Origin of the sequence: Streptomyces beigongshangae (genome assembly GCF_019710745.1) — a bacterium.
In the GTDB taxonomy this organism is placed as follows: domain Bacteria; phylum Actinomycetota; class Actinomycetes; order Streptomycetales; family Streptomycetaceae; genus Streptomyces; species Streptomyces beigongshangae.
In genome coordinates, this window is record NZ_JAHKJW010000003.1 from 212086 (window position 1) to 268945 (window position 56860).

53 protein-coding genes and 1 pseudogene (2 of these 54 running past the window's edge) are annotated in these 56860 nt (G+C 71.5%); 21 read left to right on the plus strand and 33 right to left on the minus strand.

Annotated features, from left to right (window positions below):
* The 4 genes and pseudogenes from KM933_RS03675 to KM933_RS03690 form a co-directional block, all read right to left on the minus strand.
* A pseudogene (locus KM933_RS03675) lies at positions 1-2161 on the minus strand (HelD family protein); its annotated part reaches 77 nt to the left of the window's first position; the annotation flags it as partial.
* A gap of 90 nt (positions 2162-2251) precedes the next feature.
* The gene (locus tag KM933_RS03680) at positions 2252-2872 is read right to left on the minus strand and encodes a TetR/AcrR family transcriptional regulator (protein WP_221348380.1); all 621 of its coding nucleotides are present in this window, start codon (positions 2870-2872) and stop codon (positions 2252-2254) included.
* A 196-nt stretch (positions 2873-3068) separates the two neighbouring features.
* A complete protein-coding gene (locus KM933_RS03685) occupies positions 3069-5210 on the minus strand; it encodes an aminoglycoside phosphotransferase family protein (protein WP_260333019.1) in 2142 nt (713 codons plus the stop codon).
* Between the two features lie 209 nt (positions 5211-5419).
* Positions 5420-6307: a GntR family transcriptional regulator gene (locus KM933_RS03690; RefSeq protein WP_221348298.1), complete on the minus strand. Its 888-nt coding sequence runs from the start codon at positions 6305-6307 to the stop codon at positions 5420-5422.
* Positions 6308-6481: 174 nt separating this feature from the next.
* On the opposite strand from KM933_RS03690, the gene KM933_RS38950 reads away from it, so the two are divergent.
* Positions 6482-6604 (plus strand): hypothetical protein, encoded by a 123-nt coding sequence (locus KM933_RS38950; RefSeq protein WP_260332985.1) that lies wholly within the window; start codon positions 6482-6484, stop codon positions 6602-6604.
* Between the two features lie 88 nt (positions 6605-6692).
* Here KM933_RS38950 and KM933_RS03695 read toward each other — a convergent pair whose 3' ends face one another.
* From KM933_RS03695 to KM933_RS03705, 3 genes are all read right to left on the minus strand, one after another.
* A complete protein-coding gene (locus KM933_RS03695; protein WP_221348299.1) occupies positions 6693-7775 on the minus strand; it encodes a phosphotransferase in 1083 nt (360 codons plus the stop codon).
* 138 nt (positions 7776-7913) lie between these two features.
* The gene (locus KM933_RS03700; RefSeq protein ID WP_430727270.1) at positions 7914-8702 is read right to left on the minus strand and encodes an HAD family hydrolase; all 789 of its coding nucleotides are present in this window, start codon (positions 8700-8702) and stop codon (positions 7914-7916) included.
* Positions 8702-9583 carry a winged helix-turn-helix domain-containing protein gene (locus KM933_RS03705; RefSeq protein WP_221348301.1) on the minus strand — a complete coding sequence of 294 codons (882 nt, stop codon included), beginning with the start codon at positions 9581-9583 and terminating at the stop codon, positions 8702-8704. Before KM933_RS03705 ends, KM933_RS03700 begins: the two co-directional genes overlap by 1 nt.
* 251 nt (positions 9584-9834) lie before the next feature.
* Here KM933_RS03705 and KM933_RS03710 point away from each other — a divergent pair, with 251 nt between their 5' ends.
* Complete coding sequence (locus KM933_RS03710) at positions 9835-10023, plus strand: hypothetical protein (RefSeq protein WP_221348302.1); 189 nt, start codon at positions 9835-9837, stop codon at positions 10021-10023.
* A 120-nt stretch (positions 10024-10143) separates the two neighbouring features.
* Here KM933_RS03710 and KM933_RS03715 read toward each other — a convergent pair whose 3' ends face one another.
* Positions 10144-10995, minus strand: coding sequence for a winged helix-turn-helix domain-containing protein (locus KM933_RS03715; protein ID WP_221348381.1), 852 nt, complete (start codon positions 10993-10995; stop codon positions 10144-10146).
* Positions 10996-11263: 268 nt separating this feature from the next.
* Between KM933_RS03715 and KM933_RS03720 the strand changes: the two genes are divergently transcribed.
* Positions 11264-11449: a hypothetical protein gene (locus KM933_RS03720; protein ID WP_221348303.1), complete on the plus strand. Its 186-nt coding sequence runs from the start codon at positions 11264-11266 to the stop codon at positions 11447-11449.
* Positions 11450-11679: 230 nt separating this feature from the next.
* On the opposite strand, the gene KM933_RS03725 is transcribed toward KM933_RS03720, so the two are convergent.
* The gene (locus KM933_RS03725; protein ID WP_221348304.1) at positions 11680-12936 is read right to left on the minus strand and encodes a GNAT family N-acetyltransferase; all 1257 of its coding nucleotides are present in this window, start codon (positions 12934-12936) and stop codon (positions 11680-11682) included.
* A gap of 112 nt (positions 12937-13048) precedes the next feature.
* A complete protein-coding gene (locus tag KM933_RS03730; RefSeq protein WP_221348305.1) occupies positions 13049-13702 on the minus strand; it encodes an RsiG family protein in 654 nt (217 codons plus the stop codon).
* A 173-nt stretch (positions 13703-13875) separates the two neighbouring features.
* Here KM933_RS03730 and dtd point away from each other — a divergent pair, with 173 nt between their 5' ends.
* Positions 13876-14301 carry a D-aminoacyl-tRNA deacylase gene (gene dtd, locus KM933_RS03735; protein ID WP_221348306.1) on the plus strand — a complete coding sequence of 142 codons (426 nt, stop codon included), beginning with the start codon at positions 13876-13878 and terminating at the stop codon, positions 14299-14301.
* 50 nt (positions 14302-14351) lie between these two features.
* Here the strand turns inward: dtd and ygfZ are convergent, their stop codons facing one another.
* The 3 genes from ygfZ to KM933_RS03750 form a co-directional block, all read right to left on the minus strand.
* Complete coding sequence (gene ygfZ, locus KM933_RS03740) at positions 14352-15332, minus strand: CAF17-like 4Fe-4S cluster assembly/insertion protein YgfZ (protein WP_221348307.1); 981 nt, start codon at positions 15330-15332, stop codon at positions 14352-14354.
* A 34-nt stretch (positions 15333-15366) separates the two neighbouring features.
* The gene (locus KM933_RS03745; RefSeq protein ID WP_260333022.1) at positions 15367-15837 is read right to left on the minus strand and encodes a Fur family transcriptional regulator; all 471 of its coding nucleotides are present in this window, start codon (positions 15835-15837) and stop codon (positions 15367-15369) included.
* Positions 15838-15949: 112 nt separating this feature from the next.
* Positions 15950-16525 (minus strand): heme-binding beta-barrel domain-containing protein, encoded by a 576-nt coding sequence (locus KM933_RS03750; protein ID WP_221348308.1) that lies wholly within the window; start codon positions 16523-16525, stop codon positions 15950-15952.
* 290 nt (positions 16526-16815) lie between these two features.
* Between KM933_RS03750 and KM933_RS03755 the strand changes: the two genes are divergently transcribed.
* Positions 16816-17178: a DsrE family protein gene (locus KM933_RS03755; protein WP_221348309.1), complete on the plus strand. Its 363-nt coding sequence runs from the start codon at positions 16816-16818 to the stop codon at positions 17176-17178.
* 48 nt (positions 17179-17226) lie between these two features.
* Here KM933_RS03755 and KM933_RS03760 read toward each other — a convergent pair whose 3' ends face one another.
* The 8 genes from KM933_RS03760 to KM933_RS03790 form a co-directional block, all read right to left on the minus strand.
* The gene (locus tag KM933_RS03760; RefSeq protein ID WP_221348310.1) at positions 17227-17487 is read right to left on the minus strand and encodes a DUF3099 domain-containing protein; all 261 of its coding nucleotides are present in this window, start codon (positions 17485-17487) and stop codon (positions 17227-17229) included.
* 127 nt (positions 17488-17614) lie between these two features.
* Entirely contained in the window at positions 17615-17902 is a 288-nt protein-coding gene (locus KM933_RS03765; protein ID WP_221348311.1) for a DUF1416 domain-containing protein, read from the minus strand.
* A gap of 30 nt (positions 17903-17932) precedes the next feature.
* Positions 17933-18772, minus strand: a complete 840-nt coding sequence (locus KM933_RS03770) for a sulfurtransferase (RefSeq protein WP_221348312.1) — start codon at positions 18770-18772, stop codon at positions 17933-17935.
* A 191-nt stretch (positions 18773-18963) separates the two neighbouring features.
* Positions 18964-19071, minus strand: a complete 108-nt coding sequence (locus KM933_RS40525) for a putative leader peptide (RefSeq protein ID WP_430727271.1) — start codon at positions 19069-19071, stop codon at positions 18964-18966.
* 236 nt (positions 19072-19307) lie between these two features.
* Positions 19308-20069, minus strand: a complete 762-nt coding sequence (locus KM933_RS03775) for an LmeA family phospholipid-binding protein (protein ID WP_221348313.1) — start codon at positions 20067-20069, stop codon at positions 19308-19310.
* A 126-nt stretch (positions 20070-20195) separates the two neighbouring features.
* Positions 20196-21548: a hypothetical protein gene (locus KM933_RS03780; RefSeq protein ID WP_221348314.1), complete on the minus strand. Its 1353-nt coding sequence runs from the start codon at positions 21546-21548 to the stop codon at positions 20196-20198.
* A 7-nt stretch (positions 21549-21555) separates the two neighbouring features.
* Positions 21556-21810 (minus strand): MoaD/ThiS family protein, encoded by a 255-nt coding sequence (locus KM933_RS03785; protein ID WP_221348315.1) that lies wholly within the window; start codon positions 21808-21810, stop codon positions 21556-21558.
* A 49-nt stretch (positions 21811-21859) separates the two neighbouring features.
* On the minus strand, positions 21860-22855 hold the full coding sequence (locus KM933_RS03790; RefSeq protein WP_221348316.1) for an alpha/beta hydrolase family protein: 996 nt from the start codon (positions 22853-22855) through the stop codon (positions 21860-21862).
* 211 nt (positions 22856-23066) lie between these two features.
* Here KM933_RS03790 and KM933_RS03795 point away from each other — a divergent pair, with 211 nt between their 5' ends.
* Both KM933_RS03795 and KM933_RS03800 read left to right on the plus strand, forming a co-directional pair.
* Complete coding sequence (locus tag KM933_RS03795) at positions 23067-23888, plus strand: winged helix-turn-helix transcriptional regulator (protein ID WP_221348317.1); 822 nt, start codon at positions 23067-23069, stop codon at positions 23886-23888.
* A 26-nt stretch (positions 23889-23914) separates the two neighbouring features.
* Positions 23915-24940, plus strand: a complete 1026-nt coding sequence (locus tag KM933_RS03800) for a LacI family DNA-binding transcriptional regulator (protein WP_221348318.1) — start codon at positions 23915-23917, stop codon at positions 24938-24940.
* 156 nt (positions 24941-25096) lie between these two features.
* Here KM933_RS03800 and KM933_RS03805 read toward each other — a convergent pair whose 3' ends face one another.
* Entirely contained in the window at positions 25097-26857 is a 1761-nt protein-coding gene (locus KM933_RS03805; RefSeq protein ID WP_221348319.1) for a trypsin-like serine protease, read from the minus strand.
* Positions 26858-27128: 271 nt separating this feature from the next.
* On the opposite strand from KM933_RS03805, the gene KM933_RS03810 reads away from it, so the two are divergent.
* From KM933_RS03810 to KM933_RS03820, 3 genes are all read left to right on the plus strand, one after another.
* Positions 27129-28289: a S1C family serine protease gene (locus tag KM933_RS03810; RefSeq protein WP_221348320.1), complete on the plus strand. Its 1161-nt coding sequence runs from the start codon at positions 27129-27131 to the stop codon at positions 28287-28289.
* 134 nt (positions 28290-28423) lie between these two features.
* Positions 28424-29155: a response regulator transcription factor gene (locus tag KM933_RS03815; RefSeq protein ID WP_221348321.1), complete on the plus strand. Its 732-nt coding sequence runs from the start codon at positions 28424-28426 to the stop codon at positions 29153-29155.
* Positions 29152-30642 carry a sensor histidine kinase gene (locus KM933_RS03820; protein ID WP_221348322.1) on the plus strand — a complete coding sequence of 497 codons (1491 nt, stop codon included), beginning with the start codon at positions 29152-29154 and terminating at the stop codon, positions 30640-30642. Before KM933_RS03815 ends, KM933_RS03820 begins: the two co-directional genes overlap by 4 nt.
* A 212-nt stretch (positions 30643-30854) precedes the next feature.
* On the opposite strand, the gene KM933_RS03825 is transcribed toward KM933_RS03820, so the two are convergent.
* From KM933_RS03825 to KM933_RS03845, 5 genes are all read right to left on the minus strand, one after another.
* Positions 30855-31970, minus strand: a complete 1116-nt coding sequence (locus KM933_RS03825; protein WP_221348323.1) for a CU044_5270 family protein — start codon at positions 31968-31970, stop codon at positions 30855-30857.
* Positions 31967-32620 carry an RNA polymerase sigma factor gene (locus KM933_RS03830; RefSeq protein ID WP_221348324.1) on the minus strand — a complete coding sequence of 218 codons (654 nt, stop codon included), beginning with the start codon at positions 32618-32620 and terminating at the stop codon, positions 31967-31969. Before KM933_RS03830 ends, KM933_RS03825 begins: the two co-directional genes overlap by 4 nt.
* Positions 32621-32728: 108 nt before the next feature.
* Complete coding sequence (locus KM933_RS03835) at positions 32729-33412, minus strand: histidine phosphatase family protein (protein ID WP_221348325.1); 684 nt, start codon at positions 33410-33412, stop codon at positions 32729-32731.
* Between the two features lie 171 nt (positions 33413-33583).
* Positions 33584-36577, minus strand: coding sequence for an NACHT domain-containing protein (locus KM933_RS03840; RefSeq protein ID WP_221348326.1), 2994 nt, complete (start codon positions 36575-36577; stop codon positions 33584-33586).
* A 212-nt stretch (positions 36578-36789) separates the two neighbouring features.
* Complete coding sequence (locus KM933_RS03845; protein WP_221348327.1) at positions 36790-38598, minus strand: bifunctional metallophosphatase/5'-nucleotidase; 1809 nt, start codon at positions 38596-38598, stop codon at positions 36790-36792.
* A 226-nt stretch (positions 38599-38824) separates the two neighbouring features.
* Here KM933_RS03845 and mshD point away from each other — a divergent pair, with 226 nt between their 5' ends.
* The 7 genes from mshD to KM933_RS03880 all read left to right on the plus strand — a co-directional run bounded on the left by mshD (position 38825) and on the right by KM933_RS03880 (position 49489).
* Positions 38825-39790, plus strand: a complete 966-nt coding sequence (mshD, locus tag KM933_RS03850; RefSeq protein WP_221348328.1) for a mycothiol synthase — start codon at positions 38825-38827, stop codon at positions 39788-39790.
* 421 nt (positions 39791-40211) lie between these two features.
* Positions 40212-43001 carry a tetratricopeptide repeat protein gene (locus KM933_RS03855; protein WP_221348329.1) on the plus strand — a complete coding sequence of 930 codons (2790 nt, stop codon included), beginning with the start codon at positions 40212-40214 and terminating at the stop codon, positions 42999-43001.
* A gap of 56 nt (positions 43002-43057) precedes the next feature.
* Entirely contained in the window at positions 43058-44377 is a 1320-nt protein-coding gene (locus KM933_RS03860) for a hypothetical protein (protein ID WP_221348330.1), read from the plus strand.
* Positions 44378-44388: 11 nt separating this feature from the next.
* Positions 44389-45375, plus strand: coding sequence for an alpha/beta hydrolase (locus KM933_RS03865; RefSeq protein WP_221348331.1), 987 nt, complete (start codon positions 44389-44391; stop codon positions 45373-45375).
* A 329-nt stretch (positions 45376-45704) separates the two neighbouring features.
* Entirely contained in the window at positions 45705-47936 is a 2232-nt protein-coding gene (locus KM933_RS03870; RefSeq protein WP_221348332.1) for an RNA degradosome polyphosphate kinase, read from the plus strand.
* Entirely contained in the window at positions 47917-49032 is a 1116-nt protein-coding gene (locus tag KM933_RS03875; RefSeq protein WP_221348333.1) for a CHAD domain-containing protein, read from the plus strand. Before KM933_RS03870 ends, KM933_RS03875 begins: the two co-directional genes overlap by 20 nt.
* 22 nt (positions 49033-49054) lie before the next feature.
* Positions 49055-49489 carry an NUDIX hydrolase gene (locus KM933_RS03880; RefSeq protein ID WP_221348334.1) on the plus strand — a complete coding sequence of 145 codons (435 nt, stop codon included), beginning with the start codon at positions 49055-49057 and terminating at the stop codon, positions 49487-49489.
* A 47-nt stretch (positions 49490-49536) separates the two neighbouring features.
* Here the strand turns inward: KM933_RS03880 and KM933_RS03885 are convergent, their stop codons facing one another.
* Positions 49537-49704 carry a hypothetical protein gene (locus tag KM933_RS03885; protein WP_221348335.1) on the minus strand — a complete coding sequence of 56 codons (168 nt, stop codon included), beginning with the start codon at positions 49702-49704 and terminating at the stop codon, positions 49537-49539.
* A gap of 131 nt (positions 49705-49835) precedes the next feature.
* Here KM933_RS03885 and KM933_RS03890 point away from each other — a divergent pair, with 131 nt between their 5' ends.
* Both KM933_RS03890 and KM933_RS03895 read left to right on the plus strand, forming a co-directional pair.
* Positions 49836-50675 (plus strand): SCO4651 family lipoprotein, encoded by an 840-nt coding sequence (locus tag KM933_RS03890; protein WP_221348336.1) that lies wholly within the window; start codon positions 49836-49838, stop codon positions 50673-50675.
* Positions 50676-50915: 240 nt separating this feature from the next.
* A complete protein-coding gene (locus KM933_RS03895; protein WP_221348337.1) occupies positions 50916-51110 on the plus strand; it encodes a hypothetical protein in 195 nt (64 codons plus the stop codon).
* A 126-nt stretch (positions 51111-51236) separates the two neighbouring features.
* Here KM933_RS03895 and KM933_RS03900 read toward each other — a convergent pair whose 3' ends face one another.
* Positions 51237-51608: a metal-sensitive transcriptional regulator gene (locus KM933_RS03900; RefSeq protein WP_221348338.1), complete on the minus strand. Its 372-nt coding sequence runs from the start codon at positions 51606-51608 to the stop codon at positions 51237-51239.
* A gap of 200 nt (positions 51609-51808) precedes the next feature.
* On the opposite strand from KM933_RS03900, the gene KM933_RS03905 reads away from it, so the two are divergent.
* Both KM933_RS03905 and KM933_RS03910 read left to right on the plus strand, forming a co-directional pair.
* Positions 51809-52429: a DUF47 domain-containing protein gene (locus KM933_RS03905; RefSeq protein WP_221348339.1), complete on the plus strand. Its 621-nt coding sequence runs from the start codon at positions 51809-51811 to the stop codon at positions 52427-52429.
* Between the two features lie 7 nt (positions 52430-52436).
* A complete protein-coding gene (locus KM933_RS03910; RefSeq protein WP_221348340.1) occupies positions 52437-53435 on the plus strand; it encodes an inorganic phosphate transporter in 999 nt (332 codons plus the stop codon).
* A 221-nt stretch (positions 53436-53656) separates the two neighbouring features.
* On the opposite strand, the gene pstB is transcribed toward KM933_RS03910, so the two are convergent.
* The 4 genes from pstB to pstS all read right to left on the minus strand — a co-directional run.
* Entirely contained in the window at positions 53657-54433 is a 777-nt protein-coding gene (gene pstB, locus KM933_RS03915) for a phosphate ABC transporter ATP-binding protein PstB (RefSeq protein ID WP_221348341.1), read from the minus strand.
* Between the two features lie 50 nt (positions 54434-54483).
* Positions 54484-55545: a phosphate ABC transporter permease PstA gene (gene pstA, locus KM933_RS03920; RefSeq protein ID WP_221348342.1), complete on the minus strand. Its 1062-nt coding sequence runs from the start codon at positions 55543-55545 to the stop codon at positions 54484-54486.
* Complete coding sequence (pstC, locus tag KM933_RS03925) at positions 55542-56558, minus strand: phosphate ABC transporter permease subunit PstC (protein ID WP_221348343.1); 1017 nt, start codon at positions 56556-56558, stop codon at positions 55542-55544. The genes pstA and pstC overlap by 4 nt, the downstream gene beginning before the upstream one ends.
* A gap of 109 nt (positions 56559-56667) precedes the next feature.
* On the minus strand, positions 56668-56860 hold the 3' portion of the coding sequence (gene pstS, locus KM933_RS03930; protein WP_221348344.1) for a phosphate ABC transporter substrate-binding protein PstS. The gene runs 938 nt beyond the window's last position; the window shows 193 of its 1131 coding nt (coding positions 939-1131); its start codon lies beyond the right edge, outside the window; the stop codon is at positions 56668-56670.

The following is a 56860-nucleotide window of genomic DNA, read 5'->3' on the forward strand; positions in this document are numbered from 1 at the left end:
GCAGCCCGCGTCCTCCCCCGTTCCGCCCGCCCCCTCCCCCCTCCGCGATGGCCGCGGGCTCCACGGCGACGACGTGGTCGTACTCCAGGCCCTTCGCGATGCCCGCCCCCAGCACCGTGACCCGGGCGCCCGGTTCGTCCACGCCGGCGACCTCGATCCCCTCCGCACCGAGCGCCTCCCGCACCCGTACGACGTCCGGGTCGGCCGCGATGACGCCCACGGACCCCTCGTACGTGAGCGCGCGGCGGACCGCCCCGGCCGTCTCGCGCAGCACGTCGTCCGTGCGGCGGATCCGCAGCGTGCCGTCCTTCCGCAGGGACCGGCCCGGCGGTACCTCCACGTCCAGCCGGGCCAGCACCCGGTTCGCCAGTTCGACCACCGCTGCGGGCACCCGGAACCCGGTGGTCAACGGCACCACCGACGCCTCGGGCTTCCCCAGGTGCGCGAGCAGCCCGCCCCAGTCCCGCGCGGCCCACGGCGTGGTCCCCTGGGCGAGGTCGCCGAGGACCGTGACCGATCCGAAGGCGGCGCGCCGGCCGATCGCCCGGCACTCCATCGGCGACAGGTCCTGGGCCTCGTCGACGACCAGGTGGCCGTATCCGGCCGGGTGCTCGATCAGCCCGGCGACCTCGTCGAGCAGCACGAGATCGGCCGCGGACCACCGGGCGGACCTCCACGACCGGGGCGGTCGCGTCCACAGGAGCGCCTTCCGCTCGTCCGCGTCCAGCACCCCGTCCGCCGCCGCGGCCAGTGCGGCCGGATCGGTGAGCAGCTCCGCCACGACCTCCTCCGGCCGGGCCCCGGGCCACACGGCGTCGACGTACGCGCCGACGGGCCTCGCCCGCGAGATCTTCTGCGACCAGGCGTTCGTCCGGGGCCCGGCCCGCCGTTCGGCCCGCTCCCGCACGTACCGCACGACCCGGGTACGTACGCGCTCACGCCCGACGGCGTACGGCGGCTCCTCCGCCCGTACGTCCGCCACGATCCGCGCGAGCACCGCGGCGGGCACCCGCCAGCGGTACGAACCGTCGGGCACGGCGAGGTCGCCGTCCACGGCGGACGGATCCACCCGGGCGTACAGGGCGCGCCGCAGCACCTGCGCCATGCGGGCGTCGTGCTTGACGACGGCGGAGCGTTCCTCATCCCCGCCCCCTCCGGGGAGTTTTCCGGCGATCCCGATCGTGTCCGCGATCTCGGCCCCGATCGTCGACTGCCGTACGCCGGTCTCGCCGAGCGCGGGAAGCACCTCCGCGATGTAGGAGAGGAAGGTCGGGTTCGGCCCGAGGATGAGCAGTCCGCCGCGCCGGATGCGCTGCGGATGGGTGTAGAGCAGGTACGCGGCCCGGTGCAGTCCGACGGCCGTCTTGCCGGTGCCGGGGGCACCCTGCACGCATACGGACACGTCGAGGCCGGCCCGTACGAGATCGTCCTGGTCCGGCTGGATGGTCGCGGCGATGTCACGCATCGGGCCGATCCGGGGCCGCTCGATCTCGCCCGCGAGGATACGGCTCCCCGCGCCGGCCGCGCCGGCCGTGTCGCCCGCGCCGGTCCCGCCGACCTCGCCAGAGGGCCGGGGGCGCTCGTCCCCGAGAGGCACGTCCCCGAGGCGTTCGTCCTCCAGCCCCGTGAGGTCGGTCGGCTCCCCCCGGCTCCCCGGCGCCCAGCCGNACGTCCCCGAGGCGTTCGTCCTCCAGCCCCGTGAGGTCGGTCGGCTCCCCCCGGCTCCCCGGCGCCCAGCCGAATCTGCGCCGCACGTCCACACCCTGTGGATCGCGGGCGCTCGCCTGGTAGAAGGCGCGCGAGACGGGGGCGCGCCAGTCGACGACGAGGGGCGGTGCCGCGGGCTGCTCGCTGATCCTCCGCCGGCCGATGTGATAGCTCTGCCCGGCGTGGTCCCCGGCGGCCCGCCCCTCCTTCCGGAAGTCCAGCCGACCGAAGAACAGGGGTCCTTCGGGAAGTTCCCGCATCTCTTCGGCCCGGCCGCGGAGCCGGCGGCCGAGCACTTCGGCGTCGGCACCGGACGCGGACACGTCCTCTCCGCCGACGACGTGTTCCTGCGCCCCCTCGACCATCGCGGCGAGGACGGCACGGCAGAGGTCGTGGTAGTCGCGTTCGTGGCGCAGGGCGGCGGAGGCGGAGGCGGGGACGACGGGTGGGACAGCGGGTGGGTCCCCGGACGGGACAGCGGGCGAAGGGTCGGCTGGCGTCATTCGATCCAGCGTACGCGAATAACGCAACCAAGTTACATCTATTACTCTGTTGCGTACTCCGGCAGTCCTCCTCCCAGTCTCGCGAAGGCGCGCTCGGACGCGGCGAAGGCGTCCTGCCGCACCTTCGCGACGTCCTCGCCCCCCGCGATCCGGCGCCAGTTGTCCATGGCGAGGATCCGCTGCACGGCGACGACCTGGCCGGCGGCGAGCCGTGCGTCGAGGCCGCCCCCGAGCGCGGCGGCGAGGGCGGCCTCGGACCGCTCCAGGTACTCGTGGAGCCGCGCCACCAGGGACGGGGTCCCGTAGAGCAACCGGTGGAAGGCGAGAACGTGCGGATCGTCGCTGATCCCGGTGACGGGGTCGCCCCGCTCGATCCCGGCGAGGTGGTGCAGCCGCAGGGCGTCCATCACGGACTGTCCGGGCGGGCGCTCCCCGACCACCCGGGCGGCCTCGGTCTCGTGGTCGGCGAACCGGTACAGGACGAGGTCCTCCTTGGAGGAGAAGTACCGGAAGAGGGTCGGTTTGGAGATCTCGGCCGCGGCGGCGACCTCCGCGACGGAGACCTTCTCGAACCCCTTCTCCAGGAAGAGCGAGATGGCGATGTCGGAGACATCGCGGTACATCCGGAGCTTCTTGCGCTCACGCAGCCCCATGGCGCCCATGGCGCCTGCGGCACCCACAGCGCCCACGGCGCCCCCCGTGTCTCTCGCGCCGGACGCGCCACGCGCACCGGCGGCGTCCGTCGCACCCGTCTCACCCATGCCCCGAGCCTAGCCATCTTCCGGACCCCCGCCCTCCCTCCGACGGCGGCGGGAATTCGGCCAGGGGCGGGGCAGCACCCGCCCTCGTCCCGCCCTCTCACCTGCCGACGGACAGTCCTGCCTGTCCGGTGGAGCCATGGTCTCCGTCCGGCAGCGCGCGGGCGAGGTAGGGCGACAGTTCGCGTGGTGAGAGGCCGAGCGAGCCCTTGGCCGCCCGTAGGGTCATCCCGTACGAGTTGACGGCTCGGCTGACGTTGGGGGCGTCGAGACTTGCCCCTGTGACCATGCGGTCGAGGTCCACGTAGGCGGAGCGGATGTTCTCCATCCACCGGTAGAGAAGCCAGTCCCGTTCCCAGTCCTTCGTGTGAGTGGGCGGCAGCAGGCGGCTCCAGCGCAGGAACATGCGGGCACGGATCTCAGGCCGTGTCGGTGTGAGGTGCAGGTGCCTGACCAGGTCGTACAGGGGATCGCCGACCATCGCCATCTCCCAGTCGATCAGGACGAGAGCCGAAGTGTCGTTGCACCGCACGAGATTCCAGGGGTTCAGATCGCCGTGCAGGAGCGCCGACCGTCGGGGGGTCATCCGGTGGCGGGCCAGGATCTCCCGCAGACGCCGTGTGTTCGGAAGCCCGAGCACACCGGCCAGTTGCTGCGTCTCCCTGGGCAGTTCGTCCACCAGACGCACGAGCAGCTCCCTGAACCAGTCGAAGAAGCAGACGGTGTCGGCGCTCGGGTCCAAGGATCCGTAGTCCACGTCGACGAGGGCCCGGAGCTGGTCGACCAGTCCGTCCGCCTCGTGCGGCAGCAGACCGTGCACCGGGTGGTCGGGGGCCCGCCCGGTGTCATGCGGTCCGACGTACGTGTGGATCGCAAAGGGATCCTCGGTGTGACTGGTTCCCAGGGCCAGCACCCGTGGCGCCGCCACGGCCGCCCCGGACTCCTCTATGGCGCGCAGCACCGCGTGCTCACTGAGAAATGTGGGCTCCCGACGGCTGACCGCCGCAACCTTGCGCCGCACCATGACAGGGAAATCGACATCAGGTACCCGCACCACCGTGTTGAGGTGCGCCGTACCCTTGAACACACGGCCCGCCGGTGCGGCCCCCTCCTCCCTCAGCACCGCCGGAACGGCGGTGTGCGGAAAGTCCGGCACTTCCCGCAATCGTTCGTCGGGGTGCCAGCCGATGGCGGTGGCCGCCCGGCACGGGGCGCGCCATTCGCCCCGGGACAGCTGCCATCGGTGCAGAACCCGCTCGATCTCGGCTTCGTCCGGCACACTGACGAGCCTCAGCGGTACGGCAGCCGCCTCCAGAGCACGACGCACCGCCTGCGTCGCCATCCACAGGTACTTCTGGTCGAGTGAAACCTCAAGGGACTTCGCAGCACGCATCACATCCGGATACAGGGACTGCGCCCGTTCGAAGTCGACATAATGGCGCAGATCCTTGGCGAGGCCGGCCGCTTCCGCAGGCTTGACTCCGTGCACGGCGTTCGCCCACGCGTCGACGACCTCGTCCCGCTGGCTTTCCGGATAGCGCATGCGGACCAGATGCGTCGCGAGATCATGCAGAGGATCGCCGTACGTCGCAAGCTCCCAGTCGACACAGATGAGGGGAGGCTCACCGCGATAGGTCATGATGACGTTGTCGCGGTGCAGATCCGTGTGGAGCAGGCTGTACGGGCGCCGGGTCATCGCCGGCACTCGGTCCGCCAGGCGCACCAAGGCGTCCTCCGGGACACCGAGAGCGGTGAACAGACCACCGAACTCCGGCCAGTTGGCCCGGCGGATCTGCTGATCGGCAAGATGCGCCAGTGTACGCAAGAATCCCTGGCTGTCCTTGTTGCTGCGCGGCCAGACGTCCGGAAGCTTCGGCAGCGCTTCCCTGCGCACGCGGGACATCTGCGCCAGCAGACCCGTCATCGCCTGGACCAGTATGTCGTCCACACGTTTGCCGTTCGGGCACGTGACGGAAAGCGGAACACCTTCCACGTAGCTGTGCACGGCCGTGCCGGCGCGACTCCACAGACAGCGCGGCACATGCGGCAGCGTGCCCTCGACGGCATTGAGGATGTCCGCCTCCCGCCACGTCCTGACCACCACCGGCAGAACTTCGGGCCGGGGCATCCGCACCGTCACGGAAGTGCCCGGATCGCAGTCCATGTGCCGCGCCATGGCCTCGGTCAGCGGCAACACATAGTTCCGGTTGTGATGACCGCCGCTCATCATGCCGTCTTGCATCGCCTGCCGCACGAAGGCGTCGTACACGGCGTTGGCGATACGTCGGTCCCTGGGAACGGGCCCGGGCCAAGAGGACGCGCCCACTGGCCGCTCCCGGATGTAAAAGGTGAGCGACACCTTAACCGGCTTCTCGATCACCCACATTCAAAGATCGGAAGCCGATGATCACGATGAGGTAACAGGAGTGCACGGAATGCATGAAGTGGTCATCAGGGCCACTCTTCCGCGTGCGCAAGCCGGTCCCAGATCGAGTCGAACCATGACTGCATGCTCCCGACGAAAGCCGTACCCGGGGAGTTCGGGTCATCGTCCTTCTCGTAGTGCGTCAGCGTCGCTCCGATGCCCAGGACGTCCAACGCGACAATCTCCGACTCGTCGTCCAACTCGATGGTCCGCTCGATCACCGCGTACGGCCCGTGCAGGACCTCTTTCCCGTTGAGGAGATAGAGCTTGAAGGTCGGCACCAGGGGGACGTGACGGATCTCGACCTCGACCGTCGGCACCAGACCGTCGTTGCGCAGATCCCGCAGCGCCCGCTTCAGCAGAGTGGAATGCCGCTTGGTGATGTCGTGCAAGCGGTGCCGGAGGCGAAGGTCACCGGGGTCGTCCTTGGCTCTCGGGTAAGGCAATTCCAGCTCCTTGGACGGCAGCAACATACGCAGGGAAATCCGCTCGGGAGCGATTTCCTGGTCCCGTATCCGGTCCGCCTGCAAGCGGATGTGGGCGTCCAGGGACTCCGACGTCAGGGTGTAGACGTCCAGGGTCACCACGGGTGCCTCTTCGAAGGCGTCGTTGATGAACGACCGCAGCGTCACCGCCTGCACGGGGCGCGTCCCCCTCGTCCCGGAGGAGTGGATCCGCTGCACCTTCACCACTCTCCACCCGCTGCCCTGACGGCTCTCGATCCATCCTTCATGGCGCAGCGCCTTCAGAGCCCGTCGCACCGTGTCCCGCGAGACCTTCAGCTCTCGCGCCAGAGCACGCTCGGGCGCCATCAGAGTCCCCAACGGATAGACACCGTCGGCCATGCGGGCTCTCAGTTCGTCCGTGACCCTCTCGAACTCCCGGCCGCCGTCTGCAACTCCCTCTCTACTCACAATTGGCCCGTACCGCTCTCGGACAGCTGGCAAACCAATTTCAGTCAAGTAGACGACTTGACCATCCCACCGGTTAAGGGATCTCCACGAGTGGGGACATCCAGTCCAAGTCAACCAGTCCAATTGGTTGGCAAGTTGGCCGCTTCACTCAGAGCGGCAGGGGGGATGGGACACATGTCCCTTGAACTACTGTGGGGCGCCGTCCTCGGCGCTGCCCTGGCACCACCGATGGAGTGGGCGTTCCAGGTCCTGTCGAAACGGCTCCGCAACCGGCGCTCCCGGGCGGCTGCGGAGTAGCGCAGCCGTCCTTGGCCAGAGGCACCCGCTCCGCTCCGGGTGGTTCGGCGGATCCAAGGACACCGGTACCGGGTCACTGAAAGACATCTCAGGTACGTGTGCGGGCGTCCCGCCAGCGCAGCAGCGCCGCCTCGGTCGCCAGCGGGTCCGGGACAGGCTCCAGGCCCAGTGGTTCGGCGGCCGCGCTGAGCACTTTCCACACCTTCCGCGCGGCGGGACTCAGTCGGCGGCGCTCGAACCGTCCCTCCACATCGAGGGAGCGCGAGGCCCTGATGACGTCGGTGAAGGCGGACTGTGCCTTCTTGAAGTCGAGCAGACGCGGCAGGTCGTCCCTCCAGCTCTCCGAACTGCCCGGCCTGACCTCCTCCACCACCCGGCACCACCGCTGGATCAGTTGCCGTTCCTGCACGACCGGGTACCGCATCAGGTACACGTGCGTGGCGAGGTCGTAGAGCGGATCGCCGAACATCGCCAGTTCCCAGTCGATGACCCAGAGCTTTCCGTCCGGATCGACGACGAGGTTTTCCCGGTGCAGGTCGGCGTGGAGGAGACAGAAGGGTCTGCGCCGCAGACCCTTCACCCGTTCCCGCAGGTACTCGAAGGCTTCGGGCTGAAGGCCGAGGTCGGCGAACAGGTCCTTGTAGTCGCTCAGGTTCTGCTCGTACACCTGCGTCTGCACGAAGCGGACGAGACCTTCGAGGAAACCCGCGCTGTCCCCCTCTTCCGCCCGGTCCTCCGGTCGGCAGATCCGTTCCACCGGCAGGCTGGACGCGGTGACGGCGGCCAACTGACGGAAGAGTCCGGGTATCTGGTCGAACAGCGCGTCGGGGACGGTCCTGTTCGACGGATGCAGCGCACTCAGCGTCGAACCCTCGACGAACCGCTGGAGATCCACACCGCTCACCCGGGCGACCTCGGGAATGACGTCGATGCGCTTCTGCAGGTCGTAGAGCAACCTCTCCTCCGACTCGAAGCAGCGGCGGTCGAACCACAGCAGCTTCTCGCGCGGCTCGCGGCACTTCCATCGGCCCGCAAGGCCGGCTCCCGCCTCGGCCGGCAGCGGGAAGACGTACGTCTGGTGGTGATAGCCGCTCAAGGGGCCCTCGACCGCGTCCAGGGCGGAGCGCACGGAGGCGACACGGAGCGGAGGAGGGGGAGTCTCGGACGCCATCGCTCCCTTTCTTCCTGGGACCGGTTGCAAGCAACTGGGGGCACGCTACTTCTCCGGAGGTCCGCCACACGCCAGAACCGTTTCTTCTGGTCCATCTCATCACTCCGTGCGAACCCTCGGACTTTCGCACCCGAGCGGTCACGGGAGATGTCGTACGACGCCGAGCACCGGTTCGAGTGACCGCACCACCACGTCCGCCCCCGCCTTGCGCAGGTCCTCCTCCTTGTCCCCGTTGCGCGCGTAGCCGAGGAAGGGGACGCCGGCCTCGCGGGCCGCGACGAGGTCCGTGGGGGAGTCGCCGATCATCAGGGCCGACACGGGGGCGGCGCCCAGGGCGCCGAGGGCGCGGTTCAGGCAGTAGGGGTCGGGCTTGAGCCGGTCGAGGTCCCGGGTGCGGCCGTAGACGTGCGGCGCGAAGCAGTCCGCCAGGCCCCGGTCCTCCAGGTAGGCCGTCGCCGTGCGGGACGAGTTGTTCGTCGCCACGGCCAGCCGGGCCCCCACCGCGCTCCAGGTGCGTATCAGCGGGTCCGCGTACTCCGTCGGCCAGGCGGAGGGCGCCGCCTTGAGCTCCTGCTGGGTGAGGCGCTCCTCCAGCTCGCTCACCAGGTCGCTGCGCGGACGGCGGCGGTCGACCGCGTACAGGACGGCCATCGGATCCGGGTGGACGCGCTCCTCCTCGGTCAGCAGTCCGCGCAGGCCCCGCCGGGCGAGCCATTCCACCAGGTCCTTGGCGACGGCCTCCGCGGAATGGCCGGCGAACAGCCGGCAGACGGGGCCGTCGAAGTCGAAGAGCACGAACCGCGCCCCCTCGACCAGGCCCCGCAGCCGCCCGGTGTCCTCTGTCGTCCGTTCGGTCCGTTCGGTCCGCTCGGTCCGCTCGGTCCGCTCGGCTGTCGTCCGTCCGGTCTGTGTCGTGTCACTGGTCACTAGGAGAGTGTCAGGTCCGTGGTGATGGTTTCCCAGAGGCCGTCGAACCACTTCTGCGACTGCTCGACGAAGGCGGCGTCACGCTGACCCGCCCGCTCCTCGAAGGAGAAGAGGAGGGAGGCGGAGCCCAGCGCGTCGTACATGTCCAGCGTGCCGCCGTCGCCGGTCTCCTCTCGCCTCATGATCATGTAGTACGCGATCAGGGCCTCGGTGCCGTTGAGCAGGTAGAGCTTCATCGGCGGGGTGAAGGGAAGCGCCCGGAACGAGACCCGGACGTCGATGCCGTGGGACGTGCGCAGGGACTTCAGGTTGTGGCGCAGTACGTGGCCCTGGGCGTTGCGCATCTCCAGCCAGCGCCGGTGGACCGGATCCTCGCCGTCCTCCCGCGCCTCCACCGAGACGGGAAAGGCGAGGTTGATGTCCCGGGAGGGAAGCAGGAGGCGGACGTCGATCGACTCGGGGCTCAGTCTGCCCTCGTGTATCAGGCGGACCGGCTCTCCCAGGGCCAGCATCAACGTCTCGGCGGTCAGGCACGCGGCGTCGATGCGGACGTGCCGTGCCCCGAACGCCTCCACCAGCCGCGGCGCCAGTCCCACCATCGTCGGCCGGGGCCCGCCGGCGGTCGGGGCCGCCTCCGCGATCCGCGGTGGGCTCCCCTTGCTGATGTTGCTGAGCAGGCCGTCCTCCTGGAGCGCGCGCAGGGCCTGGCGGACCGTGCCGCGCTCCACGCCGAACTCCTCGGCGAGTTCGGCCTGGGTGGGCAGGCGGTCGCCGGCGCGCAGGTCACCCGCGCGGATGCGGTCCCGCAGGCTGTCGGCGATCTCCTGCGGCGAGAGCTTTCTGCTGCCGTTCACGGCCACGTTCTCCTGAGTCACGACCAAACGCTACAACTTTGGTCCATCTTACGGGGGTTGTTCAAAAGTTGTTTGCAACTGGCTGCCAACCGGGGATAAGTTAAGCATAGTTGGTTGCCAACTTGGTGAAGATGGCGGAACCGCCGCCTCCTCTCACCGGCAGTTGGCAGACAGAAAGGCTCCGCCATCGCACCGCAGCCCGACGGCACCCCGCCCCTCCGCCGTCCGCACCCCTCCGTACCCGCCCGCACCACCCCGTATCCGAAGGAGGAACCACCATGCCCGCCCTAGCCCTCCTCTCCGCCCTCTTCGTCGTCGGCTTCGAGCAGTTCATCGAATGGCGCTACGGCCCGAGCGGCGTCGTGGGACTGCTGCTGCTCACCGTGGGCCTCAAGGTCGGGAGCCCCACCTGCAGCTCCGTCGGAGCCGTCGTCCTCGCCCTCATGTTCGCGGGATCGGCCCGGTGACCTGCGGGAACCGGCCACCCCGCCGCACGTCCCGCACACACCGCGCACGCCGCATGTCCCGCACCCGCGGCACCCGCGGCACCCGCGGCACCCGCCCGGTCGTGCGTCCCGTGGGAGATCTCAGCCCGTGAGCACCAGCTCCGAGCTGATGGTCTCCCACAGTGAGTTGAACCACAGGTGCGACTGCTCCACGAACGTCGTGGCGCGCAGCCCCTCGCCCTGCTCGAAGGCGAACAGCATCGACCGCGTCCCCTCCGTGTCGTACGTCTCCGGGTACTCCTGGTCGGACTCCCCGCCGCGCCGCTTCAGCGTGTAGTACGCGAAGAGCGCCTCCGCCCCGTTGAGCAGGTACAACTTCACCGGCGGGGTGAACGGCAGGGCGCGGAACGTGATGTGCACGTCGATGCCGTGTGTCGCCCGCAGGGCCAGCAGGTTGTGCCTGAGCACCTGCCCCTGGGCGTTGCGCTGGGCCAGCCAGCGCCGCTGCACCCGGTCGTCGTCCTCCGCCGCGTCCACCGCAGCCGGGAAGGCGAGATCGATGTCGCGCGACGGCAGGAGGACGCGGACGTCGATCCTGGCCGGTTTCGTTCGGCCCTCGTGGACGAGGCGCAGGGGTTCGCCCATCGCGAGCGTCAGGGAGACGGCCGTCAGACACAGGGCGTCGATCTCCACGTGCGGTACCGAGAAGGCGGCCGTGATGCGCGAGGCCAGCGCCACCATCGTGGGCTGCGGCGGGGCCGCCGGTCCGGTCAGCGCCCGGTCCACGTCCTCGGCGACGGTCGCCGGGCTCCCCTTGGACACGTTCGACAGCAGGTTCTCCGACTGCAGGATGCGCAGCGCCTGCCGTACGGTCCCGCGCTCTACCCCGAACTCGTCGGCCAGCCTGGCCTGGGTGGGCATACGTGCTCCCGCCCGCAGCTCGCCCGACAAGATCCGGCTGCGCAGCTGGTCGGCCACTTCCCGGTGCGACATCTGGGGCCGCTGTGACCTCTTCCGCCCGTTGACGGCGGCGTGTTCCGGGTCCACAGCCGAACCCTACAACTTCGCGCCATCTTTGGGCAGTTGCCGAGAAGGTGGTTATGAGACGCATCCAGGAGGAGATAACTTCATTTAAGTTGGTTACCAACTTGAGCAACGTGGTCAGAAAACCGGGGGGTTGGCCACCAGAGTCGCAACCGTCGACCAGGTGGATCGGTCCCAGCGGGGGTTCGCCTCCCCGCCGTCCCGAAGGAGGGACCGTATGCCGCTCATCGCCATCGTCGTCGCCGCCCTCGCCATCGGTCTGGAGCAGTTGCTCCAGGTGAAGTACGGGGTGATGGGTGTCGTCGCCTTCGTCGCACTCGCCATCGGCATCAAGGCCAGGAACTCTGTGATCGGCGGCATCGGGGCAGTGATCCTCGCGGTGCTGCTCACCCAGTCCGGCTGATCGGACCACTGCGTCCGACACAGTCCGGCCGACCGGGTTCCCTTCCGGAGGGGAGCCGGGAGCCCGGTCGGTCCGCACCACCGCACCACCGCGAACCGGTCCGCCGGCCGCGGAAGCACGGCAACGACAACTGAAGAGCTACGGATGAAGAGCAGCGCAGCAGCACGAGTCGCCGGTACCGGACGGGAGGAAAACCCGGCGCACACGGGGTCCGAGGGGGACCCCGGCAATCAGAAGACGTCCGGGCACCACGGTCGCCGGGACGTCCGCAGCAGGGCGTCGGCCAGGAGGCCGGCGCCCGCTCGTTCCTCCCGGACCCGCCCCAGCGCCACGAGCCGGACGGCGGACTCGTCACCGAGCCACAGCGAGCTCAATTCGGCGACGCCGAGCACGAGTTCGGCGTCCTCCGTGGTCCGGGTGCAGCTCACACCTTCGGGTGACGCGTCCAGCCGGTACCGTCCCCCGGCGAGTCCGTCCCCGTCGGCCACCTCCAGGACGAGGGCGCCCGTCGCCCCGTACGTACGGGCCTCCAGCGCCGCGACGACGTCCAGGATCCGCACCCACAGCCAGTCGGCCTGCGAGGTGATCCGCGCCGCGCGCGGGTCCGGCAGCAGCTGCGGCAGCAGGTCGTCGGGGGCCCGCCGGCCGGTCCTGACGCCCGTCACCCAGTCGATCGAGCAGACGTACCGCCACAGGGCGCGCTCCGCGGCCGGGGACACGGCGATCAGGTCCTTGACCCGCGCGGTGTCGAGCGGCTGCTTGGCGTCCCCCCAGTGGTCGTCCACGGTGTACGTGAGCAGACCCTCGACCTCTCCGCGCGCAGTGCGGTGGACGGCGTGGAAGGGCTCCGTCCACGCGCCCCGGTCCCAGGCCGGCGCGCCGGTGGCGAGCCGCCACCACCGCTCGCCGCGGTCGGTCGCGCCCGGCTGGGCCCGCCGGAACCGCTCGTACAGCTCCGGCCCGGTCTTCCGCACCTCGTCGCCGTCCACGAGGTCGATGCGGCCGCCGTCCTCGGGCCCCGCCCAGCGGGGGTCGAGCCCCGCCCTCGGTACGTCGACCGTCCACTCGGCGAGCGTCGTGGCGGCCCCGAACCCGTACCGCCCGTAGATCGGGTACTCCGCGGCGATCAGCGTCGCCACGACGTCGCCGCGCTCCTTCGCCGCCGCCAGGTCCCGGGTCATCATCCGCGTCAGGACGCCCCGCCGGCGGTGGGTCGCGGTCACGCTGACGTTCGTGACCGCGTCGGCCCGCACGGCCGCACCGCCCACCGCCGTGATCTCCTGCGGAAAGGACCGGAAGGTCCCCACGCACCGCCCGCCGTCGAACGCCCCCAGCGTCCGCCCGGGCACGAGGTACGTGCCGCGGTCCTCGGCCTCGGCCTCCGACACGCTCGGTGGCCGCAGGAAACCTGTGTTCATTGCACGGATCCACGCCGGGATCTCGTCGGCGTGGACAGGGCGTATGTCGATGTCATGGCGCGTGTTCATGCGCCCACGCTAGGGACCCGCGCCGGAGGTGTCGTGCGGTTTTCCCGCGCCGTGGAGGCTCCGCACCACGTCAGGGGCGCGGGAACCGGGCGGACCCGCCGCACGGGGCCGCCTACATGAGCAGGTCGTCGACCTGGGCCTCGCCCTCGCGGTACCGGCGGGCGATCTCCGCGCTGCAGTCGTCGGCCGTGCGCTGCAACCGCTGCCGCCGCCGTGAGACCTGCTGCTCGTACCCGACGAGCCGTCCCATCGCGGTGTTCAGCTCCAGGTCCGTACGCGCCTGGAGGTCCGACAGCTCGACCTCGGCGAGCATGTCGGCGGCCAGCCGCCGGTACTGCTCGCTGTGCGGCATCCCCACGGTCACGTGCCGTGCCGACGAGCGGTGCCTGGCGGGCGCGTCCGTCAGGATCTCCGGCAGCCGCGTGACGACGGACGCGGACCCGGCGGCCGGGGTCCCCCGGTCGTCGGCCGGGCCCTCACCGGAGCCGGCACGCCGCTCCAGCTCGGCCCGCAGGATGTCGATCCGCCCCTGCAGCAGCCGCCGCACGTAACTCAGGTCGGCCTCGTCCCGCTGTGCCTCCCTGCGCAGGGTGCGCAGCTCGGGCAGGAGCAGGACGCCCAGATCGGGCACGTGCTCCGGCATCGGACTGTCCGTTCGCTGAGTGGGCGGTCGCATCGGCGCGGGTGACGGCGGCAACGGCGACGGCGGCTCCCCCCGCGTCAGTGGAACAAACCCGGAAGACTGCCCCGTACTCGGTGTGCTCATGTGCCTCAACCGTCCCCTCGACCGGCGCGTGGGAGCATCGTGTCACCCCAAGTGGCCGCTATGTGACCGAGTGCCCCTGATCGGCCCCGGATGGCCGGTTGGGGAGCAATCGGAAAGACCCCGTACGGAGACCGTCCGGACGCACGGTGTGGACGCACGGCATGATGGTCCGCATGCGTGCGGTGGTGCAGAGGGTGGACGGCGCGAGCGTCGTCGTGGACGGCGAGACGGTCGGCTCGATCAGCGGCGAAGGGCTGTGCGTCCTCGTCGGGGTGACCCACGAGGACACGAAGGAGAAGGCGGCCCAGCTGGCCCGCAAGCTCTGGTCGCTCCGGATGCTGACGGACGAGAGGTCGTGCTCGGACGTCGACGCGCCGCTGCTCGTCGTCAGCCAGTTCACCCTCTACGGGGACGCCCGCAAGGGCCGGCGCCCCACCTGGAACGCGGCGGCCCCGGGCGCGGTGGCCGAGCCCCTCGTGGACGAGGTGGTGGCGCACCTGCGGTCGCTGGGCGCGACGGTGGCCACGGGCCGGTTCGGCGCGAAGATGCGCGTCTCGTTGACGAACGACGGCCCGTTCACGGTGCTCGTCGAGATGTGAGCCGGTGTACGGGCACGGTCCGTCCGGCCCGGCCCGTACCCGTGAGCGCCCTACGGCTCGACCACGACCTCCTGGGCCGCGGCCGTCGTGTCGGCCATCAGGTGGGCGTCCACGGGGACGTTCCGCTTGACGAGGCCGAGGGCGATCGGGCCGAGCTCGTGGTGCCGTACGGACGTCGTGACGAAGCCGATCTTCCGTCCCTCGGGGCCCTCGTCCGCGAGGCGCAGCTCCGCGCCGTGCGGCGGCAGATGGACCTCGCTGCCGTCCAGGTGCAGGAAGACGAGCCTGCGCGGCGGCTTGCCCAGGTTCTGGACGCGGGCGACGGTCTCCTGGCCGCGGTAGCAGCCCTTCTGCAGGTGCACCGCGCTGCCGATCCAGCCCAGCTCGTGCGGGATGGTGCGGTGGTCGGTCTCGAAGCCGAGCCGCGGCCGGTGCTGTTCGACACGCAGCGCCTCGTACGCGAGCAGTCCGGCCGCGGGACCGTGCCCGGTGGCGTCCTCGTCCCGCGCGAACGCCTCCAGGTCCGCGCGCGGCAGGAAGAGGTCCCGCCCGTACGACGTCTCGCGCACGACGACGCCCTCGGGGACCTCGGCGATGGAGCCCGCCGGCAGGTGCACGACCGCGAACTCGCCGGTCCGGTCGGTGACCTCGACGCGGTAGAAGAACTTCATCGACTCCAGGTACGCGATCAGCGCGTCCTGCGTGCCGGGCTCGACGTGGGCCCAGGTCGTCGCCCCGTCGTCGACGAGGTACAGCGCGTGCTCGACGTGGCCGTGCGGGGAGAGGATCAGCGCCTCGGTGGCCTGCCCGACGGGCAGGTCGCTGACGTGCTGGGTGAGCAGCAGGTGCAACCAGCTGAGCCGGTCCCCGCCGGTGACGGCGACGACCCCGCGGTGCGAGAGGTCCACGAAACCGGTGCCGTCGGCGAGGGCGCGCTGCTCGCGGAACAGGTCTCCGTAGTGCGCGGCCACGCCTTCGTCCGCTCCCTCGGCGGGGACGGCACCGGGCAGGGACAGCAAAGGGCTCTTCATATCCACACAGCCTACGACCGAGCGAGGGCCGATTTTATTTCTCGGACCCGTCGGACCCTTCGGACCCTTCAGGCCGCTTGGTCCTCTCGGACCTCTTGGCCGTCTCGGCCTCCGGGCCGGCCGCGCAGTCGCCGCAGCTGCCGAAGATCGCGAAGTGCTTCATGTCGGTGACGAAGCCGAAGGTCTCACGGAGCTTGGCGGTGAAGTCTGCGGCGATCTCGACGTCCGCCTCGATGACGTTCGTGCAGTCGCGGCAGACCAGGTGGAGGTGATGGTGCCGGTCCGCGAGGTGGTACGTGGGCGCGCCGTGCCCCAGGTGCGCGTGCGAGACCAGCCCGAGCTCCTCCAGGAGCTCCAGGGTCCGGTACACCGTGGAGATGTTGACCCCCGACGCCGTCTTCCTCACTTCCCCTAGGATGTCGTCGGGAGTCGCGTGCTCCAGGGTGTCCACCGCTTCGAGCACGAGCTGCCGCTGGGGCGTCAGCCGGTAGCCGCGCTGCCGCAGATCGCTCTTCCAGTCCGTACCGGTGCCGGCTCCGGTGCCGGCTCCGGTGCGGTTGCTGGTTCCCGTGCCTTCGGTGCTGCTTCCAGTGCTCACCACACCGGAAAGTCTAGGACTACTTGAAGAAAGCGATCCCGTCGTCCGGCATGTCGTCCGGGAGGGCCTTCGCCCAGCGCTCCACGTCCTCGGGGCTGACGACCTTCTTGAGCTGGGCCGACATGTACGGGCGCAGCGGGATCTCGGGGGTCTGCTTCTCGCCGACCCACATGAGGTCGCTCTTCACATAGCCGTACAGGCGCTTGCCGCCGCTGTACGGGCCCGAGGCGGCCGTGCGGGCGACGGCGTCCGTGACCAGGTCGATCTGCGGCTTCTTGGCGGCCAGGTCGCCGTACCAGACCTCGACGACGCCGTCGTCGCGGACCATCACGACCTCGACCTTGCGGTCCTTGTCGATGCGCCAGAAGCCGGACTCGGACTCCAGCGGGCGCACCTTGTTGCCCTCGGAGTCGAGGACCCAGGTGTGCGAGTGGTACTCCAGGAAGTCCCGCCCGTCGTGGGTGAAGCTGACTTCCTGGCCGAAGTTGCACTTCTCGTCGCCGGGGAAGTCGTGGACGCCCGCGCCGGCCCACCGCCCGAGCAGGAAGACGAGGGGGACGAGGTCCTTGTGCAGGTCGGACGGGATCTCGATCATGAGGTCGGCAGTTCCTTGATGGGGGTCAGCGCTGGCCCTGGTACAGCTTCTTCACGGCGAGCCCGGTGAAGGCGAGCACGCCGACGCAGACCAGGATCAGCAGAACTTCGAAGAAGTACTCAAGCACGGGGTGCTCCTCGGGTGACGCGGTGGTGGGCGGTACAGAGCCGCTCCCCACTGTAGTCGGGACGGGACCGGCCCTCTCCCCGAGGTCCGCAGGTCGGCAGGTCGGCAGGTCGCGACCTCGCGAGGTCGGCAGGTCGCGAGGTCGCGTTGACTACGATGCGGCCATGGCGAAGAAGCTCTTGATCAAGGTGACCGCCGGGGCCGACGCGCCCGAGCGCTGCTCGCAGGCATTCACGGTGGCGGCGGTCGCCGTCGCCAGCGGGGTGGAGGTCTCGCTCTGGCTGACCGGGGAGTCCGCGTGGTTCGCGCTGCCGGGCCGCGCCGGGGAGTTCGAGCTGCCGCACGCGGCGCCGCTGTCCGACCTGCTCGAATCGGTCCTGGCCGGCGGCCGGCTCACCCTCTGCACGCAGTGCGCGGCCCGCCGCGGCATCGGGGAGAAGGACGTCGTCGAGGGCGTACGGATCGCCGGGGCGCAGGTCTTCGTCCAGGAGGCCATGGCGGACGACACCCAGGCGCTCGTCTACTGAGCCCTCGTCTACTGGGCCCTCGTGTGCTGAGCCCCGCCGCGGACGCCGCTACCGCCGTCGCTTCCTGCCGTCCAGCTCGTCCCACCACTCGTCGGAGCCCGCGTCGCCCGACGGTGCGTCCCACCAGCGGTCGTCGGGACCCCGGCGGTTGGCCGTGATCGCCGCGAGCGGCGGGATCACCATCGCCACGACGCACATGCCGACGGCCACCGGGACCGACCAGAGCCGTACGACCGACCAGGCCAGCACGAACAGCCCGACGCACGTCCCCATCATGGCGAAGTAGAGGTGCCGCCTCCGCGCGTACATACGTCCAGCGTAGGGCGCCGCGCCCCGGATCCGGGCGAGCCGAAGGGCCGCACCCCGTACCGGAAAGCGTCCAACCCCCGGGGGTGCGGCCCTTCGGCCGTTCATACGGTGCGAACCGCCGGACGGTTCAGATGGCGATGGCCACCTCGGCCAGGCCACCCGTCCGGGCGACGACCGTGCGGTCGGCCGTACCGCCGGGAACGAGGGCGCGAACGGTCCACCTGCCCTCGGCCGCGTAGAAACGGAACTGCCCGGTCGCCGAGGTCGGGACCTCGGCGGTGAACTCACCCGTCGAGTCCAGGAGGCGGACGTAGCCCACCACCGGCTCGCCGTCCCTGGTCACGTGGCCCTGGATGGTGGTCTCACCGGGCTTGATCGTCGAGGCGTCGGGGCCGCCGGCCTTCGCTCCACACATGTTTCGTTCCCGTCCTTGGGGCCGTAGGGGTTACTTGCCGGAGCCGAGCTCGATCGGCACGCCGACGAGGGAGCCGTACTCGGTCCACGAGCCGTCGTAGTTCTTGACGTTCTCGACGCCGAGCAGCTCGTGCAGCACGAACCAGGTCAGCGCGGAGCGCTCACCGATGCGGCACAGGGCGATGGTGTCCTTCGACAGGTCGACCTGCTCGTCCTCGTAGAGGGCCTTCAGCTCCTCGTCGGACTTGAAGGTGCCGTCGTCGTTGGCGTTCTTCGACCACGGGATGTTGCGCGAGGTCGGCACGTGGCCGGGGCGCTGCGACTGCTCCTGCGGCAGGTGCGCGGGGGCGAGCAGCTTGCCGCTGAACTCGTCGGGCGACCGGACGTCGACGATGTTCAGGTTGCCGATCGCGGCGACGACGTCGTCGCGGAAGGCGCGGATCGCCTTGTTCTGCGGCTTGGCCCTGTACTCGGTCCTCGGGCGGGTCGGGACCTCCTCGACCAGGTCGCGGGAGTCGAGCTCCCACTTCTTGCGGCCGCCGTCGAGCAGCTTGACGTTCTCGTGGCCGTACAGCTTGAAGTACCAGTAGGCGTAGGACGCGAACCAGTTGTTGTTGCCGCCGTAGAGCACGACGAGGGTGTCGTTGGCGATGCCCTTCTCCGACAGGAGCTTCTCGAAGCCCTCCTGGTCGATGAAGTCACGGCGGACCGGGTCCTGGAGGTCCTTGGTCCAGTCGATCCGGATGGCGTTCCGGATGTGGTTCTTGTCGTACGCGGACGTGTCCTCGTCGACCTCGACGACGGCCACGTCCGGGTCGTCCAGGTGCTCCTGGACCCAGTCTGCGTCTACCAGGACGTCACTACGGCTCATGCTCGTTCTCCTCCGGGGCAGGTGCGGCGGGGCGGTGCGTCGGTGCGGGGTGCGGGTGCGGAAGGCGGGTGCGAGGTGCGGGTACGCGGTACGCGGGCGGCGGTCGTCGCCGCTCGGCGCGCACGTGGCGCGGGGGCGGCCCTGACAGGAAGGTCGAAGGGCCCGGCTCGCGGAAGGACGGATGTCCCCGCTCAGAAAGTGCGACAGAGCATGGCGGCGACGCGGCACAGGTCCACTGCCCGCCGCTTCGTGAGGTCCGCCTGTCCCCCGGGTCGGAGGACGCTCAATTTGCCCTGCATGGTGTCGATCGTAAGGAGGGGCGGGCGGGCGTGTCACCGGCATGTCGGATCGTGAGACACGATCGTCCGCAATGTGGGACACGAGCCGGGGGTGGAGGGCCGGCGACCAGACATCACGCGCCCTCCGGGCCCCGCGGGCACCGGTACGCCGCTTGCGCATCTACGGTGCGGACGGACCGTCTCGCCTTTCGGACGGCCGCCGCATGGTCGCCGATGCCCGCCGTCGGGCGGGGCTCCTACCCGGCGAGGTCGACGTCCGAACCCTTCACGTCGATGTCGACGCCCTTGTCGGCGGCCCGGACCCTGTCGAGCTCGATACCGCCCGGCAGTCCGTCGACGACCTGCTTGATGTCGGTGATCGTGCGGACCTTGTCCTCGGCGAGCTGCACGCCCAGGTTGGGCAGGGAGTCCGCCTGCACCTCGACGGTGTCGCCCTTGACGCTGACCGAGCTGAGCACGGAGACCGGCTGGGGGAGCTTCCGGCCGAGCACGGTGGCCTCCACCTCGACCTTGATCTTGCCGTTGCCGCCGTCGGAGAGGCCGACCACCTGGGCGGTGACGCCGGTCGCGACCTCCACGGGCTCGGCCTTGGCCGCCTTGAGGAGCTCGGCGTAGGAGATCGTCGCCGTGCCGGTGGCGGAGGCGGCCTTCGCCGAGCTGAAGCCGTTGGAGAACGCGACGCCCCGCATATGGGCGGTGAGGTCGTCGATGAGGATCTTGTCGGGCGTGTTGCCGGCGTCCGTGCCGGTCGTGGCGCCGCTCGTGTCGGCCTCGTAGTCCTTGATGCCGACCTCGACCTCGTCCAGTTCACCGCCGGCGACCTGGGTGAGGAAGGGGAAGCCCTTGATCGACACATTCGGGGTGGTGGTCAGGCCCTCGTTGGTCCTCAGCCTGTCCGCCGTCTCGTCCTCGGCGAAGCCGACGGCCACGCGGTCGGCGATGACGAAGAGTCCACCCAGGACGACGGTCACGATCAGAAGTATTCGCAGTGCTCGCATGTCTCCGTGTTCCCCACCTCGGCGGTCCTCTGTGCGCGAGGGTAACCCGGGGCGGGGGTTCCGGCCGGGAGACCGGGTTGTTGTGGATCAGCTGTGACAGGGGGTGTCCCCCGGGCAGGTGGGACGTCAGGCCAGCGCCCGGCCCAGCAGGTAGACCGCCGGGGCCGCCGCCGCCAGGGGCAGCGCCACTCCCGCAGTGAAGTGGACGAACCTCGACGGGTAGTCGTAGCCGGCGACCCGGTGGCCGACCAGCGCGCAGACCCCCGCTCCCGCCCCCAGGACCGCTCCGCCTGCGCCCAGACCGGTCAGCGCGCCCGCGCCGATCCCCGCTCCCGCCGCCACGAGCACCGCGACCACCACCGACGCCGCCGTCGGCAGCGGGAGCGCCCTTGCCAGGACCGCCGCCGCGACCGCCACCCCGCCGACGGTCACCGCGTCCGGCTCCGCCCCCAGGTGCCCCGTCGCGATGATGGCCAGCGCCGCCGAGACGACCGTGGCCGTCAGGCCGTACATCCGCTCGTCGGGTTCGGCGTGACTGCGCAGCTGGAGCACCAGGGTCAGCAGGACCCAGACGCCGAGGGTGCCGAGGATCGCGGCGGGGGCGTTCTCCCGCCCGGCCGCGAGCAGGGCCACGTCCGAGACGAGCGCGCCCGCGAAGGCGAGCACGATGCCCTGCCGGGCGGGCCACATGCCGTTCAGCCGGAACCAGCCCGCCGCGGTCACCGCCTGCAGGATCACCAGCGGTACGACCAGGGCGTACTGGCCGAGCGCCGCCCCGCCGGCGAGCAGCAGTCCGAGGACCGCCGTCAGCGCGGCCGGCTGTCCGCCGGGCTCGATGATCGGCGAACGCCCCTCCGCACGGGCCCGCTGGGCATCGGTGATCCGCGCGTTCCCGGTGACCGTGGCGGGACCGTAGCCGGATCCCGCGCCGGAACCGGATCCCGCGCCCGGACCCGATCCGGGACCCGGACCGCCGGCTCCGGCTGCGGCTCCGGCTCCGGCTGCGGAAGGAACAGCGGCCCCGCCCGCGGCCCCCTGCCGCTGTGGCTGCTGCTGTCCCCAGCCCGTCGGCTGCGGCATCGGCTGCCCCGTGACCCCGTACTGAGGCGCGTACGGTCGCTGCGGCTGCTGCGGTGCCCCGTACGACGGCCCGCCCGGCCCCTGCTGCGGCAGGTACGCCGTCTCCGCGGCCGATGCGGCCGGTGCGACCGGCGGCTGGACCTGGGTCTCCCAGGTCTGGCCCTCCCACCGCTGGGTGTACTGCTGCTGCGCGGCGGCCTCGTCGTACTGCTGCTGGTGCTGCTGGTGCTGCCCGGGCCACCCGGACGCCGCCTGCTGCTGCTGTTGCTGTTGGTACTGCTGCTGTTGCTGGTACTGCTGCTGTTGCTGTTGCTGCTGGTACGGGTCGTAGCCCTCGTACGGCTCGTCGTACGCGTGGTACGAGCCGTCGTGCTGTCCCTCGTACGGCTGGTTGCTCATGGTCCCGTCACCCTCCTGCGAACGGCGGGAGCACCTCGACCGTGCCGCCCTCGGCCAGCCGTACCGTCTCATGCCCGCGGGTACCCACGGGATCGCCGTCGACGAGGAACGAGCATCGCCGCAGGACCCGGACGAGTTCGCCGGGGTGTCGCTCGCGCGCCGCGTCGAGTGCCTGCGCGAGGGTCTCCGCCTCGTACGGCTCCTCTGCGACGCCTGCCGCGGCCTTGGCGGCGGCCCAGTAACGCACCGTGCCCTTTGCCATCTGGTTCCTCGATCAACGGTGAAGAAAACGGGTGACGGACACCGCAAGGCTAGGCCCTGCCGTCGCGTCCGCTCCCCCGGCCTCCGGCCTGAGGCGCCTTCTGCCGGGCGGCCCACTCCCCGATGCGGGTCAGCAGCTCGTCGCCCGCCGCGTTCTCGGCGTGGCCCATGCCCGGCTCCAGCCACAGTTCCGCGTGCCCGCCGGAGGCGGCGGCCAGCATCCGCGGATGGTCGACGGGGAAATAGCCGTCCCGGTCGCCATGGACGATCAGCAGCGGGGTGGGCGCGATCAGGGGGACCGACTCCACCGGGGAGGAGGGGACCGGGTCCCAGTGCCGGTGGTGGATGCGGGTGCGCAGACCGTAGCGGCCCACCGCGCGGCCCACCGGCCGCGTTACCAGCCAGTGCAGGCGGCGCATAGGGGCTGTGCCCCGGTAGTACCAGCGGGCGGGTGCGCTGACCGAAACCACCGCGTCGGAATGCGCCCCTGTGCGCCCCTCTTGCTCCTCCTCGCTGCGCGGGTGCAGGGCCGCGTGCCGGAGCACCACCGAGCCGCCCATGGAGAACCCGACGGTGACCACGCGCGTGTGACCGAGCTCTCGCGCCCACCGCACCGCCGCCGCCAGGTCGAGCACCTCACGGTCACCGACCGTGGAGTGGCCGCCGGAGGCGCCGTGGCCGCGGAAGGAGAAGGTGACCACCGCCGCGTACCGCGCGAAGGCGGTCGCCGCCCGGCGGACGTGCGGGCGCTCCAGGTCACCGGTGAAGCCGTGCGCCAGGACCATGACCAGGTCTTCGGAGACCAGGTCTTCGGAGGTGTCCGGGGTGCCGGGGGTCCCGGACGGACCGGACGGGCCGGGGGCGCCGGACGCGCTCGTCCGGGGGCGGTACGCGGCGTCGATCGCGACCCCGTCGGCGGTGCGCAGGAATCTCCGCGACGCCCCCCGCGGGGGCCTTCCGGCCGCACCATCTGTACATCCACCCGCCGTCCCGGGTTCCGGACGAAGGAAAGATCGCGTCACATGACCTGCCGGACCTCGGTTCATGTGGGTTATTGTGCTGGGCAGAGGACTCGGGCAGTGAAGCCCCCGAGTCCTTTTGCGCTTTCTGGAGCGTTGTATACGAACTCCGTGTACCAACGCTGTATGCGGCGTCGAGCAGTGCCGAAAACGTCCTCGCAGGGACCGAGGAGGAACCAGACGTTATGGGCGAGCGAACCGTGCGTGACCGTATGACGACCCAGGCAGGTGGGGTGCGATGAGCTCTCTGCTTCTCCTTACCAACGCCCTCCAGCCGTCGACGGAGGTGCTCCCCGCCCTCGGCCTGCTGCTGCACAACGTGCGCGTGGCTCCGGCGGAGGGGCCCGCTCTCGTCGACACCCCCGGTGCCGACGTCATCCTCATCGACGGCCGCCGTGACCTGCCGCAGGTCCGCAGCCTGTGTCAGCTGCTGCGCTCCACCGGCCCCGGCTGTCCGCTCGTCCTCGTCGTGACGGAGGGCGGCCTCGCGGCCGTCACCGCCGACTGGGGCATCGACGACGTGCTGCTGGACACCGCGGGCCCGGCCGAGGTCGAGGCGCGGCTGCGGCTGGCCATGGGCCGCCAGCAGATCGTCAACGACGACTCCCCCATGGAGATCCGCAACGGCGACCTCTCCGTGGACGAGGCCACCTACAGCGCCCGGCTCAAGGGCCGGGTCCTGGACCTGACCTTCAAGGAGTTCGAGCTCCTCAAGTACCTCGCCCAGCACCCGGGCCGCGTCTTCACCCGCGCCCAGCTGCTGCAGGAGGTCTGGGGCTACGACTACTTCGGCGGTACGCGGACCGTCGACGTCCATGTGCGGCGGCTGCGCGCGAAGCTCGGCCCCGAGCACGAGTCGCTGATCGGGACCGTCCGGAACGTCGGTTACCGGTTCGTCACCCCGGAGAAGGCGGACCGGGCGGCCGGCGCCGAGCCGAAGACCGCGCGGCCAAAGGCGGCGGATGCGGACGAGACGGTGCACCTCGACACCGTCGGCGCCGGGACGCCGTCGGCGAAGGGCCGGGAAGCGCGGGAAGAGGCCGTACGACCTGCCCGGTGACAGGTCCATCCGCGTAGACTCCGCGCGTGGCCAAGGTGACTCGGGATGACGTCGCGCGACTGGCGGGGACTTCGACCGCCGTCGTCAGCTATGTCATCAACAACGGACCCCGGCCGGTCGCCCCGGCCACGCGCGAGCGTGTACTCGCCGCGATCAAGGAGCTGGGGTACCGGCCCGACCGGGTCGCCCAGGCCATGGCGTCGCGGCGTACGGACCTCATAGGTCTGATCGTGCCGGACGCGCGCCAGCCCTTCTTCGGGGAGATGGCGCACGCGGTCGAACAGGCCGCGTCCGAGCGCGGGAAGATGGTGCTGGTCGGCAACTCCGACTACATCGGGGAGCGCGAGGTCCACTATCTGCGGGCCTTCCTCGGCATGCGGGTCTCGGGGCTCATCCTCGTCAGCCACGCGCTGAACGACCTGGCCGCCGCCGAGATCGAGGCGTGGGACGCCCGGGTGGTGCTGCTGCACGAGCGGCCCGAGGCGATCGACGACGTCGCGGTCGTCACGGACGACGTGGGCGGCGCGCAGCTCGCCACCCGGCACCTCCTGGAGCACGGCCACGCGTACGTCGCCTGTCTCGGCGGTGTCGCGGAGACCCCCACCGTCGGCGACCCGGTCTCCGACCACGTCGCGGGGTGGCGGCGGGCGATGGAGGAGGCCGGGCGCCCGACGGAGGGCCGCCTCTTCGAGGCGCTGTACAACCGGTACGACGCGTACAAGGTGGGTCTTGAGCTGCTGGCGGGGCCGGACCGGCCGCCGGCGATCTTCTGCTCGACCGACGACCAGGCGATCGGGGTGCTGCGGGCCGCCCGTGAACTGCGGATCGACGTGCCGGGGGAGCTGGCCGTCGCCGGGTTCGACGACATCAAGGAGGCGGCGCTGACCGATCCGCCGCTGACCACGATCGCGAGCGACCGGTCCGCGATGGCCCGCGCGGCCGTCGATCTCGTGCTCGACGACGGGCTGCGGGTGGCCGGGGCCCGGCGGGAGCGGCTGAAGTTGTTCCCGTCTTCTCTGGTGGTCCGGCGCAGCTGCGGTTGTCAGGCGTGACCGGGGCTGCTGGGCGCGCCTGACCCTGCGGGTGCGCCGTGGTCGACCGCGCGGCTGCCCGCGCCCCTGAAGAGCCTGAGGAGCAGGTCCGCCCGGGATCGACGTGCGCGGACGGCCCCCGCCGGGCAGCGGGAGCCGTCGCGTGTCACTGCCCGACTAGAACAGCAGGTTGTACTGGTTGAAGCCGGTGCCGAGGCTCGTGCGGGCCGCGAACAGGTCCGTGCTCGCCTTGTTCGTGCCCTTGTGGAGCCACAGCGTGCCGCCCGAGTCGCGGGTCATGACATCGGCGATGCCGTCACCCGTCACGTCGCCGCTGGAGACGTACGACGTGAAGTTCCAGCCGGTACGCGCCTTGATCCGGGCCGACCAGGGGGTCTTCTCCTTGCCCGTGCCGCGGTAGAGCCACAGCGTGCCGTCCGTGGAGCGGACGAGGAGGTCGGGCTTGCCGTCGCCGGAGAGGTCGCCGTGGCCGAAGATCTTCACGTTCTTCCAGGAGCCGCTGACGACCTTGACCTTGCCGTAGAACTCGCCGTTGCCCCGGCCCGGGTAGAGGTAGACCGAGCCGTCGGCGTCCGCCGCGACCAGGTCCGGACGTGCGTCGCCCGTCATGTCGCCGGGGATCGCGTACGACTTGTAGCCGCCCCAGACCGAGCCGACCTGCATCCAGGCCCAGTCGCCGACCGCGTGGTCCATGTAGCTGCGGTACAGCTTGCCGTCGGTCTTGTCGCGGATGATCAGGTCCTGGTAGTAGTCCCGGTCCAGGTCGGCCTGGAGGGCCCAGGTCGCGTTCTGCCAGTCGGCGCCCCGGTAGGCGCGCTGCGCGAGCGAGGTGCCCTTGCTGCTCTGCTGGAAGAGGCCGCCGGAGGGCGTACGCGCGAGCAGGTCGGCGCGGCCGTCGTACGACAGGTCGGTGTCGTCGATGCGCGGCTGGGCCGCCCAGGTGTACGAGCTGACCTTGGTGAAGACCGGGTAGGCGCCCTTGGCCGTGCAGCCCGCGACGCCCCAGGAGACGATGCCGACGATCTTGTTGCCGACGACCAGCGGGCCGCCCGAGTCGCCGTTGCAGGGGCTGTTGGTGCCCTGGTCGGCGCCGGTCGCGGGGGTGCCCGCGCAGGCCATCGAGCCGGCGGCGAAGTAGTCCTCGCCGAGGACCGACGCCATCGCGCTGTCGCAGGTCGCGTCGGCGACCAGCGGCAGGCTCGCCTTCTTCAGCTTGGTCGACGGGGCGGCGTCCTCGGCCCCCGAGGTCAGGCCCCAGCCGTAGACGGTGCCGGTGGTGCCGGGCTTGTAGAGCGCGCTGTCGTCGGACGCGGCCAGGCGCAGGGTCGGCCGGTCCAGCAGCGGGCGGTCCAGGGTCAGGACCGCGATGTCGTTCTGGGTGGTGTCGGCGTTGTAGCGCGGGTGGGTCCACTGGCGGAACACGCCCGCCGGGGTGCCGGTCGCGTAGTCGTCGAGGTCGGTGGTGCCGGCCAGGACCGCGCCGTTGCCCACCCAGTCCAGGCCCGCGACGCAGTGCGCGGCGGTGAGGACCTTGTTCGGGGCGACCAGGGTGCCGCCGCAGAAGTAACCCTCGTCGGTCGCCGGGTCGTAGTAGCCGAGCTGGACCATCCACGGAGCGCCGGCGATCGTGGTCTGGCTGCCGCCGATGATGAACGGGGACTTGCTGGGCGAGGCGTCGTCCGGGGTCTCGCCGGTCGCCCGCGCGGCGCCGACGACGCGGTCGCGCAGTTCCTTCGCCGAGGCGGTCGGTTCCGCGGGCTGCGCGAGGCCCGTGTCGGGCAGGCCCCCGGCGGGGTCGTCCGCGGCGGTCGCGGGCTGGGCCGCGAGGACGCCGGCGCAACTCAGCGCCAGCGCGAGGGCGGCCGCGGGGAACGCCCTGGCAGGACGTCTCCAACGGCTGCGCTTGGCAGGTATCACTCAGGTCTCCTGAAGTGGTGATGTGTCGTGAACCCACCAAGAATGCGGCTCGCAAACCCCTTCGCACACACGCTTCACAGCAGACCGACAAGTGTTCGTCCGCCGCTTCTCCCACATCACCGTGCGGCAACCGCCCGTTTCCCGGCCGCAGCGGACCCGAGCCTCCGCACACGGTGGCCCCGGCCGTCCTTATATCGGGCATACGAGGTTCTGTCGGGCTTCTCAGCGAGCACTCAGGGAGCTCTCATCAGCGGGCGGCAAAGTCCGACCCATGACCGAGAGCTTCCGCCGCAGCGGCGAGTACCCCCAGGGCGACCACCAGCAGTCCGCGTACTCAGGACAGCCGTACGAGCAGCCGTACGCCTCCTCCGCGGATCCCGCGGACTCCTCCAGCGCCCCCGCGAGCTCCTCCGCGCCCTCCGCGCCCTCCGTGCACCCGGAGTGGCCGCCCCCGCCGGCGCACAGCCCGGGCGGGCACCGGCAGGGCGGCGCTCCCACCGCGCTCCTCGCCGAGCCCGTCTCCTCCGCTCCCGCCGGCGCCCCCCGCAAGCGCGCCAGGGGGCCGCTGGCCCTGCTGGCCGCCGTCGCGATAGCCGCGGCGGCGGTGGGCGGCGGTACCGCGTACACCTTCCAGGAGCTGACCGGCAACGACACCGCCGCCACCGGTGGCGGCGGCACGAGCACCAGCGTCGTGGCCACGAGCCAGAAGGGCACGGTCGCCGGGGTCGCCCGGGCGGTCGGCCCCAGCATCGTCGAGATCAGCGCGACCTCGAACGCGGGCTCCTCGACCGGTTCCGGTGTCGTCATCACCACCGGCGGCGAGATCATCACGAACAACCACGTGATCTCCGGCGCCTCGCAGATCAAGGTGCGGCTGAGCAACGGCAAGTCGTACACCGCGGACGTCGTCGGCACCGACAGCAAGAAGGACCTGGCGCTGATCGAACTGGAGGACGCGCCGTCCGGTCTGACGGCCGCCACGCTCGGCGACTCCGACGCCGTCGCGGTGGGCGACGAGGTCGTGGCGATCGGCTCGCCCGAGGGCCTGACCGGCACGGTCACCAGCGGCATCGTCTCCGCGCTCGACCGGGACGTCACCGTCTCCACGGACGAGAGCCAGGGCCGGCAGCAACAGCAGGAGGGCGGCGGGCAGTGGCCGTTCGAGTTCGGGGGCCGGGAGTTCAACGGCGACACCGGCTCGTCCACGACGACGTACAAGGCGCTCCAGACCGACGCCTCCCTCAACCCGGGCAACTCCGGCGGCGCGCTGATCGACATGAACGGCGACATCATCGGCATCAACTCCGCGATGTACTCCGCCGCGGAGGCCACCTCGTCGAGCGCCGGCAGCGTCGGCCTCGGCTTCGCCATCCCGATCGACACCGTCAAGTCCGACCTGGCCACGCTGCGGGCCGGCGGCTCCGACGGCTGAGCCGGTCCGGCACCGGCCGAGCCGGTCCCGTCCGGGCCGTTCCCGGACCCCGCGGCTCTACGGGAGCGGCCCCGAAACGTGCAAGGCTGAAGGCGCCCCGCCCCCATCCCACCGCACCCGAGGAACCCACCGCGATGAGCCCCGCCGAAGGCGACCGTGAACCCCAGCGCATCCTGATCGTCGACGACGAGCCGGCCGTGCGCGAAGCACTCCAGCGCAGCCTCGCCTTCGAGGGGTACGGCACCGAGGTCGCCGTCGACGGCGCGGACGCCCTGGAGAAGAGCCTCGCGTACCGGCCCGACCTCGTCGTCCTCGACATCCAGATGCCGCGCATGGACGGCCTGACCGCCGCCCGCCGGATGCGCGGCGCGGGCACCACGACGCCCATCCTCATGCTCACCGCCCGCGACACGGTCGGCGACCGTGTCACCGGACTCGACGCGGGCGCCGACGACTACCTGGTCAAGCCGTTCGAACTGGACGAGCTGTTCGCCCGGGTACGGGCCCTGCTGCGGCGCAGCTCGTACGCCGCCGCCGCGGTCGGCGCCCCGGCGGACGACGCGCTCGTCTTCGGCGACCTGCGCATGGACCTCGCGACCCGGGAGGTCACGCGGGGCGGGCGCCCCGTCGAGCTGACCCGCACCGAGTTCACCCTGCTGGAGATGTTCCTGGCCCATCCGCGCCAGGTGCTCACGCGGGAGCAGATCCTGAAGGCGGTCTGGGGCTTCGACTTCGAGCCGAGCTCCAACTCGCTGGACGTGTACGTGATGTACCTGCGCCGCAAGACGGAGGCCGGCGGCGAGCCGCGTCTCGTGCACACCGTGCGGGGTGTGGGGTACGTCCTGCGGTCGGGCGGCGCGGAGTGAGGAGGGCCGTACGCCGCTTCACCGCGCTGCCGATCCGCACCCGGCTGTCCCTCCTGGTGGCGGCGGCGGTGGCGTTCGCGGTGGCGGCGGTGTCGGTGACGTGCTGGTTCATCGTGCAGGGGAAGCTGTACGACGAGGTCGACGACAAGCTGCGGGGCGCCGACACCCGGATGTCCGCCCTGCAGGTCCAGAACGTGCTGAACAACTGCTCCCAGGAGGCCGACGAACAGCGGGGGCCCGGTCCGCACTACACCACCTACGGCCAGCTGGTGCGGTCCGACGGGACCTACTGCGTCCTGTCGGGCTCGGCCGGCTCCGTGAAGGTGACCGGCGACGACAGGAGCGTGGCCGAGGACCCCGTGTTCGGCGACGGGAACTACCGCGACGGGAGGGACACCGAGGGCGGTTCGGTCCGTGTCCTGACCGTTCCCGTGGTGGTGGGCCCCGAGCAGTCGGTGGTCGAGAACACCGCCCTGCTCATCGCGCTGCCGCTGAGCGACACCGAGAACACCCTCGACGACCTCGCCCTGCTGCTGCTCCTCGTCTCCGGCATCGGGGTCGTCGGCGCCGGCGCGGCCGGTCTCGCCGTGGCCCGCGCCGGGCTGCGTCCCGTCGACCACCTCACCGAGGCGGTCGAGCACGTCGCCCGCACCGAGGACCTCACGATCCGCATCCCCGTGCAGGACGACAGCGAGGACGAGATCGCCCGGCTCTCCCGGTCCTTCAACTCGATGACCTCCTCGCTGGCCTCCTCCCGCGAACTCCAGCAACAGCTCATCGCGGACGCGGGCCACGAGCTCCGTACGCCGCTCACCTCGCTCCGTACGAACGTCGAGCTGCTGGCCAGGAGCGAGGACACGGGCCGGGCGATCCCGCCCGGGGACCGCAAGGCGCTGATCGCCTCGGTCAAGGCGCAGATGACCGAGCTGGCCGCGCTCATCGGTGACCTGCAGACGCTGTCGCGGTCGGACGCGGACACACCGGCCGGCCGCGTGCAGGTGGTCCCGTTGCAGGACACCGTGGAGGCGGCCCTGCGCCGGGCCCGGCTGCGCGGCCCCGAACTGACGATCACGGCCGACGTGCACCCCTGGTTCGTCCGGGCGGAGCCCACCGCCCTGGAGCGGGCCCTCGTGAACATCCTCGACAACGCGGTGAAGTTCAGCCCCGCGGGCGGCACGGTCGACGTCGCCCTCAAGGACGGCGAGCTGACCGTACGGGACCACGGTCCCGGTATCCCCGCCGACGAACTCCCGCATGTCTTCGACCGCTTCTGGCGCTCCCCGGGCGCACGGGCGCTGCCCGGCTCGGGCCTGGGCCTGTCCATCGTGGCCCGTACGGTGCAGCAGTCCGGCGGCGAGGTGGCGCTGGGCCCGGCCGAGGGCGGTGGCACGGTCGTGACGGTCCGGCTGCCGGGGGCGCCGGTACCGCCCCCCGCACCGGCCCCGCCGTCCGGGCCCGAGGTCCCGGGGGCCCCGACCCACTTGTGACGGCCCCCTTGGGACGGCCCGCTCGGGGCGGTCCGCTCGGGGCGGCGGCGATTGGTCCAGCCCGCTTCCGTGACGGGGTCTGCCCCCAGCCCGCCTCCGGGCCGGAACCCGGCCCGGTCCACCCGGGAGGCGTGCCTCGGCCCGCCCAGGGCGAGGGCTGCCCCAGCCCGCCCGGGACGGGCCCCCTCAGCCCTCCCAGGACGAGACCCGCCTCAGCCCGCCCGGGACGGGACCTGCTTCAGGCCGTCGACCACGGCGCGCTTCATGACGGCGCCGGTGAAGGTCACCGTGCCGGGCTTCATCAGGGCCTCCTCCCCCTTGAGCTGCTTCACCTGGACGACGCGCTGGCCCAGGAAGACATGGCTCTTCCTGTCGAAGATCCACTCCTCGCGCTGTCCGCTGGTCTCGTCCAGCCGGGCCACCGCGACCCCGCGCCTGCCGACCGCGTCCACCGCGTCGTCCACGACGACGACCCCCGGGATCTTCGCGGCGGTCTCGAACAGCGCCGCGTAGAGCTCCGACGGCGGGTAGCTCTCGCCCAGCAGGTCACCGATGGTGCTGAAAGCCTGCTGGTCGGGGGAGTTCCCCTGGCCCTCGGTCTCCTCGTAGATCTTGGCGAGCAGGGCGTCGGGGTCGGTCGGCAGTTCGGTCAGGTAGTCGTACGACGGGCTGCCGATGTGCGCCTTCGGGGTGTTGCCCCGCTCGTCGGGCAGGGTCAGGGTCTCGCCCTCCGGCCTCCCGTTGACGGCGGGGTCGATCAGCCAGCCCTCCACCCCGTCCGCGGACCTCCAGATCTGCCGGCGGTGCAGTTCGTGGCCCGCCAGGGTGCTCTCGTCGTCGACGGTCCTCACGAAACTGTCGGCGACCATGGACTCGATGTACACGTACTGACCGGGCCCGACCGTCGGCCGCTCGCCCTCCGCCGCCGCCAGGGAGATCCGGTCGAGCAACTGGGGCACGCCCTTCGTGGTCGCGGTCCCGAGGTCGGTGGTCAGGGCGGGCCCGGTGGCCACACCGCTCTCCCGCACGCCGTCACCGTCCCCCCCACCGGTCGTCACCACACCGGCGGCGACGACCGCGGACAGGGCGGCGGCCGCCGCGGGCAGGGCGATCGACAGCCGCGGCAGCCGGAAGCGCCGTGCCCCGGCGGGAGACTGCCGGGGCTGTCGGGACTGTTCGTGGATCTGGGCCATCAGATGCTCCTTGTGGAACCGGTGACGGCCCGGCGGCAGGTCGCGCGCCGTCCGGGAGAGGAGCTGTACGTCCTGCTCCCACTCGGACTCGGGCTCGGACTCCGCAGAGTCGTGCCGGGGCGTGTTCGCGTTCATCGGTTTCCTTCCTGCGCGGGCCGGATCGCTTGTGCGTGATCGCCTCTTGTCTGTCGGAGGAGGGGGCCGCCTTCCCGATCCCCGCGAACTTTTCTGTTCAGCTCCCTTTGGACGGAGCCGAGCCGGGTCCCGGCTGCCGCACGCAGCTTCTTACGGGCCCGCGAGAGCCGGGAGGCGACCGTGCCGACCGGGATGCCGAGCGCCTCCGCCGCAGCCTCGTAGTCCAGGCCCTCCCCCAGGCAGAGCGCGATGACCTCGCGCTCGGGTCTGCGGAGGGCGGCGAGGGCGGTCAGGGCCGCGGCGAGCCGCCGGCGGTCGTCGAGACGGCCGGCGACCTCGTCGGCGTGGTCGGGCACGGACGCCGCGGCGGCCGCCGCGGCGTCCGCGGCACGGCGGTAGCGCCGGTTGCTGCGGAACTGGTTGCGCGCGGTGTTGGTGGCGATGCCCAGCAGCCAGGGCCGCAGGGAACCGCCCTCCGGGTCGACCCTGTCCCGCAGCCGCCACGCCTCCATGAAGGTCGCGGCCATCACGTCCTCGGCCGTCGACCAGTCGGCGGTCAGCCGGAACGCGTGGTTGTAGACCGCGCGGGAGTACGCGTCGAAGAGCTCGGCGAAGGCGCTCGGATCCCCGGCCCGTACCCGGGTTCGCATAGGAGTGGTCACCTCTGTGAGCTGTGCGGCACGGAGGTCCGCCTTCCCATGACGTGCGTCACACCGAACCGGCGTGGGCGCGCACGGGCGTGGGCGAGCACGAACAGGTCAGCCTTCGGTGCCGCCGTCCGTACCGCCGTCCAGGGGCTCGCCCATGGGGCCGCCGGTCCTCGGGGTGTCGTCCTCGGGACCGAGGGGCCGGCCTGCCCAGGTCCGGACCCGCCAGCCGTCGGCGGGGCTGCCTTCGAGGATGACGACGCCGGTGTTGTCCAGCGCGTGGGTGGCCGCGAAGTCCACGTCGATGTTGCCGGCCCGGGCGGCCGCCCACATACGGATGGCGGCGCCGTGGCTGACCATGGCCACCGTCTGCACACCGCTGCCCGCCGCCTCCTCGACCACGGCATCGAGACGCCGCAGGGCCTCCACCCCGTTCTCCCCGCCAGGCATGCGCAGTTCCACGTCTCCCGCGGACCAGGCGAAGACGGTCCGCATGTACGTCTCGACGGCCTCGGCGTCGCCCCGCATCTCCAGGTCGCCGGCGGTCAGCTCCCGGATGCCGTCCCGCACCCGGACCTCCAGCCCCGTCCGGTCCGCCAGCGGGGCGGCGGTGAGCTGGGTGCGGATCAGGGTGGAGGCGTAGAGGGCGCCGATCCTCTCACCGGCCAGCGCCTCCGGCAGGGCGGCCGCCTGCCGCTCGCCCAGAGGGGTGAGCGCCGCCCCCGGTACCGCCGTGTCCAGCAGGTGCTTGACGTTGGAAGGGGTCTGACCATGGCGAATCAGCAGCAGGCGCATGAGAGGGAGTCTGTCTCCAGAGTGGTGGGGCGGGGGCTTCCACTGTGGCACCCCTGACACCGACACGCGTCAGCGGGCCGGGGCCCGGCGGGACCTCGGCGGTTCGATGCTCTTCCGGCACCGGCACCGGCACCGGCACCGGCAGCGACACCGGAGCCGGGGCCGGCGGCGTCAAGTGGCATGTCCGCCGGACGGGTCCGTCACCGGCTCACCCCGACCGGGAGCGGCAGTGGCAGTGGTGGTGGCAGTGGTGGTGGTGACGGCAGGGCCTTGCCCGCCGGGGGCCGCCGATGCCGCCAGGCTCTGCTGCAGGCGCAGGTGGCAGAACTCGTACCGGGCGCCCGACTGCCGCAGGACCCCACGGCGGTGGGCCTCCGCCAGGAAGCCCATGAGCCGCCAGGGTGCGCGGCCCGTCAGGGCCAGCCAGACCCTGGCCGGGCCCAGTCGCCCCCACGCGCTCAGCGCGAGCGCGGACGTGCCGACCTGGACCCACACCTCGGTGTGCATGGTGCCCAGCGTGCCGCCGGGGGGCATCGCCGAGATCAGTGCCAGGCAGGCCCCGCCCGAGAGCAGCGCGGCGATCGCGCTCCGGGCGAGCGTGGCGTCACGGTCGGTGCGCAGCGTGCTGTGCGGGCCGGCCGCCCGCATGGTGTCGGACGGGGTGTTCAGGGCACGGTAGACGCCGGAGGCGCAGCCGCCGATCGCACCGATGAGCACGCCGAAGGCCACGTAGGGGACCACCGCGTCCAGGACGACGGCCCCGGCCCCGCGGTGCACGAGCCAGACCCTCACCTCGTACGGCAGCGCGAGCACCAGGTTGTGGGCGTCGACCGGCCTGCCCGTCCACTCCCCCGGGCCACCCCGCCAAACGGTCACCCAGCCGTCCCGCCCCTCGTGGATCCGTACCGTCCCCGTGTGGCTCCCCAGCACGCCGTCCGACGAGATCCGGGCGCCCTTCCGCACCGCGAACGGCTTGGCGAGGCCCGTGCGTCCCACCAGAAGCACCTCTTGCCGCACGACCGAGCGGACCGAGCGGACCGACCGGTCCGAGCGTCCCCCTTCGGCCGTCGTTTCGAGCCGCCAGCCGCCGATCACCTCACCGGGCGCGTGCGGGGCGGCCGAGCGGATCCGGTCCGCGGCGAACGCACCGGCGACACAGCCGACGAGCGCCCCCACGCAGACCCCGATGAGCGTGCACGCCACGAACCCCCGGAGCAGTCCCTTCCCGAAGCCGCGCAGTACGGCACCCGGACCGGTGTACGGCGTCGCCGTCCGCTCCCCGCGCCGCAGTCCCGACACATGAAGCAGCAGTCCCGCCGCGACACAGGTGAGGGCCGGGACCGCCTCCCCGAAGTAGCCGTGGAGCGCGAGACCGACGAAGACGACGACGGCGCCGAGCGCACGCACGGCCCGCGGACCGCTCGGGCTGCCCGCCCACGGCAGGCCCATCGGGAGGGGGCGCCGGGGCAGCCCGGCGACACCGGCCATCATCGACAGGATCAGCCCGAAACAGCAGCCGTTGAGGAACCAGGCCGGCCGCTGGGTGAGCACCGCGCCCAGCCGGGAACTCACCAGGGGAGGGACGAACAGGCCCATCCCCACCGCGATCACCGTGGCGGCCGCGGCCATCGTCAGGGCCAGCCGTGCCAACTGGCGCGGCCCCTGCGGGTCCTGTGCCGTGGCGGGCAGCAGCAGGGCCAGTCCGAAGCACAGGCCCAGCAGGATGCCCGTGTAGTTGAGGACGGCCGACAGGGGACTGTCCCAGTTGGCGACCACACCGGGCCCGTACACCGCCAGCGGCACCAGCAGCGCGGCCGAGGCGACGAGCGCCAGTACGGCGGGCCCCGATACGCGCAGCGCCCGCGGCATCGCGGCCGGGAGCTCCCACCAGGCCAGCCGCCAGGTACCGGCCCCACCAGACCCGTCGGCCCCACCGGTGCCACCGGTGTCGCGGGCGAGGCGGCGCAGCCAGCGGTGCGCGGCGTCCGGGCTCCAGGGGCCGTTCCCCGGGCCCGCCCCGCCGAAGGCCGCCGGGACGAAGGCGTCCAGCAGGTGTTCCTCGATGTGCCCGGCCGTGGGGAAGCGTGCGGTGTCCCCGAGCTCGGCCGGGTCGCGGGAGGCGTCCCCGTACACCGTGCGGGCCAGCGCGACCATCAGCGGTGAGGCCATGACCTCCGCCAGGGGCGCGGGCGGATCGGCCAGGACCGGCGTCCAGGGGGTGGAGCCGTCGGCGTCCGGGCGCGCGGTGCGCTCCAGATGCCGGCGCGCGGTGGCGAAGTCCAGCGGCCGCAGCCGTACGACGTCGGCGGCGGTCAGCACGCCGCCGGTCCGCACGGCCCGGGTCCAGACCTCGGTGCGGCAGGTGAGCAGGACGGGCAGCCGTTCGTCGAGCTCGGTGTTGAGCCGCCGCAGTGCCGCCTCGTGCGCCGGTCCCGGCAGCTCGTCGAACCCGTCCAGGACGGGCAGCAGGAGCCCGGCGTCGAGCAGTTCGCGCGCCATGGTGCGCTCGTCCGTGACGGCGGCCAGCGGCCGGTACTCCGCCGCGAGCCGCTCGGCCAGCCAGTCGCGCAGCGCCGTGGAGCCGGGGTCCCAGCCCGCCAGGGGGAACAGCACCGGCACCGGAGCGCCCGGCTGCCGGGCGTCGAGTGTCCCGAGCACGAACCGCACGGCCAGGACGGTCTTGCCCGCACCCGCCTCGCCCAGGACGACCAGCCGGCGGGACGGGAGCGCCGTGAACGTATCGACGATCCGGTCGAGCCGCTGGTCGCCGTCGCGCGGCTCCGGCAGCGGGGCCCCGCGCCGGACGGCCTCGGGCCGGTCGGCGAGCGGCGGACCGGCTCGTGACCAGTGGACGTCCAGCGGCTCCGGGTCCTGCAGCCGGCGCAGCCGGGACTCCGCCGCCCACTGCACCCGTACCGCCTCGGCGAGTTCGTCGGCCGCCCGCTGCCGGCGGTCGGCGCCGGTGCCGGTGTCCGCGGGCTCGCGCAGCAGATCGGCCAGGAAGGCCAGGACGGAGACGAGTGCCGAGACGGCGGAGATCCACATCGACGTCCCCTCGGGACCGCCGCCGCCCGCCGGCGCGACGGCCAGGGCGAGCAGCGCCGCGGCGCCCGCGCCCAGCCCGATCCGCCGTCGCACCCGCGCCTCCCGCAGTGGCACCCGCATGACCCGCACCCGCCCCGCCCCCGTGTCCGCACCCGCCGTACGCAGGGTGAACGACGGGGCGGGCGGTCATGTACCGGCGTAGCGGCCGCCGGGGCGGGCGCGCGGAGGCACTCCGGGAGCACGCGCACGCGCACGTGCCCGGCGACCGGCAAGCGGCGACCCGCGACCCGCGACCCGCGACCGGCGACCCGCGAGCGGCACCTGACCACCACCTACCGGACGATGGTGATCCGGTTCGCCGCGGGCGGTGCGAGCGGGTTCGCCGCCGAGGAGTTGGCCAGCAGGTACTTCTCCAGGGCCGCGAGGTCGTCGTCGCCCACCAGGTCGTTCGTGCCCTGGCCCAGCGTGGTGAAGCCGTCGCCGCCGCCCGCGAGGAAGCTGTTCGACGCGACGCGGTAGGTGGCGGCCGGGTCGATCGCCGCCCCGTTCAGCCTGATGGAGCCGGTGACGACACGGTCGGCGCCGCTCTTCGTCAGGTCGAGCGTGTAGGTGAGGCCCGACGAGACCTGCAGCACCTTCGGCGACGCCTCGTTCACACCGGTGACCTGCTCCTTGAGCACCTGGACGAGCTGGGCGCCGGTGTAGTCCTGGAGGTTCACGGTGTTGGCGAACGGCTGGACGGTGAAGCCCTCGGCATAGGTCACCACGCCGTCGCCCTCGGTGCCCTTGGCCGCGTAGGTGAGCGGCGCCCGGATACCGCCCGGGTTCATCAGCGCGAGGTCGGTCTCCGGGTCCAGCTCCTTGCCGTACGCGAGCTGCGCGTCGGCGATCAGGTCGCCGACGGGGGACTCGGTACCGGCGTTGGAGATGTCACCGGAGATGTACCCGATGGGCTTGTTGCCGATCGGCGCCGCCAGGGCGTTCCACCTGGTGATCAGCCCGGTCATGTCCGGGGCCCTGTCCACGTCACGCGTCACCACGTGGTTCGCCGAGGCGACGGCGGTCCGGGCGATGTCCCCGGTCCAGCGGTCGTACGTCAGCGTCGTGTCGGTGTAGAGCCGCCCGAAGGACGCGGCCGAGGTGACCGTGCGGGGCTTGCCCGACGGGTCGTCGACCGTGCACGCGTACGCGGCGTGCGTGTGGCCGGTGACCAGCGCGTCGACCTTCGGCGTGACGTTCTTCGCGATGTCCACGACGGGACCGGATATGCCGTCGCCGCCTCCGGGCGCGTCGCAGTCGTAGTTGTACGCCTGCGAGGCCGGGAGCCCGCCCTCGTGGACCAGCGCGACGACCGACTTGACGCCCTGCTTCTCCAGCTCCTTGGCGTACTTGTCGATCGTCTCGACCTCGTCCTTGAACTTCAGGCCCTTCACGCCCTCGGCGGAGACGACCCCCGGCGTGTCCTCCAGGGTGACGCCGATGAAGCCGATCTTGACGCCGTTCTTCTTCCACACCCAGTAGGGCTTGAGGACCGGCTTCCTGGTCTTCTCGTCGAGGACGTTCGCCGCCAGGTACGGGAAGTCCGCGCCCTTGAACTTCCGGCCCTCGACGTAGCAGCCGTCCGTCGGGTGGCAGCCGCCCCTCTGCAGGCGGCCCAGTTCCTTGGCGCCCTCGTCGAACTCGTGGTTGCCGACGCTCGTCACGTCGAGGTCGAGCTTGTTCAGCGCCTCGATGGTGGGCTCGTCGTGGAAGAGGCCCGAGATCAGCGGGGAGGCGCCGACCATGTCGCCGCCGGCCGCGGTGACCGAGTACGGGTTGCCCTTGCGGGCCTGGCGCAGATGCGTCGCCAGGTACTCGACACCACCCGCGTCGACCGTCCTGGTCGAGCCGTCCTCCTGGATCTCGGTGACCCGGCCGGAGGAGCCGGACGGCGGTTCCAGGTTGCCGTGCAGGTCGTTGAACGACAGCAGCTGGACGTCCTGGTAGCGGCCCGGCCGCTGGTGGCCGGGTTTCTTCGCCGACTCGCCCGCGGCCGCCGGCAGCGCCGCGACCAGGGCGCCCGCGGTGGCGACGCCCGCGGCCGCCGCGAGGAGGCGGGTGGTGCGGCGTCTGCGGTGGTACGGCTGAGGTGTGGCTGACATGTGCCCCCCTGTGGGTCGGCTGAAAATGTGGGCCCCGTCCCGGCGCAGCCTAGGGTCAACGCGCGTAGCGCGACAGGGGGTCCCTGGTTACGGACCGGTTGCCGCCGGGTGTGTTCCACCGTGAAACGGACAAGTCACGCACCGGATGCACATCCCCGCACACCCCCGCGCACTCCGCCTGCAAGGCCACTTCGCCATGAACCGGACACGCCGTACCCTCATATCCATGACCAGCGACGACACCGCACCGGCTGCCCGCAAGCTCTCGGCCGCGCTCGGCCAGAACGGCACCCCTACACCCCGCTCCCTCGACCTCCTCGCCACGCTGAGCCCCGACCGGGCCGAGGCCGTGCTCGCGCTCCTCGCGGAGGCCGCCCGGGCCGACGGACAGCAGGCGGTGTCCGAGCAGGGCCGGCTGCGGCTGCGCGGAGCGGCACGGGACGGGGTACGGCATCTGCTGCTGAGCGTCCAGGACCTGCTCGTCGGGTACGCGCAGCTGGAGGACACCGATCCCGTCGAGGCGCCGGCCGCCGAACTGGTCGTGCACCCGGCGCACCGCGGTCACGGACACGGGCGGGCACTGGGCAACGCGCTCCTCGCCGAGTCCGGCAAGCGGCTGCGGGTGTGGGCCCACGGCGGACACCCGGCGGCCCGTCACCTCGCCCAGGTCCTCGGCCTGGCACTCTTCCGCGAACTGCGGCAGATGCGGCGGCCCCTGACCGACCTCGACCTGCCCGAGCCGCGGCTTCCCGACGGCGTGCGCGTACGCACCTTCGTGCCCGGCGAGGACGACGCCGCCTGGCTCGCCGCGAACGCCGCCGCCTTCGCGCACCATCCCGAGCAGGGGATGCTCGGACAGCGGGACCTCGACGACCGCAAGGCCGAGTCGTGGTTCGATCCGGCCGGTTTCTTCCTCGCCTTCCGGGGCAACGAGCTGGTCGGTTTCCACTGGACGAAGGTCCACGCGGCCGAAGGACTCGGCGAGGTGTACGTCGTCGGGGTACGGCCCGGCGCACAGGGCGGCGGGCTGGGGAAGGCCCTCACCACCATCGGCCTGCGGCATCTGGCGGGTTCGGGGCTGCCGGTCGCGATGCTGTACGTCGACGCCGACAACCCGGCCGCGGTCGCCGTGTACGAACGGCTCGGTTTCGTCACGCACGAGACGGACCTGATGTACCGGACGGAGTCCTGAAGGCACCGGACGGAACCCTGGAGGCACCGGACGGAGTCTCCTGAGCGGAGGCGGGCAGCGGTCCGCCTCCGGCGCTCCGGTCCGCGGCCGAGGACGGAACGCACCGGTCCGGGGTGACCACCACTGCGCACCGACGGACTCGATCGGACGTGTTGTGCGTACGTGACGAACAGTTGCGAAACCATGGCAATCCACCAAGTACTTCGTGTGGCACGGGTCGGCGGGCGCGGGTATACCTGGCCTGCAGGGCCCGGCCTCCGCGGCGGTCGGGCCACTGACCGGAAGATCGCCGACCGGAGGAACGGGGGACGCCGTGGCACGTACCCGGCCGGAGGTATGCGCACGATTACAGTCGTACGGACAGCGGGCCTGGGCCGCTCCCCCTCAGCAGCCGCCCCGGAGACGGTCCACGGCGGGCGATGTGGGAGCGGCCGACCGGGTCCTCGACCGCATCCTGCGGACGGCCCGTGAACTCGACGGCGGAGGCCCGGCGGTCATCGTGCTGCACGGCCCTCCGGGCATAGGCAAGTTCACCCGTGCCGACCTGGCCGCCGACCGGCTGCACCGGGAACAGGGCGCCACCGTCCTGGAGTTGCGCCCCGGGCGCACACCCGAGGGACCCGCCAACGAGTACCGCGAACTCCTGCGCATGCTCGGCGCACGGGCCGTCCTGCCCATCGAGACCGACGCCGACCACCTCAGCGAGAACTACGCGCGCGTCTCCGAACGCGTCAGAACGGTTCTGCTCCTCGACGACGTCACGCACTGGCACCAGGTCAGGACCCTGCTGCCCTCGGGTCCCGACGCCCTGGTGATCGCGACCAGCAGGCTGCCCTGCACCGAGACCCTGGGCGTCGAGCCCCACCAGATCGTCAACATCCCCGTGACCGGCCCCGGCCTCGCGGAGTGCGCGCAGGTATTCCGGGCCGCGGTGGGCACCGCGCGGCCCCTGCCGTCCGACGAGCAGGTCGAAGCCGTCGTCGACGCCTGCCACCGGCGGCCGCTCGCCATCAGGCTGGCCGCCTCCCTCTACGCCCAACGCCGTCACCGCGGCCCTGAGGAGTTCCTGCGCGAACTGGCCGAGCGCGGGAACGAGGCCGTACGCAACCTGTCGCCCGCACGGACCCGGGGGCCGGACAACCTGCCGGTGGACACGGTTCTGCGGTGGGCGTACGACGACCTGCTCAGGCCCGGCCAGCAGGAACTGCTCCAGGTGCTGTCGCTGCCCGCCACGAGCACGGTCAACGCCCACACGGCCGCGGCGCTGCTGAGCCGGCGCCGGGACGACGCCCCCGACTCCCGGACGGTCGAGCACGTCACCGGACTCCTGCACGAGCTGGTACGGCTGCACTTCCTCGAAGCGCAGCGGGGCGACCGCTTCCGCATACCCTCGGCCGTCCGCAGGTTCGCCGCCGCCCGGCTGTCCGTCTCGTCCGACCACGAGGAGATGGAGAGCCGTGAGGCGGCGATGTGCCTGCTGGCGGCCTACCACCGGCTCACCCTCCCCGCCCAGCCGCTGCTCGACGGACAGGACGTCCTGCCGCCGTCGCCCTTCTCGGGCCCGGAGGTCGCCCGGCTGTGGCTGGAGGAGGAGAAGGGCGCCATCCTCCGTGCCCTGCAGCACGCCGAGCGCAGCGATCCCGGCATCACGCTCGACGTCGTCAGGGCCCTCTGCTCGTTCTGCGTCACCACCGGGGACTCGATCACGCTGGCGATGCTGGTCGACGTGGTGGACCACGCGGGGCGGGGGGCCGGGGACGGCGGCAGCGGTCTCCTGAACCGGATCCGCTGCGTCATCGGCCTGGCCATCGGTGTCATCGCCCGCCGGGACGGCCAGCTCCAGGAGTCCTGCCGGCAGCTCATGGACGTACGGGCGATGTTCATCGCCGACGGCGACGTGGTGGGCGAGGCGTGGGCGCTCCGGCACATCGGCGTGACTCAGCACTGCATGGGCGACTTCGTCCCGGCGATGCGCTACCTGCGGCGGTCCAGGGACCTGCTGGCGGCCCGCGAGCGGCTCGGCGAGCCGGAGGCGGGCAACCGTCTGGCCTGGGTGCTGCACAGCCTCGGCGCCCTCTACGCCGAGGTCGGCGGCTTCGAGGAAGCGGCCACCGCCCTCACCGAGAGCCTGCGGCTGCACCGGCGCCACGGCAGTGTGCGCGGACGGTCGTGGGCGCAGCAGGTGCTCGCTTCCTGCCGTCTCAAGGAGCCGGCCACAGACGCCGACACCGACGCCGACGCCGACACGGACACGGACACGGACACGGGCGACGGGAACGCCGATGACGCCGAGCGGCTGCTCGACGCCGCCGCGAAGGGCTTCCGGCAGACGGGAGACCTCGCCGGGCTCGCCGCGGTCCGCCTCGTGGCCGCCCGCGCGCAGCTCGCCCGGGGCGAACGCACCGAGGCGGAACGGCAGCTGCGCGACGCCATCGACGCGCTCACCGGGCGTCCCGACGGCGAGGAGGCCGCCGGTCCCCTCAACATGCAGTACTTCTGCGCGGACCGCAGGGCCCTGGCCTGGACGCGCTTCGAGTACGCACGCTGTCACGACCGCCCGACGGAGACAGCCCGCCGCCGCGCCGAACTGGCCGAGGCGGAGGCGCTGTTCAAGGACATCGGCGACCGCTACGGAACGGCCTGGGTGGCCTACGAGAGGGCCGTGTCCGACGAACCGGAGCCGGCCCTACGGCTCGCCCAGCTCACCGAGGTGCGGGAGGAATTCCGGCAGCTCGGCTCGGAAAGGGATGTGCAGATGGTCCAGCAGGCCCTGGGACAGCAGGAGGAGGCGGCGCACCTTCCCGACCCGGTCACGGAGTCGCAGTGCTTCATCGACGTCAACGTGGTCGGGCACGACCCCGGCCCCGACGCGCCGAGGGAGGAGGCACCGCACGACCCGCGGCCCGACGTGGTGAAGGGCCATCCGTGCCGGCTGCGGCTGGGCGTGCACCTGGACCGTGAGCTGGAGACGGCGCTGCGCGACTTGAAGGACCGCGGCCGCCTGTCCCTCCTCACCATGTCCCCGCGGGCGGACGCCCGTCCCCACGAGCAGCTGCTGCCGCCCGTGGGCAGCCAGTGGCCCCTGACGGTCGACGTGGCGCTGACCCCGCCCCACTCGGGGACGCAGGACGTGCGCTTCGTCCTGCTCGCCGAGCACAGCGGCACGGTGCTGCAGGACATCGACTACCGGATAGAGGTCAGCGAGCCGTGACAGCCGGAGGAGGACCGGGCAAACGCCCTCCCGACCGGGTTCGTACGCGCCCGGTGGTGAGGTCGGACAACACGGGCGGCATGCGGAGCGGGCACCTCGCCCGGGCACGCGAACGCGACATCGAGCTGTGGATCACCGTCTTCCCCGGCACCGAAGGCGTGTACGAGCTGATGCTCAAGGGATCGCGGCTGCCCAACGGGAACAGCTGCTGGGCCCAGGCATCCGGCGCGAAGGAGCTGAGCGCCGCCATGCACCGTCTGCGCAAGGAGTGGGAGACGCAGATCCACAAGCGGCGCCGGCGCACCCCCAAGGACGACAGGGCGACCTGGCAGCCCTTCTTCCACGAGGTCGATCTCACCCGCACCCGCTTCGACCCCTGGCAGGACATGCTGCCCGCCCTGGCCCGCGCGGGCCGCGACACCTTCGACATGCTCTTCGCGGACCGCGGCGCGGGCAGTCCGATGGCTGCACTGCGCAAGGAGCTCCACGGCCTGCTGTGCCGGCCCGTGCGACCCGATCCCGGCCACCCGAGCGGCACGGACCCCGGGTACCGCATCACCGTACGGCCCCGGAACTTCTTCGCCCCCTGGCCCCTGCTGTGCGTGCCGCCGCCGGAATCCGAGAAGCCGGACAAGCACTGGTTCCTCGGCTACCGGCACCAGATCGAGGTACGGACCTGGGACAACGACAACGTGCCGGTGCAGATACCCGTCCGTCCGGACGGACGGCCCCGGGTGGCCGCCATCGTCGACCACACGCTCGACGAGGACCTCGCCGAGGGTTCCACGTTCGCCCCCGTGCGGTCCGCCCTCCACGGGCGAGCCGTCCTGGAGGAGTACGAGTCGCACGAACGCGTCGAGGAACTGCTGCGGGACGCCCCCGCCGACCTGCACTTCCTCTATCTCTCCTGCCACTGCGACTACTCCGACGAGGACGGCCCCCTGCTGTACCTCAACCGGTACCGCGAGAACGCGCAGCAACTGGGCTTCCGCGAGGCCGCCTCCTGGGGCACGGGCCCGAGCACCCCCAAGATGGCGCTGCTCAACACCTGCCGCGGCGGCCGGCCCACCCAGCGCAAAGGGCGCGGTTTCGTGGACGGGCTGAAGGGCATCGGCTGGTTCAGCGCCCTGGCCGCCCCCGAGACGGAGGTGCCCGTCCGCTTCCTCGGCGACTACGGAAAGCGGTTCTTCGACGGCTTCCTCGACGACGGCCCGGAGGGCGGGGTCGACGTGGGGACCCTCGTGCAGGAGATGGCCAGGGAGTTCCTCGACGAACGGGGCAATCCGCTGGCTCTCCTGTACTGCGTGCACCGCAACCTCGAAACGCACCTGTGCCGGGAGGAACAATGCCCGATGACGCACGGCAGACACCAGTGATCCCGGACGTCGTGACCCTCCGGACCCTCCGGCTCGGCCGTCGCGGCGATCTGCTGCACCCGCGCTCGGGTGAGCGGGTGCCCGTGCACCGCATGAGGTCCGTGCTCGCGCGCACCGTCCCCGTCACCCCCGAGATCACCGACATCGTGCTGTTCGTCCACGGGTGGAACACCTCGGTACGGCGGGCCCGACAGACCGCGAACGCCCTGTTCACGGACGCCGAGACACTGCTCGCACGGCAACCGCACCGCTATCCGCGGCTTCCGCCCGCCACGGACAGCCGCCTCTACCTGGTGCTGTGCTGGCCCGCACGGAGCGCCCCCCTGCTGCACGGCTACCGGCGGATCAGGGACCGTGCGCACTCCCTCACCACGGAGGGGTACGCGGCCCATGTGATCGCGGCGCTGCTCGGTTACCTCAACGAGGAGCGGGCGGTGCCGGCCGGCGCGACGGCCGGCACCGCCGGAGGGCAGTACCTCACCTGTGTGGGGCACTCCTTCGGCGGCCGCCTGCTCTGCCAGGCGGTCCAGGAGAGCGCGCTGGAGGGCACCGGCACGGCGGGGCCGGTGCACGTCGATCCCCGCTACCCCTACTCGGTCGACAACCTCCTCGTCTTCCAGATGGCGGCCCGCCCCGACTCCTTCAGCCCGTCGGGTGTCTTCCACCGCCTGCTCACCGCGGCACCGATCAGCGGCCCGGTCACCCTGACGAGGTCCCGGAGGGACCGCGCCACGGGGGTGTGGCACCGGCTGGCGGAACGCACCGGGGGTATCGGGACCGTAGGACTGCGGGGCGCGGATCCGCCCCCTGCCGAGCTGTGCCTGCGGAAACCGGACGAGGCGTACGACGACGCCGACCTGGCCCACCGCCTCGTCGAGGTGGACGCGAGCCGGTGCTACGTCGGCAGCCCCTGGAACCTCATCTCGGGCGCCCACTCGGACATCCGCCACCCGGAATCGGCCCACCTGCTGCTGAGCCTCATGAACTTCAGCCGGTGAGGGGACCCCCGGGCCCGCGAGCACCCGCGAGCACCTGTGAGCAGGCGCAAGCGGGTGTACGCCCCTTTTCAGGGACAGAGACGCACGGACCCCGCAGGTGGACGCCCGGGAGCCTCCCCCAGATATCCCGTACGTCATGTCTCCGTAACCAGTGATTCAGACAGGCTTGCGACCCTCGGGCAATGAACCCCGCCCCGCCCGAGTCCTCGCCTCCGCCGGAGCGTGAGCCCTCCCCCACGAGGGAGAACGGCAGCCCGCATCCGCGCGCGGCACTCCCGCCCGCTCTCTCCGACGCGCCTGTTTCCGGCCCGGCGCGGAAGAATGGGTTCATGAGCCAGCCCCATGCCCAGGCACAGGTACAGCACCCGCAGCCGTCCGTCGGCTCCATAGCCGCGCACCGCCCGCACACCGTGGCGGCGAACGTCTCCGACCTGGAGCCCGACCTCGACGCCGACCTCGACACGTACGAGGACACGGTGCAGGACGGCATCCAGCTCCCGCAGGGCCGTTTCCTCGACCGGGAACGCAGTTGGCTGGCGTTCAACGAGCGGGTCCTGGAGCTCGCCGAGGACCCGAACACGCCCCTCCTCGAACGGGCGAAGTTCCTGGCGATCTTCGCCAGCAACCTGGACGAGTTCTTCATGGTCCGGGTGGCGGGCCTGAAGCGCCGCATCGCCACCGGCGTGGCCACCCGCTCCGCCTCGGGCCTCCAGCCCCGCGAGGTGCTGGAGATGATCTGGGCCCGCTCGCGCGAGCTCATGGCCCGGCACGCCGCCTGCTACCAGGAGGACGTGGCGCCCCAGCTCGCCGAGGAGGGCATCCACCTCGTCCGCTGGAGCGAGCTGTCCGAGAAGGAGCAGGCCCGCCTCTTCACGCTCTTCCGCCACCAGATCTTCCCGGTCCTGACCCCCCTCGCGGTCGACCCGGCGCACCCCTTCCCGTACATCTCGGGCCTGTCCCTGAACCTCGCGGTCGTCGTGCGCAACCCGGTCTCCGGCCACCGCCACTTCGCCCGGGTGAAGGTTCCGCCGCTGCTCTCCCGCTTCCTGGAGGCGTCCCCGAGCCGCTTCGTCCCCATCGAGGACGTCATCGCGGCCCACCTGGAGGAGCTGTTCCCGGGCATGGAGGTCCTGGAGCACCACGCGTTCCGCGTCACCCGGAACGAGGACCTGGAGGTCGAGGAGGACGACGCCGAGAACCTGCTCCAGGCCCTGGAGAAGGAGCTCATGCGCCGCCGCCTCGGACCGCCGGTGCGCCTGGAGGTCGAGGAGTCCATCGACCGGTACGTGCTCGACCTGCTGGTGCGGGAACTGAAGATCTCCGAGGCCGAGGTGTACCCGCTGCCGGGTCCCCTGGACCTCACGGGCCTCTTCGGCATCGGCGCGCTCGACCGGCCCGAGCTGAAGTACACGAAGTTCATCGCGGGCACCCACCGCGACCTCGCGGAGGTCGAGTCGGCGTCCGCGCCCGACATCTTCGCGGCCCTGCGCGAGCGCGACGTCCTGCTGCACCACCCGTACGACAGCTTCTCCACCTCCGTCCAGGCGTTCCTGGAGCAGGCGGCGGCGGACCCGGACGTGCTGGCCATCAAGCAGACGCTGTACCGCACCTCGGGCGACTCCCCCATCGTCGACGCCCTCATCGAGGCCGCCGAGGCCGGCAAGCAGGTCCTCGTCCTCGTCGAGATCAAGGCGCGCTTCGACGAGCAGGCCAACATCAAGTGGGCCCGCAAGCTGGAGGAGGCGGGCTGCCACGTGGTCTACGGTCTCGTCGGCCTCAAGACCCACTGCAAGCTGTCGCTGGTGGTGCGCCAGGAGGGCGAGACCCTGCGCCGCTACTGCCACGTCGGCACGGGCAACTACCACCCGAAGACCGCCCGCCTGTACGAGGACCTGGGGCTCCTGACCGCCGACCCGCAGGTCGGCGCGGACCTCTCCGACCTCTTCAACCGGCTCTCCGGCTACTCCCGCCGCGAGACGTACCGCCGTCTCCTCGTCGCGCCCAAGTCCCTGCGCGACGGACTGATAGCGCGGATCAACAAGGAGGTCCAGCACCACCGTGCCGGACGTCCCGCGTACGTCCGCATCAAGGTCAACTCGATGGTCGACGAGGCACTCATCGACTCCCTCTACCGTGCCTCCCAGGCGGGCGTGCCCGTCGACGTGTGGGTGCGCGGGATCTGCGCGGTGCGGCCGGGGGTGGCGGGCCTGTCCGAGAACATCCGGGTACGGTCCGTCCTCGGCCGCTTCCTCGAACACTCCCGGGTCTTCGGCTTCGGCAACGGCGGCGAACCCGAGGTGTGGATAGGCAGCGCCGACATGATGCACCGCAACCTCGACCGGCGTATCGAAGCACTGGTCAGGATCACCGACCCGGCCCACCGGTCAGCCCTCAACCGGCTGTTCGAGACCGGTATGTCCGACACGACCTCCTCCTGGCACCTGGGCCCCGACGGCGAATGGACCCGGCACGCGACCGACGCCGAAGGCCGCCCCCTGCGCAACGTCCAGGAGATGCTCATAGACGCCCGGAGGCGCCGGCGTGGCACAGCAACACCTTGACCCGACGGACCCGACGGCCGGTCCCGTGGCCGGGGACGCCCTCGCGGCCTACCTCCGCGCCCAGGCCACGGAGTTCCTCCGCGCGCTGCGCCAGCACCGCGAGGCCGGTGGCGCGGCGGCGGCGAACGGCTCGAAGGAGGCCGCGGACGCGGCGCGCGCCCTGCGCCGCTCGGCCCGCCGCATCAGCGGCACCCTGCACACCTTCCGGCCCCTGCTCGACGAGGGCTGGTCGGAGGGCATGCGCCCCGAGCTGGCCTGGCTGTCGGGGACCCTGGCCCGTGAACACGCGTACGAGGCCCGGCTGGAGCGGCTGCTGGCGGCCCTGCACCGGCTGTCGGGCTCGGCTCCGGCGGTGTTCCCGGCCCAGGCCACCTCCGAGGCACGGACGGAGCCGCGGGCGGAGGCGGGGACGCGGGCGGAGGTACGGACCGCGAAGGCCCCCCTGACCGTGGGCGCGGCCAAGGCGGGCGCCCTCCTGGAGCGCCAGCTGACCCTCGCCCGGACCCGCGCCCACTCGGCCGCGCTCCAGGCCCTGGGCTCCAGCCGCTTCCACGCCGTCGCCGACAACGTCGCCGTGCTCGCCAGCGAGGTCCCGCTGTCCGCCGCCGCGACGGCGACGGCGACCACGACCGCCACGGGGCCACCCCCGGGACCGGGACTGCGACCGCTGGCCGCCGCCGCCGAGGAACGCCTCCGCGACGCCGTCACCGGGCTCCCCCTGATCACCGCCGGCCACCCCTACAACTCGGAGGCCCTCGTCCACGGCCTCTCCACCGACACGGCACCGCAGCCCCAGGACGCCCCCTGGCACCAGGTACGCCTCCTGCTGCGCCTGCACCGCTACGCGCGCGAGGTGCTGTACGGCGACGAGGACCTCGTGGACGTACGCATCCTGAACGCCGGCCAGGCCCTGGACCGGCACCGCGACGCGGCGGAGGCGGCCGCGGCGGCGGCCTCGGCGGCCCGTACCCCGCGGATCGCCCCGGCGACGGCGTACGCGCTGGGGGTGCTCCACGCCGACCAGCGGCACGAGGTGGAAGCGGCCCGGTTCATGTTTCAGCGCGCCTGGACGAGGGAGACGGTCGGCACTCCGTGACCCACGGAGTCCGGTACTCGCGATGGGAGGCCCAGTGCACGAGTGGGACGAGGACCCCGTCCTCGCGGCGGGCTGCGTACTGTGGCGCCGCTCACCGGCCGGCGGCGAGCTGGGCATCTGCCTGGTCCACCGGCCGAAGTACGACGACTGGTCGCATCCGAAGGGCAAGCTGAAGCGCGGCGAGGACGCGCTGGCGGGAGCGGTGCGCGAGGTCGGGGAGGAGACCGGGCACCGGTGTGCCCCCGGCCCCCGTCTGACCACGCTCCACTACCTGGCCAACGGGCGGCCCAAGCGGGTCAGCTACTGGGCCGCCGAGGCGACGGGGGGTCGCTTCGTCCCCAACCGCGAGGTGGACCGCGTGGTGTGGCTGCCGCCGGCGGAGGCCCGGGAGCGGCTCACACAGGCTCGGGACAGGGAACTCGTCGACGAGCTGGTGGCCGTCCTGCGGCACGTGTAGCGCGGCGCGCGGTTCCCCGCGTCCCCCACCTCACGGCGGCGCCCCCTTCATCCGGCGCCCTCCGCCGCGTGGGTCTCGGCGTCCGTCCGCGCCCGGCTCCTGGCCCGGCGGGCCGGGCCCTTCCAGCCGCAGGTGCACCGGGCCAGGCAGAAACGACCCTGCTCGACCGTCGTCGTCCGGTGTTCCGCGGGAGTGATCTCTTCCTGCTGTGGCACGGCTCCCACGGTACCGACGCAGGGTAAACGCTTCCCCAAGCCGCGTACCGGCGTGACAACACCCCCCAGCCGTCGTTAAGCCGAACGACACGAGGCCCGCCCAAGAACGTCCCGGCTGGGGGTAGCAGGCGATGGTGGAGCGGCAGCGAACACGCAGGGAGGGGACGGTCGCCCTGGCCGCCGCGGCGACGGGGCTGCTGCTCTGCGCCGCCGGCTGCTCGGGCAGCGGGGCCGCCTCCGACGACGCCCGGGCCGCCGAGGACCCGGTCCGGGTACTGCACGGAGCCGCCGGGAAGCTGGTCCGCGCCGGCACCTCGAAGGCGCGTACGTCGATGGAGATGGCCACCGGCGGCACCCGCGTGACCATCCGCGGCGAGGGCGTCTACGACTTCGCGGGCCGGGCGGGCCGTCTGAAGGTCTTCCTCCCGCAGGACCCGGCCGGCGTCGGCGAGCACCGCCCCATCACCGAACTCCTCGCACCGGGCGCCCTCTACATGAAGAACCGCGGCGCGGGCGTACCCGCCGACAAGTGGGTGCGCGTCGACACGGCCACGCTCTCCGACGGCAACCTGGTCACGGGCGGCGCGACCGACCCGTTCGCCGCCGCCGAACTGCTGCGCGGCGCGCGGAGGGCGACGTACCTGGGGCGGACGTCGGTCGCGGGCACGGCCGTACGCCACTACCGGGGGACCGCCGACCTCGTGGCGGCCGCGCGCGACGCCTCCGCGGGCAACCGGGCGGCGCTGCGGGCGGCGGCGGAGGGCTTCGCCACGGCGACGGTCCCCTTCGACGTCTACCTCGACGACCAGGGGCGCATCCGCAAGGTCCGCCACCGGTTCAGCTTCGTGAACGGGCAGCGGAAGGACACGGTCGCGGTGTCCTCCACGACCCTGCTGTACGACTTCGGCGCCGAGGCCGACGTACGCCTGCCGGTCGCGGAGGACATCTTCGCCGGCCGGATCGCCGAATGACCGGGCGGGCGACCGGACAGGGAAGAGGGAACAGCCGGCGGGACGGTCCACAGGACGGGGGAGGGGATGCGGAGGAACGGCGAAGGGGTGACGGAGGAATGACGGAGTGGCCGGGCGGCGGACGCCGTGGGCGGGACCGTGAGAGGCCTGAATGCACGGGCCGGAAATGGTCCGTTGGTGCCATGCGCCGTCCGTGCCCCGCTCCCTACTCTAGGAAGTCGGTGACGGCAGGAAGAGGTGATGCACGTGGCTCCGGCGCGCGGTACGGCAGTTCAGGACCACGTGGCCCTCGCCGAGATCGAGCTGTGCGGCGACCTGATCATCGCGGCCTCGACCGCCCGTGAGGACCGGCTCAGCCCCGACCGTATCGACGAGGTGCTCAGGGCGGCGGAGGAACGCTTCATCGAGGAACACGGCGGCACCGCCGGAAGGTGACGACGCCGGAAGACGGCGCCGTCGGAAGGTGACAGCGCCGGAAGGTGACGGCCCCGCGCCCCGCGAGGGGGGCGGGGCCGTGACACGTGCGACCGCGGGGCCACGCGCGGTCGCGCTCCCGCGGGGTCACGTGCGCAGCAGCCGCGCGATCGCCTTCGTCGCCTCCGCCACCTTGGCGTCGATCTCGGCGCCGCCCTTGACCGCCGCGTCGGCGACGCAGTGGCGCAGGTGCTCCTCCAGCAGCTGGAGGGCGAACGACTGCAGGGCCTTCGTGGAGGCGGAGACCTGCGTGAGTATGTCGATGCAGTAGACGTCCTCGTCGACCATGCGCTGCAGACCGCGGACCTGCCCCTCGATCCGCCGCAGCCGCTTGAGGTGCTCGTCCTTCTGCTGGTGGTAGCCGTGGATCCCGCGGTCGTGGTCGGTCACGACCTCCTCGGCACCGGCCCCCGCGGTCCTCCCGGAGGGCGCCGTCGCGCCGGCCTCGGTGGTCGTCATCGCGTCCTCCTGCTGACTGATACCCCTACCGGGTATATCGTAACGAACTCTGCCGGGTATAGAGCACTGGCCGAGGCCTTGCGGGACCCCGTGCTGATCACTGTGCCCGATGGGCGACACTGGTGGGCGGCCGTTAGCCGTGGCCGGATGATGCGCCTAGCATCAGCCTGACCGACACCGAAGCAATCCGAGGACCCCACGTGCGATTTCGTCTGACCCCCAGGGAGACGAGCTTCTACGACATGTTCGCCGCCTCCGCGGACAACATCGTCACGGGCTCGAAGCTCCTGATGGAACTGCTCGGGGCGGACTCGTCCGACCGAGCCGAGATCGCAGAGCGCATGCGGGCCGCGGAACACGCCGGTGACGACGCCACACACGCGATCTTCCACCAGCTGAACTCCTCGTTCATCACGCCCTTCGACCGCGAGGACATCTACAACCTCGCCTCGTCCCTCGACGACATCATGGACTTCATGGAGGAGGCCGTCGACCTGGTCGTCCTCTACAACGTGGAGGACCTGCCGAAGGGCGTCGAGCAGCAGATCGAGGTGCTGGCACGGGCCGCGGAGCTCACCGCCGAGGCGATGCCGAACCTGCGCACGATGGACAACCTCACCGAGTACTGGATCGAGGTCAACCGACTGGAGAACCAGGCCGACCAGATCCACCGCAAGCTGCTGGCCATGCTCTTCAACGGCAAGTACGAGGCCATCGAGGTGCTGAAGCTCAAGCAGATCGTGGACGTCCTCGAAGAGGCCGCCGACGCGTTCGAGCACGTGGCCAACACGGTGGAGACCATCGCGGTCAAGGAGTCCTGACCCCTTCATGGACACCTTCGCCTTGATCGTGACCATCGGTGTCGCGCTCGGATTCACCTACACCAACGGCTTCCACGACTCCGCCAACGCCATCGCCACCTCCGTGTCCACGCGTGCGCTGACGCCGCGTGCGGCACTCGCGATGGCCGCCGTGATGAACCTCGCCGGCGCCTTCCTGGGCAGCGGCGTCGCCAAGACCGTCAGCGAGGGCCTGATCGCGACACCGCACGGCAACAGGGGGATGTGGATCCTGTTCGCCGCGCTGGTCGGTGCCATCGTGTGGAACCTCGTCACCTGGTACTTCGGCCTGCCGTCCTCCTCCTCGCACGCGCTGTTCGGCGGCATGGTCGGCGCCGCGCTCGCGGGCGGCATCGATGTCATCTGGTCCGGCGTCCTGGAGAAGGTCGTCGTCCCGATGTTCATCTCCCCGGTCGTCGGCCTGGTGGCGGGCTATCTGGTGATGTGCGCGATCATGTGGCTCTTCCGCCGCTCCAACCCGCACAAGGCCAAGCGCGGTTTCCGGATCGCGCAGACCGTGTCAGCGGCCGGCATGGCGCTCGGCCACGGTCTGCAGGACGCCCAGAAGACGATGGGCATCGTGGTGATGGCCCTGGTCATCGCGGACGTCGAGGAGGCGGGCGATCCGATTCCGGTCTGGGTCAAGGTCGCGTGCGCGATAATGCTCTCGCTGGGTACGTACGCGGGCGGCTGGCGCATCATGCGGACACTGGGGCGCAAGATCATCGAACTGGATCCCCCGCAGGGGTTCGCCGCGGAGACGACCGGTGCGTCGATCATGTTCACGACCGCGTTCATCTTCCACGCGCCGATCTCCACGACGCACGTCATCACCTCCGCGATCATGGGGGTCGGGGCGACGAAGCGGGTGAACGCGGTGCGCTGGGGCGTCGCCAAGAACATCATCCTCGGCTGGTTCATCACGATGCCGGCCGCGGGCCTGGTGGCCGCGGCCAGCTTCTACGCCGTGAACCTGGCGTTCCTGTAGGGCTCCCCGCCCCACCCGCCCCCGCCGCTCCCACCGCCCCCGCCACCCCTGATCCACGGAAGCCGGACGCTGCCCCCGGTAGCCGGACAGGGACGGGAACGGGAACGGGAAAAGCCAACGGGCCCGCCCCCCGAATCCGGGAGGCGGGCCCTATTGGTCCCCGCGGTGGCACCGCCATGCAGCACCGCGAGGGGTCCCGAAGACCTGCGGAACGGGTCGGCTCAGCCGAAGCGCCCCGAGATGTAGTCCTCGGTGGCCTGCACGGACGGGTTCGAGAAGATCCGCTCCGTGTCGTCTATCTCGATGAGCTTGCCGGGCTGGCCGACGGCCGACAGGTTGAAGAAGGCCGTGCGGTCGGAGACACGCGCCGCCTGCTGCATGTTGTGCGTCACGATGACGATCGTGAAGCGCTCCTTCAGCTCGGAGATCAGGTCCTCGATGGCCAGCGTCGAGATGGGGTCGAGCGCCGAGCAGGGCTCGTCCATGAGCAGGACGTTCGGCTCCACCGCGATGGCCCGGGCGATGCACAGACGCTGCTGCTGGCCACCGGACAGACCGGAACCCGGCTTGTTCAGGCGGTCCTTGACCTCGTTCCAGAGGTTCGCGCCCTTGAGCGACTTCTCGACGATGCCGTCCAGCTCGGACTTCTTGTAGCTGCCGTTGAGGCGCAGGCCCGCCGCCACGTTGTCGTAGACCGACATCGTGGGGAAGGGGTTCGGCCGCTGGAAGACCATGCCGACCTCGCGCCGCACCGCCACCGGGTCGACCCCGGCGCCGTACAGGTTCTCGTCGCCGAGCATGACCTTGCCCTCGACACGGCCGCCCGGTGTCACCTCGTGCATCCGGTTGAGGGTGCGCAGGAAGGTGGACTTGCCGCAGCCGGAGGGGCCGATGAAGGCCGTCACGGAACGGGGTTCGATGGCCATCGAGATGTCCTCGATGGCTCGGAACGAGCTGTAGTAGGCGCTGAGACCGCTGATGTCGATTCGCTTGGCCATGGAGATCACTGCTTCTTTCGAGAAGGACTGCTGGTCGCTGTCTGGCCGCGTCAGCGACCGGTCTTGGGGGCCTTCCAGCGGGCTATGCCGCGGGCCGCCAGGTTCAGGATCATCACGAACGCGATGAGCGTGAGCGCCGCCGCCCAGGCCCGGTCGTACGCCGCACCGGAGCCGCCGCTGTTCGCGTACTGCTGGTAGATGTACATCGGGAGCGATGCCTGCGGGCCGTCGAACGGGTCCGTGTTGATGAAGGTCGAACCCCACACCAGCAGCAGCACCGGGGCGGTCTCACCCGTGATGCGGGCGATCGCGAGCATCACACCGGTCGTGATGCCGCCGATGGAGGTCGGCAGGACCACCTTCATGATCGTGCGCCACTTCGGCACGCCCAGCGCCAGCGACGCCTCGCGCAGCTCGTTCGGGACGAGCTTGAGCATCTCCTCGGTGGAGCGGACGATCACCGGCAGCATCAGGATGGTCAGGGCCATCGCGCCGGCGAACCCGGAGGGGCCCATGTCCAGGATGAGGATCCAGAAGCTGAGGACGAACAGACCCGCGACGATCGACGGGATGCCCGTCATGACGTCGACGAAGAAGGTGACGGCCTGGGCCAGCCTGCCGCGCCCGTACTCCACGAGGTAGATCGCGGTCAGGATGCCGATCGGCACGGAGATCAGCGTGGCGATGCCGACCTGCTCCAGGGTGCCGAGGATCGCGTGGTAGATACCGCCGCCGGGCTCGGTGTCGGTGACCAGGCCCATCGAGTGGCTGAGGAAGTAGCCGTCGAGGACCTTCACACCGCGCTCGACGGTCTCCCACATGAGCGAGACCAGCGGGATGACGGCGAGGAGGAACGCGACCCAGACCAGGCTGGTGGCCACCCGGTCCTTGGCCTGCCGGCGGCCCTCGACGCGTGCGGCGATGCCGTACGAAGCGAGCACGAAGAAGATCGCGGCCAGCAGGGCCCACTGGATGCTGCTGTCCAGCCCGGCCGCGGCGCTGATGCCGAGGCCGAGGGCGATCGAGCCCGCGGCGACGGCCAGCGGGGCCCACTTGGGCAGTCGCGCGCCCTGCAGGGTGCTGGGACGCTCGACGTTGACGGTCTGGCTCATGCGTTGGCCCCCGAGTACTCCGCGCGGCGGGCGATGATCGCGCGGGCCGCGCCGTTGACCAGCAAGGTGATGATGAACAGCACCAGGCCGGAGGCGATGAGCGCGTCCCGGCCCATCTCGCTGGCCTCGCTGAACTTGCTGGCGATGTTCTGGGCGAAGGTGCCGCCGTTCGGGTCGAGCAGGCTGGCCTCGATCTTGAAGTTCGGGGAGAGGACCGTGGCCACGGCCATGGTCTCGCCGAGCGCGCGCCCGAGGCCGAGCATCGAGGCGGAGATGACGCCGGAGCGGCCGAAGGGAATCACCGACATCCGGATGACCTCCCAGCGCGTGGCACCGAGGGCCAGCGCGGCCTCCTGGTGCATCTGCGGGGCCTGGCGGAAGACCTCGCGGCTCACGCTGGTGATGATCGGCAGAATCATGATCGCGAGCAGGATGCCCACGGTGAACAGCGAGCGCGGTGCGCCGCCCTGCCACTCCAGGATGCCGGTCCAGCCGAAGTAGTCGTCCAGCCAGCCGTAGAGACCGACCAGGTGCGGCGCGAGGACCAGGGCGCCCCACAGGCCGTACACGATGGACGGCACGGCGGCGAGCAGGTCGATCACGAAGGAGATGGCGCCGCCCAGCCTGCGCGGGGCGTAGTGCGTGATGAACAGGGCGATGCCGACCGCGATCGGGACCGCGATGACCATCGCGATGATCGACGAGACGACGGTGCCGTAGGCCAGGACCGCGATGCCGAAGCTCGGCTCGGCGGCGGTCGGGTTCCACTCGAAGGTGGTGAGGAAGTTGCTCTCGTTCTTGCTGATCGCGATCACGGAGCGGTACGTGAGGAAGACCGCGATGGCGGCCATGATCACGAGCAGGAAGATGCCCGACCCGCGGGACAGGCCGAGGAAGACCCGGTCGCCGGGCCGCGTGGCCCCGCGGGCCGCACGCTTCTGTTCGGCCGCGGAGAGATCGGCGGGCAGGGGGGATGAGGGGGGCGCGTCGGACTTCTTTGTGGATATGTCCATGAGGTTCTCCGGTCTGCGGAGCCGCGCGCTGTGCGCGGCTCCAGGCGGCGGTGCACCGGACGGCGCGCGGCAGGGCCCCCGGGGCCGGGGGCCGTACCGCGCGCTCAGGTCAGCTCAGGCTCGCGACGGTCGTACGGACCTTGGCGATGATCTCTTCGGGGATCGGGGCGTAGTCGTTCTCGGCCAGGATCTTCTGGCCCTCCTCGCTGGCGATGTAGGTGAGGAACGCCTTGGTGGCGGGCAGGGTCTCCGCCTTGTTGCCCTTGTCGCAGACGATCTCGTACGTGACCAGGGTGATCGGG

Coding starts and splice junctions, on each gene's coding strand:
- KM933_RS03880 (WP_221348334.1), top strand. CDS start 49,055: ATGGGAGGCCCAGTGCACGAGTGGGACGAGGACCCCGTCCTCGCGGCG.
- KM933_RS03835 (WP_221348325.1), bottom strand. CDS start 33,412: ATGCGCCTGCTGCTGATTCGCCATGGTCAGACCCCTTCCAACGTCAAG.
- KM933_RS03770 (WP_221348312.1), bottom strand. CDS start 18,772: ATGAGCCGTAGTGACGTCCTGGTAGACGCAGACTGGGTCCAGGAGCAC.
- KM933_RS03840 (WP_221348326.1), bottom strand. CDS start 36,577: ATGCGGGTGCCACTGCGGGAGGCGCGGGTGCGACGGCGGATCGGGCTG.
- KM933_RS03825 (WP_221348323.1), bottom strand. CDS start 31,970: ATGAACGCGAACACGCCCCGGCACGACTCTGCGGAGTCCGAGCCCGAG.
- pstB (WP_221348341.1), bottom strand. CDS start 54,433: ATGGCCAAGCGAATCGACATCAGCGGTCTCAGCGCCTACTACAGCTCG.
- KM933_RS03720 (WP_221348303.1), top strand. CDS start 11,264: ATGCCGCTCATCGCCATCGTCGTCGCCGCCCTCGCCATCGGTCTGGAG.
- KM933_RS03685 (WP_260333019.1), bottom strand. CDS start 5,210: ATGCAAGACGGCATGATGAGCGGCGGTCATCACAACCGGAACTATGTG.
- KM933_RS03845 (WP_221348327.1), bottom strand. CDS start 38,598: ATGTCAGCCACACCTCAGCCGTACCACCGCAGACGCCGCACCACCCGC.
- KM933_RS03900 (WP_221348338.1), bottom strand. CDS start 51,608: ATGACGACCACCGAGGCCGGCGCGACGGCGCCCTCCGGGAGGACCGCG.
- KM933_RS03810 (WP_221348320.1), top strand. CDS start 27,129: ATGACCGAGAGCTTCCGCCGCAGCGGCGAGTACCCCCAGGGCGACCAC.
- KM933_RS03765 (WP_221348311.1), bottom strand. CDS start 17,902: ATGTGTGGAGCGAAGGCCGGCGGCCCCGACGCCTCGACGATCAAGCCC.
- KM933_RS03760 (WP_221348310.1), bottom strand. CDS start 17,487: ATGTACGCGCGGAGGCGGCACCTCTACTTCGCCATGATGGGGACGTGC.
- pstA (WP_221348342.1), bottom strand. CDS start 55,545: ATGAGCCAGACCGTCAACGTCGAGCGTCCCAGCACCCTGCAGGGCGCG.
- KM933_RS03750 (WP_221348308.1), bottom strand. CDS start 16,525: ATGATCGAGATCCCGTCCGACCTGCACAAGGACCTCGTCCCCCTCGTC.
- KM933_RS03780 (WP_221348314.1), bottom strand. CDS start 21,548: ATGAGCAACCAGCCGTACGAGGGACAGCACGACGGCTCGTACCACGCG.
- KM933_RS03815 (WP_221348321.1), top strand. CDS start 28,424: ATGAGCCCCGCCGAAGGCGACCGTGAACCCCAGCGCATCCTGATCGTC.
- KM933_RS03910 (WP_221348340.1), top strand. CDS start 52,437: ATGGACACCTTCGCCTTGATCGTGACCATCGGTGTCGCGCTCGGATTC.
- KM933_RS03715 (WP_221348381.1), bottom strand. CDS start 10,995: ATGTCGCACCGGGAAGTGGCCGACCAGCTGCGCAGCCGGATCTTGTCG.
- KM933_RS03730 (WP_221348305.1), bottom strand. CDS start 13,702: ATGAGCACACCGAGTACGGGGCAGTCTTCCGGGTTTGTTCCACTGACG.
- pstC (WP_221348343.1), bottom strand. CDS start 56,558: ATGGACATATCCACAAAGAAGTCCGACGCGCCCCCCTCATCCCCCCTG.
- KM933_RS03680 (WP_221348380.1), bottom strand. CDS start 2,872: ATGGGCGCCATGGGGCTGCGTGAGCGCAAGAAGCTCCGGATGTACCGC.
- dtd (WP_221348306.1), top strand. CDS start 13,876: ATGCGTGCGGTGGTGCAGAGGGTGGACGGCGCGAGCGTCGTCGTGGAC.
- KM933_RS03830 (WP_221348324.1), bottom strand. CDS start 32,620: ATGCGAACCCGGGTACGGGCCGGGGATCCGAGCGCCTTCGCCGAGCTC.
- KM933_RS40525 (WP_430727271.1), bottom strand. CDS start 19,071: ATGCAGGGCAAATTGAGCGTCCTCCGACCCGGGGGACAGGCGGACCTC.
- KM933_RS03890 (WP_221348336.1), top strand. CDS start 49,836: ATGGTGGAGCGGCAGCGAACACGCAGGGAGGGGACGGTCGCCCTGGCC.
- ygfZ (WP_221348307.1), bottom strand. CDS start 15,332: ATGAAGAGCCCTTTGCTGTCCCTGCCCGGTGCCGTCCCCGCCGAGGGA.
- mshD (WP_221348328.1), top strand. CDS start 38,825: ATGACCAGCGACGACACCGCACCGGCTGCCCGCAAGCTCTCGGCCGCG.
- KM933_RS03895 (WP_221348337.1), top strand. CDS start 50,916: ATGCACGTGGCTCCGGCGCGCGGTACGGCAGTTCAGGACCACGTGGCC.
- KM933_RS03870 (WP_221348332.1), top strand. CDS start 45,705: ATGAGCCAGCCCCATGCCCAGGCACAGGTACAGCACCCGCAGCCGTCC.
- KM933_RS03790 (WP_221348316.1), bottom strand. CDS start 22,855: ATGAACCGAGGTCCGGCAGGTCATGTGACGCGATCTTTCCTTCGTCCG.
- KM933_RS03725 (WP_221348304.1), bottom strand. CDS start 12,936: ATGAACACGCGCCATGACATCGACATACGCCCTGTCCACGCCGACGAG.
- KM933_RS03795 (WP_221348317.1), top strand. CDS start 23,067: ATGAGCTCTCTGCTTCTCCTTACCAACGCCCTCCAGCCGTCGACGGAG.
- KM933_RS03775 (WP_221348313.1), bottom strand. CDS start 20,069: ATGCGAGCACTGCGAATACTTCTGATCGTGACCGTCGTCCTGGGTGGA.
- KM933_RS03710 (WP_221348302.1), top strand. CDS start 9,835: ATGCCCGCCCTAGCCCTCCTCTCCGCCCTCTTCGTCGTCGGCTTCGAG.
- KM933_RS38950 (WP_260332985.1), top strand. CDS start 6,482: ATGTCCCTTGAACTACTGTGGGGCGCCGTCCTCGGCGCTGCCCTGGCA.
- KM933_RS03785 (WP_221348315.1), bottom strand. CDS start 21,810: ATGGCAAAGGGCACGGTGCGTTACTGGGCCGCCGCCAAGGCCGCGGCA.
- KM933_RS03755 (WP_221348309.1), top strand. CDS start 16,816: ATGGCGAAGAAGCTCTTGATCAAGGTGACCGCCGGGGCCGACGCGCCC.
- KM933_RS03695 (WP_221348299.1), bottom strand. CDS start 7,775: ATGGCGTCCGAGACTCCCCCTCCTCCGCTCCGTGTCGCCTCCGTGCGC.